This is a genomic window from Xanthomarina sp., assembly GCF_035306705.1.
Lineage (GTDB): Bacteria > Bacteroidota > Bacteroidia > Flavobacteriales > Flavobacteriaceae > Xanthomarina.
The window spans coordinates 1-42132 of sequence record NZ_DATGNO010000025.1; the positions used below are offsets into that span (position 1 = coordinate 1).

Consider the following 42132-nt stretch of genomic DNA (forward strand, 5'->3'; position numbering starts at 1 on the left):
AATTAAGTTTTTTAGGTAAATATTGTACTAAAACCCGTCCTGTATCTTGGTGTTATTTTCGCGAAGCTCTGTGAAATATATAATAAGAAGCAAGAAGTTTATTTGAACATTTTTAAACTTGAGATTCCTGCCTGCGAAGGAATTTGTGGTTTAAAAACCACTGGAATAATCTCCCCTTTAGCCAAACAGTATTTAGTAATTTCTTCTTTTGATAGCTTTGCAGTATAATCTACTTCGTCAACCTGAAACCCAATCTCCCGAAGTTTATCAAAATAATCTCGACCATAAATCCTGACATGATCGTATTGGCCAAAAATTCTATCGCGTTCTTTTCTGTCGGTGATACTATCGTCTTCAAACGTCTTTTCTCTAGTTAAATCTTGTGGAATTTGAAAAACACCATACCCTCCAGGTTTCAGCACCCGATATAATTCTTCCATCGCTTTGGTATCGTTTGGAATATGTTCTAAAACATGATTGCAAAGTATCACATCGAATTCATTATCCGTAAATGGAAGATTGCAGATATCCGCTTTTACATCGGCCAAAGGCGAATTTAAATCGGTTGTAACATACTTCAGGTTTTTTAGTTTTCTAAAACGTTTATAAAAAGCTTGCTCTGGCGCAAAATGAAGCACTTTTAGATTTTTAGAAAAAAATACAGTGTCATTTTTTAAATACAACCACAACAATCTGTGTCGTTCTAAACTTAAGGTGGAAGGCGAAAGCACATTGTTTCTCTGTTTGCCATAACCATAGGGTAAAAAGGCTTTAAATCCTTTTCCATCAATAGGATCTATAAAAGTGTCTCCTTTTAAAAATAAAGCAAAAATAGGTCGAGCTACATAACTTAATCTAATAAGTATGGGCCTTGGGATGGTGTTTAGGATGAATTTGAAGGTTTTTTTTGACACGAATTTCACGAATTATCACGAACAATTTAACGAACGATTCGTTTGTATTTTAAACTTTCTTCACCAAAATTAATTAGTAATCCTAACTTTAATTTGGATACAGCTAAATAGTTTAATGTTTGTTTTATATGTGCTGAATTAAGACATTCAATAGCTTTCAATTCAAAGACTATTTTATCATCAATAATAAAGTCTGCTTTATATTTGTGCTTAAGTAAATTTCCTTTGTAAATAATGGCATATTTTTCTTCACGAGAATACGAAATATTATTATCTAATAATTGTATCTCTAAAGCATCTGCATAAACTACTTCATTAAATCCTTTTCCTAATTGATTATGTACTTCCATACAAATACCAATTATTTTATAAGCTTCTTCTTTATAAATAAGATCCGACATAAATTAATTTTAATTTAGGTACGTTTAACGTTTCTAGTCTATTAGTGATAATTAGTGAAATTAGTGTCTAAAAGCCAAAATAATTATAATACTAAAGCCTTCTGTCTAAACTCATCCTCCTCATTAGAAACAATCCCTAAAGCTTCATATATGTATGCAAACGTTGATAGTAATTCCGGTTTGCTATTTACAATAGCTACATTGTGTTCAAAATGCGCACTAGGTTTATTATCTAAAGTGGTTATGGTCCAGCCATCACGATGTTGTTTAATTCTATGCGTTCCCATGTTTATCATAGGTTCTATGGCTACTACCATACCTTCAATAAACTTCTTGCCTCGTCCACGTTTCCCGTAGTTTGGCATTTCTGGATCCTCGTGCATTTTTCGTCCCAATCCATGACCAACCAGTTCTCTAACTACACCGTAACCATGATCTTCGCAGTATTTTTGGATGGCATAACCCACATCCCCCACACGGTTTCCGAGCTTAAATTCACGAATTCCTATATATAAAGATTCTTTGGTTACATCGAGTAATTTTTGAGTTTCAGGCGTAATTTCACCTACAGAAAAAGTGTAGGCATGATCTCCATAAAATTCATTTTTAATGGCACCGCAATCAATAGAAATAATATCGCCTTCCTTTAAAGGTTCGTTGGTTGGAAATCCGTGTACCACTTGGGAGTTCGGACTCATACAAAGTGTATTTGGGAAGTCGTATAAACCTAAAAAGCCAGGAATAGCTCCTTGTTCCCTAATAAAATCTTCAGCTAACTTATCTAATTGTAAGGTGGTTACTCCAGGTTTTACTTCTTTGGCAAGCATGCCTAAGGTTTTAGAAACAACCAAAGCGCTTTCACGCATCAATTCGATTTCTTCTTTTGTTTTTACTATTATCATCTTAAAAAAAATATGGGCAAAGATACTTAAATTTAAATGGAATTCTTTTGTCTAAAACATGACTTTTGACAGGCTTTAGATGATAATTATTGGATATTTTTGTGTTTAAATTAAAATACTATGTACAAAGCAATAAGCGCAGAAGACGCTGTAAAAGCTATAAAGTCAAATAGTAAAATCTATATTCAAGCAGCGGCGGCAGCGCCACAAGTGCTTATTAATGCCATGACTGCAAGACATGAGGAGTTACGGAATGTTGAAATTTGTCAGTTACACACTGAAGGAGATGCGCCTTATGCCAATCCGGAATTGAGAGGCAGTTTCCATGTCAACTCCTTTTTTATAGGAAATAACGTGCGACATACTCTAAAAGCAGGAAATGGTTCTTATACGCCTGTTTTTTTAAGTGAAGTGCCTTTGTTGTTTAAAAGAAATATTGTCGATTTGCAAACAGTATTAATACACGTTTCTGTTCCAGATAGACATGGATATTGCTCGTTGGGTGTGTCTGTAGAAGCTACTTTAGCGGCTATTGACAATGCAGATTATGTAATAGCTCAAGTCAACAAGCAAATGCCAAGAACTCATGGTGCTGGAATTATTCATATTTCTGAAATAGATGCTTTTGTGGAATGCGATGTGCCTTTGCCTGTTCATTTAAATCCTGAACCAACAGAACTTGAAAGTAAAATTGGAAATCATGTTGCCGGTTTAATTGAGGATAAAAGTACTTTACAAATGGGGATTGGAAGTATTCCAAATGCTGTATTGTCAAGACTTACAAACCACAAAGATTTAGGGTTGCACACCGAAATGTTTTCTGATGGCGTGATTGATTTAATATTAAATGATGTGATTAATGGGAATTTCAAAGGGATCAATAGAGGGCGTGCTTTAGCTACTTTTTTAATGGGTTCCAAACGTTTATATGACTATGTGGACGACAATCCGTTTATTGAAATGAGAGCATCAAACTACACCAACGATGTGTCCATCATTAAATTAAATCCAAGAATGGTTGCAATAAACTCGGCTATTGAAGTAGATGTTACTGGACAAGTTTGTGCAGATTCTATTGGATCTCATATGTATTCAGGAGTAGGAGGCCAGATGGACTTTATTAGAGGTGCATCGTTAAGTGAAGGAGGAAAAGCAATTATTGCCTTGCCATCTACAACCAAGTCTGGAATTAGTAGAATTGTACCTGCTTTAAAACCTGGCGCTGGAGTTGTAACTACTCGGGCACATGTGCATTATGTGGTTACTGAATACGGAATTGCCAACTTATATGGAAAAACTATTAAACAACGCGTAAAAGCCTTAGTGGATATTGCACATCCAGAACATAGGGAAGCCATAGATAAACAATATTACGAACTGATAGGTTATTAGTTAATTAAAAAAACACGCTGGGAATTCAGAAATCTTTTGATAGATGATTGCGCAGTTTTTTATTTTCTAAAAAACGAAAAGAAACCTTTCTTTTTTTCTGGTTGAAGTGGATTGTAATTGGGGTTGGATAGTTTTTGATACACTTCTCCCCAGCCCCAAAAACCACCGATATTTCGGTCGTCTATAAATAAATCGGCATGGATTTTCCGGCTTTTTGAATAATCAAATTGCTCTTCAGGAAAACTTTTGTTTACAGCGTAAAAGGTGATGCCGTTTTCTTTGCAAAAAACAACAGCTTCTTCTAGTCTCACGTCGCTTCGGTAGGTCCATAAAATTAGTCTATGTCCATCTTTTTGCAATCTTTTTAAAGTTTCGAAAGCAAAAATTTTGGGTTTACCAATTTTCGGATAGTTATCGTCTACTATCGTGCCATCGAAATCTACAGCTATAATAAGTTTATCGTTAAAATTCATACTTAATTATTGACTTCAAAAATACGTAATTTAAAATGTAATTGTTTCAACCTTTAAGTTTAGATTAACGCATGTTGCGTCATTTTTGCTGGTTGTTCAATTCCCATAAGTTTTAGAATGGTTGGAGCTATATCTCCTAAAACGCCATCTTGTATGGCTTTTAAATCTTTATCAATTAAAATTATAGGAACAGGATTGGTGGTATGTGCTGTATTTGGTGAGCCATCTGGATTTATCATGGTTTCGCAATTGCCGTGATCAGCAATTAAGATGGTAGTGTAATTGTTTTCTAAAGCCGTCGTTATCACATTTTTCACACAAATATCAACAGCTTCACACGCTTTTATGGCAGCTCCCATAACGCCGGTATGTCCAACCATATCCCCATTTGCGAAGTTTAGACAGACAAAATCTACTTCTCCTTTTTTTAGCTCAGGGAGTAAAGCTTCCGTTAATTCAAAAGCACTCATTTCCGGTTTTAAATCGTAGGTAGCTACTTTTGGAGAATGGCGAAGAATTCGAGTTTCACCATTAAAAATCGTTTCCCGTCCTCCAGAAAAGAAAAAAGTAACATGTGGATATTTTTCAGTTTCGGCAATTCTGATTTGTGTTTTATGGTGTTTTTCTAAAACTTCTCCTAAGGTATCTGTTAAATTGTCTTTGTTGTAAACAACGTGAATGTTTTTATAGGTTTCATCGTAATTGGTCATCGTTACATAATACAAATCCAATTTGTGCATGTTTTGCTCATGAAAATCTATTTGTGTCAATGCTTGTGTAAGTTGTCTGCCACGATCTGTACGGAAATTAAAAAATATTACCACATCACCATTTTTTATTTTAGCTATGGGTTGGTTGTTTTCATCTACCATAATTATGGGTTTGATGAATTCGTCCGTGATGTCGTTTTCGTAACTTTTTTCAATAGAATTTAAGGCGTTTTTAGAAAATTCGCCCATGCCTTTTACTAAAGCATTATAAGCTAATTTAACTCGTTCCCAGCGTTTATCTCTATCCATAGCGTAATATCGACCGGTAATTGTAGCTAATTTCGTTGGGGAATTTTGTATAAATTCTTCAAGATGTGTTATAAAGCCGTAACCCGATTTTGGGTCTACATCGCGGCCATCTGTAAAGGCATGAATGTAAGATTCTGTAACTCCTGAAGTTTCGGCAGCAGTAATTAAACCTTTTAAATGATTGATGTGAGAATGTACGCCGCCATCGCTTACCAAACCTAAAAAATGAATGGGTTTTTTGTTGGTTTTTGCATGATTAAATGCAGCGATTAAAGCAGGTTCTTGAATTAACGTATTGTTTTTTACAGCTAGATTTATTTTAACCAAATCCTGATACACTATACGTCCAGCACCTAAATTCATGTGTCCAACTTCGCTATTTCCCATTTGTCCTTCTGGTAGTCCAACATGTAAACCATCGGTTCGTAATTGGGCATTTGGATACTTGCTATATAAGGAATCTATAAAGGGTGTATGGGCATGATCTATGGCTGAAACTTTTGGGTCGGGAGATTTTCCCCAACCATCAAGAATCATTAAAATAACTTTCTTATTCATGGTAAATAACTTTATAAGTCAAAGATAAAAGTTTAAAATGCTTTAGGTTTGAAAATGAATAAAAAAATAAAGTGATCTTTAAATATATTTTGGAAATTGATTCCTTTTTATGAAGATAATTTTTTAAGCATGACATAATGGATTCCAATATTTGGAATTGTAAAAGCATCTCCAGCTATTATATAACCTTTATTTTTATAGAATTCCACAGCAATTTCACGCGCATTAAACCAAAGTAAATCTACTTTTCTTTTATTTAATATGTTTTCACCTTCTTCTATTAAGCGTTTTCCCAAACCTTGATGTTGAAACTCTTTTAAAATAGCCATTCCACGAAGTTGGTATTGTTCATCTTCAGAAAATAATGGAAATTTATTTTTCATAAAAGAAGCCACTCCAATTAGATCAGTATTAGATAAGATACCTAAATGAAAGGTGTTTTCATCTAAATCTCCATCAAAAACACAAGTTTCAATAGGCCCACCTTTACGCAAAACAACTTGTCGTATAGGATATGTTTCTTCGGCATAAATTTGTTTTATAAGGTACATTTGTACTTAAATGGGTTTAATTTTTATTGAAAACTATAGCTTTTATATTAATGATGTTTGCTCAATTTGAGGTTGTTAGTTTTAAATATGTCATCTAAAATATAAACTTATAATTTTTTTCTTTTATTAGATGAAATACTTATATATATTTGCACCGGAAATGCGAGAGTAGCTCAGTTGGTAGAGCGTCAGCCTTCCAAGCTGAATGTCGCCGGTTCGAACCCGGTCTCTCGCTCAAAAACCTTGTCTAAATGACGAGGTTTTTTTATTTTAGGTGGTTTAGTTCTGTACCTGTTTCAACTTCAAATGGAACTTGGTTATACTCAAAAACTCTTGCAGGTAATTCGCCTTTTAAAATAATGGAATTTCCTTGAACTCTTAACCAACTACCTTCCCTAAGCCCTATAACAGGTTGCGTGTTGAAAGCGTGAAACTCTTTAATTCGTGTTTCCCTGGTTTCGCCCATATGTTTATTGTCTGGAATGGGATCTAGATAATGCGGATTGATGTTAAACGGAACCAAGCCCAAAGCTTTAAAGCTTGACGGATAGATTATTGGCATATCGTTCGTGGTATTTATAGTTAAACCACAAATATTACTGCCAGCACTTGTACCTAAATAAGGAATGCCCTTTTTTATAACTTTTTGTAAGGGTTCAATCAATTTGGTTGCATATAATTGGTTTAACAACACAAAGGTGTTTCCTCCACCTGTAAAAATAGCTTCAGCCTGATTTATAGCTTCAACGGGGTTTTCAAATTCATGAATTCCTTTTACGTTTTTATTTATTTTTTTGAAAGCTTCTTTTACTTTTTCTGTGTATTCGTCATGAGATATGCCACCTGGTCTTGCATAAGGAATAAAAACAATGATTTTCACATCTTTAAAAAACACGACTAATTCATCTAATACATACTCCAAATAACCACTTCCATGAAGTGTTGAGGTACTTGCTATAATTAAGTTTTTCATTTACATTAATTTGTCGTAAATTTAAGTAAATACAGCTTGTAACAAAAGTTAAATGGTTCTGTATTTTAAATCACTAACTTTCAAAAAAAAACTACTTATGAAAAATTTTTTACCTTTAATTACCTTTTTTATGTTCTTATCTTATAGTATGGCCCAAAATACTACGAGAATAGAAATTTCTGGAAAAGTTATCGTGGATGCCAATGATGTGGAAGGTCTTACTGTAAATAACCTAACTTCAAATAGAGTTGCGGTTACAGATATGGAAGGTAAATTTAAAATTCATGTTAAATTAAACGATAAAGTTAGAATATCTGCTTTGCAGCTCAATTCGGTTCTTGTAATTGTTACCCAACAAATTTTGGATTCAAAAGAATTGACTGTTTTTTTGGAAGAACATTTAACGCCTTTGGATGAGGTGGTAATTTTGCCATTTAGCTTAACGGGTGACTTAGAAATGGATTTAGCTAATGTGAGAACCTACAACCCAAAATTTGAATCTATTTATTTTGGAGATATTGATTTTGAACACAATCCACTAGCTGATATTTATTATCAAAAGGTTGAAAATACCATCTTAAATCAAGACAAATTTTACAATGGCGTGGACTTTGTAAAACTTACCAATTGGTTAATAAAACCATTGTTTGCATCAAATAAGGCATCGGGCAAGAATGCAAATCTTGAATTTTCCAGCTATGATGTATTAAGAAACACATATACCAAAGATTTTATTAGTTCAAGTTTTAATATTCCAGAAGATCAAGTAACCGAATTTATTGCTTTTGCTGTAAGAAATAATACAGATCCATCCTTATTCGAAAAAGGGAAGGACATTGAATTGATAGAATACTTAGTAAATCAAAGCAAATTGTTTTTACAAACCGAAGCTGTAAAGAATTAGAACTTATATAGGCCTCGAAGCTTTTGTTTTATTAAGGAGATTTTAGGTTTTAACACAAATTTAGTTTGTTGTTGTATATATTTTAAGATTTGAAAGGCTTTCTTTATCAAACTAAAGCTAACTAATTGAACCATTCCATCCTGTCTATTTCTTTGTTTTTTTTTGCTAGCAGTTTGTATGCACAAGATTTTGTACGAATTGAGGTTTCCGGAAAGTTGTTTGCAGCGAATGATTTGGAAGGTGTAACCATTTTTAACACGTCTTCAAAGAAAGGAACTATTGCAGATTTTGAAGGGAGTTTTATTATAGAAGTAGCTCTAAACGATGTGTTGGAAATCTCAGCGTTGCAATATGAAGCCAATATGGTTCGTGTTAATCAGGATGTGATTACTACTAAACAGATTCGCCTTTTTTTAGTCGATAAAGTGAATGCTTTAAACGAAGTTCTCTTATTACCATCTCAACTTTCAGGAAATTTATTGGTAGACATGAAAAATGCCAAAGTTGCAAAAAAAATGGAGATGAATTTCGGGAATCTAAGTGAAATGGAATTTTCGGAAGATGCATTTACAAAAGTTGATAACAAAATTATTAAGAAGGACCAACTGACTGATGGTTTGAATATAGCTTCAATTTCAGGACTTAACAAGCTAATAAATAAACCAAGAAAAAAACGCGTTTTACCTAAAGAGAAAGTTAGCTTAGAACAAATTTTAGCAGCAAAATATAATCCTATATTTTTTATTCAAAACTATAAAATACCTAGTCCGCATGTAGATGACTTTATTCGTTTTGTTGTTTCAAACGGACTAACCGAAAGCCAGCTACAGGAAAAAGAAGAATTTTTTCTTTTGGAGTTTTTTCAAAAACAAAGTGTCGAATTTTTGAAACAAGAATATGAAAAAAACTAAGCTGTTTTTCTTCTTGTTTTTAGTCTTTGGTCTTCACCTTGTATATTCACAAACAGTTGAAATCACCGGAAGAGTTACAACAGCTCTGGATGCTGAAAATATTCATGTTATCAATAAAACAGCTCAAGTGTTTACAACAACCAATGCTTTTGGGAGTTTTCGAATTTCGGCAAAACTAAACGATACGTTACAGTTTTCTTCCATTCAGCACAAACTAAAAGAAGTTGTTGTGGACGCCACCATTCTTATTGAAAAACAATTAGATGTGCACTTGGAAGAATTTACCTATGCGCTAGATGAAGTTGTGGTAGGACGAATGTTGACTGGCGATTTGTTTAAAGATGTTCAGAATATAGAAGGAAAACCTGTTACTGCTATGCAATTGGGGATACCCAGTTATCAAGGGCCATTAAAAACACAAAGCGAAAGAAAATTAAATGAAGCTACCTCCGGAGGTTTAATTTTTCCGCTAATAAATGCCATTTCTGGAAGAACAAAGGAATTAAAAAACCACATAAAATTAGAGCGGAAAGACAATTTACTATACGATGTTAGAAAAAGAACAGAAACCATCTTGTTTTCAATGGAAACACTTTCAGAAACCTCAAGAAACGATTTTTTCTATTTTTGTTCGGAAGACATCTATTTTGTAAACCGCTGTAAAAATAAAAGTGATCTTGAAATATTGGAGTTTTTAAGTGAAAAACTGGTTCAGTACAAGAGTAATTTGGAAACGGAAACTAATTAATTGTTGGTCATCTCTTAATTGAATAGGCAAATTCTTAAATTTGTCTATTCAATTCATTTATATGCTACGTCTTAAACAACTGCTATTTATACTTATTTTGCCCTTTTTGGCTTTTACGGCTATGCATAAATACTATGTTAGCGTTACCCAAATAGAATATGTAAAGAACAAGCAATCGGTTCAAATAATAACTAGGATTTTTCTGGACGATTTTGAAGATATTCTTCAACTTCGTTATGATGAGGAGTTATTTCTAGGACCTCAATCTGAAACCAATGAAGCCAATTTTTATGTTGAAAGGTACTTAAAGTCCAAAATGGTTATTCGCATTAATGGCCAAGAAAAAGTTCTTAAATATATTGGAAAAGAATACGACAAGGATATAGTTATCTGTTATCTCGAAGTAGAGGGTGTAAAAAATATTGATACCTTCGAAATTGAAAACGGAGTTCTTTTCGACTTGTTTCCGGAGCAACAGAATATTGTAAGAACCAAAATCAATTCCAAAAACAAGAGTTTTATTCTTATAAAAGAAAATGATAAAGCTTTGTTAAACTTTAAATAAAACCGATTCAAAATCTTAAAAATTCGTTAATTTTCACATCTATTTTTCCTAACCAATATTCCAATGAAAACAATAAAATATCTTTTTCTTTCGGTTTTATTTGTTTCTGTTAGTGCATTTTCGCAAGAACAAGACAAGCCAGCCCGTAAGCCAGGACACACAAACAACAACAAATTTAAACAACTTTACGACGAGTTTTCTACTCCAAACATGTTTCGTACAGCTTCTGGCGCGCCGGGTCCATCTTATTATCAGCAACAGGCAGATTATAAAATGGACATTGTTTTAGACGATAAAAATGCTAAAATATCAGGATTTGAAACGATTACTTACTCCAACAACTCGCCAGATCAATTAAAATATCTTTGGGTACAATTAGATCAAAACATGAGAGCACAAAATTCTCTATCACCTTTAATTGAAGGGGATGGATTTGCTCCGGCGCAACAAGCTTCAACGTTTGCTTCAACTTATATGACAGAAGGTTTTGATGGTGGTTTTAAAATTCAAGAGGTTAAAGAAACTAGTGGGAAGGATTTACCATATATGATTAATCAAACTATGATGCGAGTGGAGTTGCCTAAGGTTTTAAACCCAGGCGAAAAATTCTCTTTCACTATAAAGTGGTGGTATAATATTAACGATCACTTAAAAGATAGGGGACGTTCTGGCTATGAGTTTTTTCCAGAAGATGGAAATAGAGCTTATGTTATAGCGCAGTTTTATCCAAGAATGGCGGTTTATAACGATGTGGAAGGATGGCAAAATTCCCAGTTTTGGGGACGTGATGAATTCGCACTTCCTTTTGGAAACTTTGAAGTTAATATTACCGTTCCTGCAGATCATATTTTAGATGCCACAGGAAAGCTAACGAATAGAAAGGAAGTCTTTACCAAAGACATGATGAAACGTTATGAACAAGCTCAAAAATCGTATGATAAGCCTGTGATAATCGTCACCCAAGCCGAGGCGGAAGCTGCAGAAAAAGGGTTTTCAGAAAAAACAAAAACCTGGAAATTATATGCCGAAAATGTACGTGATTTTGGTTTCGCAACTTCAAGAAAATTTATATGGGACATGATGGCCGTTAAAATTGGTGATAGAGATGTTATGGCTGTTTCCATGTATCCAAAGGAAGGAAATCCACTTTGGGAAGAATGGTCAACCTATGCTGTTGCTGCTACTTTAAAATCTTATTCAAGGATGACTTTTGATTATCCATATCATAAAGCTATTTCGGTTCATGCCAAGCAACAAGGAATGGAATATCCAATGATTTGCTGGAATTATGGACGTCCAGACGAAAATGGAAAGTATAGCGACAGAACAAAATACGGAATGATTAGCGTGATTATCCATGAAGTTGGACACAATTATTTTCCGATGATTGTAAATAGCGATGAGCGTCAATGGACTTGGATGGACGAAGGTTTAAATACTTTTTTACAGTATGTAGCCGAACAAGATTTTGGACAATGGCATCCAACAGCTTTATCTCCTGGACATGATAATTATCCTTCAAGTCGTGGGCCAGCTGCAAATATTGTTCCTTATATGGGAGGCGATCAAGACTTTATTGCGCCCATTATGACCAAAGGATTAAACACCTATCAATTTGGAAATAATGCCTACGGAAAGCCAGCAACAGCTCTAAATATTTTACGTGAAACAGTTATGGGACGTGAGTTATTTGACTATGCTTTTAGAGAATATTCACATCGTTGGATGTTTAAGCACCCAACTCCTGAAGATTTCTTTAGAACAATGGAAGATGCTTCTGCCTTCGATTTGGATTGGTTTTGGAGAGGTTGGTTTTATACCACAGATTATGTGGATATAGGAGTAAAAGATGTTAAAAAATACTACGTATCCTCAGAACCTAATGAATACGCTAAAAATATGGCGAAACGTTATGGTATGGAATTATCCGATTTACCTCCTTTAGTATTTATGGTTGAGGAAGGAAGCGAAGAGTTTAACGAAGAATTAAAAAACGGTACTTTATTAGATAACTCTACACCTTTAAAAGAGTATGTTATGGATAATTTCACAGAAGCTGAACGAAAAAACATAAAAGCTCCTAAATACTTCTACAACATAACTTTTGATAAACCAGGAGGTTTGGTTATGCCAATTATTGTAGAATATACCTATGCAGACGGTACTTCTAAAACAGAACACTATCCAGCACAAATTTGGAGACTAAACGATAAAGAGGTTAGTAAGTCGGTAGCTTCAGATAAAGAAATTGTAAAAATCACGGTCGATCCTAATTTAGAAACGGCAGATGTGGACACATCTAACAATTCTTGGCCTAGAGAAGTGCAACAAAGCGACTTCGATAAGTTTAAAGAAGAGGTTAAAGATTAAGATAAAAGTTAAATTTTTGAAAGCCGACCAGAAAAATGAGTCGGCTTTTTTTATTCTCATCAATCAACTCACTATATTTGCATTGTGATACAAGCAAGCATTTTTTTATTTATAGGAACAACCGAAGTCATGTTCATACTATTTATAGTAGTAATGGTTTTTGGTGCCGATAAAATTCCTGAAATCGCCAGAGGTTTAGGAAAGGGCATGCGCATGCTTAAAGATGCCTCAAACGATATTAAAACAGAAATCACCAAAAGTGCCGAGAAAAACGGCATTGATACTAGCATCACTAAAGATGTTCAAGACGAACTCAATAAAGTAAAAGACGAGCTGGAGGACTTCACTGGGTCTGTTAGACGTAAGCTATAGTTAATGCTAATTAACTACCTTTATTGATTTCACATCGAATAACACATATATTAAAATTATTTTTCTATATTAGATTACCCCAAATCGAAATAAAATGAAAAAAATTTCTACAAATTTTTTTCATTCTACTTATAGTTAACCCTCTGTTTAGTCAGAATGACCGTGCTATTATTAGTACCATAGATAGTTTGAATACTGTTGCAACTGCGCTTTATGATAATGGCCAAATAAAAAAATCTATTGATCATTTTAACTTAGCAATTAAATTATCGGACTCTATTGATGATAATTATGGTAAAGCTATTGCCAATATTACTTTAGGTAATATTTACAATAAGATGAATGAAAGTAGTGATGCTGAAAAGGTCTTCTTAAAGGCGTTAAAAGCGGCCAAAATTATAAACGAAAATTACTTAATAGCAAGTGCATACTATAATATAGGCGATATTTTTGCGTATGGATATAATGAGAAAAATGGGGCCATGTCCTACTACTTGAATGCTCTTAATACGGCACAACAAATAAAGGACAACTCCAAAGAAGCTCTAAATGAAAAAACACACATTCTATCGGATATCTTGCTTAGTGTTAGTTCAATATATCTTGATTTTGAGCAAGCAGATGAGGCTTTTACCTATATTTTAAGAGCTCAAAAAGAACAAGAGTCTATTAAGGATTCACCATTTATTAAAAGCAAACTGGCATTTATGTTTGGTAGATACTATGCTCAAAAAGATGCGTTGTATAATTCTATAATAAATTTCGATAGCGCCATTAGTATCTTAAGTCGATTAGATGAGAAAAATAATCGAAAAAATCTTTTAATTTCTATTATTTATAAAGAGTATGCCTTGGCCTTAGCAGATTTAGGTAAAAGTGAAAGAGCTTTTGAAGCCCTTTTAAGTCATAATGAGTACCGAGAAAAAGTTATAAATGAAGAAAAAGTAAAACAATCAAAAATAGCAAAGGCACAGTTTGAAATTCAGGATTATATACGCGATGTGGAAGTAGCAAACAAAGAAAAAGATGTATTTGCTATTGCTACACAAAAAGCACAAACAGTAAATGTTATTTTTATTATAGCGGTTGTTTTTCTAATCTTTAGTTTAATAGCCTTATTTATTAATTATCAGTCAAAGAGGAGATTAAGTAGCATTTTGCAAACTCAGAATGTCCAATTGGAACACGCGAAAAATCAAGCAGAAAAAATATCTAAACTAAAATCCAGTTTTATCTCTAATGTTAGTCATGAATTACGAACTCCTTTATATGGTGTAGTTGGTTTGACTTCTTTATTATTGAAAAATAACGAGCTAAATGAACAAGACAGTAAGTATTTGAAATCCTTAAAATACTCTGGGGACTATCTTTTAAATTTAATTAATGATGTCTTGCAGATTGGTAAAATTGAATCTAGAAAGATTGAATTACAAAACAATTCTTTAAACATCAAACAGATGGTTATTGATTTAACAGATTCATTTGAGTATCAATTAGTAGAAAACGCGAATAAACTGTACTTAGAGTTTGATGATGACATACCGCAGTTTATTTTTGCAGATAACATTCGTCTCAGTCAAATTCTAATCAATTTACTTGGTAATAGTCTAAAATTCACTAACAAGGGGATTGTTTTGTTAAGAATTTCAATGCTTAAACAAAATAAAGATGTTGTTTATCTTCGGTTTGAAGTAATTGATGATGGCCCTGGAATTCCTAAAGATAAACAAAAAGTCATCTTTGATAACTTTTCCCAACTAGACAGAAAGCATGCTAATAATTATCAAGGTGCAGGTTTAGGACTTTCCATTGCTAAACATTTAATTGAACTATTTGGAAGTCAAGTAGAGCTTTTAAGTGATGAGGGTCAGGGTTGTAAGTTTTCTTTTAATATTACTTTTAAAATTGATCATGAAGCAAGAATAGCTCGAGAAGGAAAAAGATATTTTAAAGAACGTATTGAAGAAACTAGTGGGAAAAGCATTCTTATTGTAGAAGACAATAAAATCAACCAGATTGTAACTCAAAACATTCTAAAAAAAGAGAATTATGTAAGTGATATTGTAGAAAACGGTTTATTGGCCGTTGATGCGGTTAGAAGCAAGAAATATGATTTAATATTAATGGATTTAAACATGCCTGTAATGGATGGTTTTGAAGCCACTAGGACTATTAGAACTTTTGATACTGAAACACCAATCATTGCGCTTACAGCTTCAAACATAGAGGAGGTAAAAGGACAAGTGTTATCTTCTGGATTTGATGATATTATAATTAAGCCTTATGACGACTACGAGTTTTTCCAAAAAATCATCAGAAACATTCAAGAGAAAACTCTAGTTGAGCACCTATAATATAAACATAAAATAAAACTATTATTTTTCCTAATAATAATCAATCTTCCTTTTATAAAAAGCATCGTACTCGGGTTTTTGTTTTAAAATGAAGTTATGTTATTTTTCAATTATTTATAGGACTTTCGTACAATTTGGCTGTTTTAGAAAAATGGATTTTTGCTTTCGAAGGAATTTTATTTCTTTCTGCTAATTGTCAAGCCATCTCTTATTGGAAGCATGACACTTTCTATTCTTTCATCATTTTTCAATAACGTATTGTATGCCAAAAGGGCTTTGGTTAAAAGGTCCTTAGGGTTTAACTCTTCAACTACTTTTCCATGCCAAAGCACATTATCGGAGATGATGATGCCACCTGGATTTAGTTTGTTTATAATTAGGTGAAAGTAATTGGAATAGTTTGGTTTATCGGCATCTATAAAAACCAAATCAAAGGTTTTGTCCAAAGCTGGAATTATGTCTAAAGCGTTTCCTAAATGTTGATGGATTTGGTTTCCGTAGTTGGATCTGTCAAAATATTTACGTTGAAAATCCACTAATTCTTCGTTGACATCAATGGTGTGTATTTCGCCTTGAGTTTGTAAACCTTCAGCTAAACACAAAGTAGCATAACCTGTAAAGGTGCCTAATTCTAAAATAGTTTTAGGCCTAATTAATTTCGAAATCATACTTAAAACCCGACCTTGATAGGGGCCACTTAGCATGATAGGTTGTAATATTTTTTGATAGGTTTCTCGTGTTAACTCTTTTAATAATTCTGGTTCTTTTTCAGAATGAGCAACGACATATTCATCTATTTTTTCAGGTAGGAAGTGCATAATATGAATGAGACCTTTCAGGTTTTAGCCCGATATTTTTGGGATTGAAAGGTCTTTTTTTAACTTAGGATAATATTCTATTAATCAATTTCTGTTTAGCGGCTTCATCATCGCCACATAACCACTGAATCACGTTGTCTTCCCAAATGGCATCTCGATCAACTTCAGTGATTATTTTACGTTCTACGGCTAAATCTAAAATTTTTCCAGGATAGGACGATTGCTTTGTGCTTTCCATTTCCCCTAAAGGATATGGATCGTCTAATCCCATTAACACTTGTTTCGAGCCTTGATTTTTTATTAATAACTCCAAGCCCCCAGTATCGTGTACCAACGTGTCAAAAAAGATGTTTTTATGGCCTACGGCTTTTCTTGGGTGACTTTTCCCTTCAAATAAATCTGGTCTGCCATCAAAACCTTGAATACGTCTTCCCAAGTTAATTTGCGCTAATTGTCCTCCGTGAGCAAAACAAGTTCGCATATTAGGGTATTTGTCTTGATATCCGTTTAATGTTAAGAAGTGATAGGCATCTGCGCATTGTGCCAACATCCAAATTAAATGAAAACGCCAAGAGATATTTTCTAATTTAATAAATTTCTCTCCATCGTATGGATGGATTTCAACGGCGAGATTGTATTTATTTGCCATTTCGAAAATAGGTTCGTTTTCTTCATCGAAAATACAACGCCAAGTTCCAATGGTATCCATATAATGGGTAGGTAAACAAAGTAGCTGCATCCCTAATTCTTCCACACAGCGCTCGATTTCCCAACATGCACCACGAACAAATCCAGGATGAACTACAAAACCACAAGTAAATCTGCTTGGGTTTTCACGTTGGATTTTCGCATTAAAATCGTTTTGGAAACGTAAAGCTTGTTTCATTTCTTCCACACGTAAACCGTTTCCGTACAATTGCGACAAATTTAGAACCACAGCATGGTCAATCTTAAATCGATCCATCCAAGTTAATTTGTCATCCAAGAAGAAACTAGAATCCGTAACAGGACGACTCCAGTCTTTTTGAAGCATGAATTTCCTGTCTTTATCCACCCAAAAAATCCCTTTGTCTTTCATAAACTGTGGAATTTCTTCCGGGTAAGGAAGTAAGTGGGAGTGACCGTTTATTCTTAATTTACGTTTTTCTTTCATATGTCAAACAGAGCTTGAAAAAGCACCTCTTTCTTTTAATTAATTTATACCAACTAATCTTCTAACTGTACTTTTTTTGGTGGTTGCATGACTTCTCCACAATTAGGGCAGCTTCGTTTGTCTTTATCGCTGTAGTATTTATCGAAAATCTTTGGCATGTCGGTTTCAATATTTTCAACTGTAAAATCTTCTTCATACAGTTTGGTCGTGCAGTTTTCACAGAACCAAAGTAAGGCATCTTGAATACCTTTTTCTCTTGGATATTCTATTACCAATCCAACTGTATTAGCTTTACGCTGTGGGGAATGTGGGACTTTAGGAGGTAATAAAAAAATGTCTCCTTCTTTAATATGAATGTCTTTTGGCTTGCCCTCATCAATCACTTTTAAAACCATATCACCTTCAATTTGATAGAAAAATTCAGGTGTTTCATTGTAATGATAGTCTTTTCTGCTATTTGGTCCCCCAACAACCATGACAATAAAATCGCCATCTTTCCAAACAACTTTATTTCCAACGGGTGGCTTTAAAAGATGTCTATTTTCTTCAATCCAAGCTTTGAAATTTAATGGGGATACGAGTTTGCTCATGAGTGGTCCCTCTTAATCTCCCTAAGGGGAGAAACTCAAACTGGGTATTTGAGTTGTTATTAAACAATTCTTTAAAACATAAAGATAATATAATCCATTCAAATTTCCTTATGGATGAACTAGAGACTTTTTGTTCTTCCACCATCAACAGGAAGGTTAATTCCGTTAATGTAGCTAGCGCATTCGCTGGCCAAAAAAGTAACAGCATAAGCTAATTCTTCTGGTTTGGCAAAACGTTTCGCTGGCACAGCTTGTTTCATGGCATGGGCCGCTTCTTCTTCCGTATTTCCTGTTTTAGCCGATTTGTTTTTTATAATTTCAGTTAAACGTTCGGTTCCTGTGGCTCCAGGAAGGACATTGTTTACTGTAATTCCGAAGGAACCTAGCTCATTTGCTAAAGTTTTGCTCCAATTGGCTACCGCACCACGAATGGTATTGCTAACCCCAAGCCCGTCTAAAGGCTGTTTTACCGAAGTGGAAATAATATTGATTATACGTCCGTAACCTGCTTCTTTCATAAAAGGAACGACCGCTTGTGCCAACACATGATTGCATTTTAAATGATGTGTAAACGCGCTTTCAAATTCGTTTAAGTCTGCTGAAAAAACGGGTCCGCCTTTAGGTCCTCCAGTATTATTTACCAAAATATGAAATCCGTGATTTTTAGAAATATAATCGGATACTTTTGTTTTTAATTCTTCTGGGTTTGAAAAATCTGCCACAATATAGTCGTGATTTCCTTTTTGAGGTAATTCAGATAAAACTGCTTTTAGTTTGTTTTCGTTTCTGGCAATTAAGGTAACTTTTACGCCTTCAGAAGCCAAAGACATGGCGGTTGCTTTTCCTATTCCAGCTGTGCTACCACAGACTAATGCGTATTTGTTGTTTAAGTTTAAATTCATGTTTTTGAGATAAAAGAGAAAAGAATAAAGAGAATAGACTGTATTGATCTACGTTCTTTTGCCTTTTTTCTATGTTCTTTTTATTAGTATTTTATACAAACATTCTTAGCTTCTGTAAAAAAGCGCAAAGCTTCAAAACCTCCTTCACGCCCAACGCCTGATGCTTTTACACCTCCAAAAGGTGTTCTTAAATCGCGCATCATCCAAGTGTTTACCCAAACAATTCCAGCTTGTAATTGGTGGCTCATGCGCATGGTTCGTTTTAAGTCGTTTGTCCACAATGTGGCCGATAGGCCGTATTTTACTTTGTTTGCCATTTGAAGCACTTCATCTTCACGATTAAAGGGCATGATGGTAACTACTGGTCCAAAAATTTCTTCTTGATTTACGCGGCAATCATCATTAGGAACTTCAATTACCGTTGGCTCTAAGTAATAACCATTTTCAAAGTCTTTTATAATGACTTTATTTCCGCCACAAAGAATTTTCCCGCCTTCTTGTTTGGCAATTTCTATATAATCCATCACTTTTTCAAGATGAGGTTTAGATACTAACGCACCAATGTTTGTAGATGCTTCTGAAGGATGCCCCACTTTAAGATCCTTCACTTTTTTTACAAAATCTTTCTTGAATTTTTCATAAATGGAACCTTCCACAAAAATACGGCTGCCACATAAGCAAATCTGTCCTTGATTAGCAAATGATGAGCGAACCGTTGTTTCTAACATATCCTCATAATCGCAATCTGCAAAAATGATGTTTGGATTTTTCCCACCTAATTCCAATGATAATTTTTTAAACATAGGTGCTGCTATTTTTGCAATATGTGCTCCAGTTGCAGTACCTCCAGTAAAGGAAATAGCTTTTATATCTGGATGTTCGATGATTGCTTGCCCTGTGGTGGTTCCTAATCCATGAACTATATTTAAAACGCCTTTTGGTAAACCGGCTTCGTTGCAAATTTCTCCTAGTAAATAAGCGGTCATTGGTGTCACTTCACTAGGTTTGGCAACCACGCAGTTTCCAGCAGCAATGGCCGGTGCTATTTTCCAAGTAAAGAGATAGAGTGGGAGGTTCCATGGTGAAATACAACCTACAACTCCTATGGGTTGACGTAAAGTGTAATTAATGGCATCCAGACCAACGCTTTCATGACTTTCACTAGAGAATTGTGTAATGGCATTTCCGAAAAAGCGAAAATTACTAGCTGCTCGGGGAATATCGACCGTTTTGGCCAAACTAATAGGTTTGCCATTGTCTTTGCTTTCTGCCTCTGCAAAGCGTTGTAAATTTAATTCTAATAATTCTGAAATTTTAATGAGAATTCTACTTCGTTCCTCCAAAGTGGTTTGAGACCAAGTAGGAAAAGCAGATTTTGCAGCAATATATGCGTTTTCTACATCTTCTTTTGAAGAGTTTGGTATTTGCCCATAAACCTCACCATTTGAAGGGTTATAATTATTCAGCCAATTGTTTTGAATTGGATTGTGGAAATTACCGTTTATGTAGTTTTTTATGTTCATTTTATTTACTGATAAAATACAAAAGAATAGTGATGCATTGAGTCTATTTTCTCTGGCCTTAGTTCTTTTAGTCTTTTTTCTTATATGCCATCACTTTAATCTCGACCACCAGATCTGGGTGAGGTAATTGGTGCACAGCAACCGTTGTTCTAGTTGGTCCAGTTTCCTTGTCAAAAAACTCGGCATAGGCTTTATTGTAACCAGCAAAGTCGTTCATGTTTACTAAAAAAGAGGTTACATCTACCACATCCTTTAAGGAAGCACCTTCTTTAGCTAAATTTCTTTCAATATTTAATATTATTTCTCGTGTCTGAACTTCAGAATTTAAATATTTGGTTCCCATATTATCAATAATATCCACACCAGCAATGGTATTATCTGCTCTTCTAGAACTTGTTCCAGAAACGAAGATAAAATCTCCCACGCGTTTTGTAATTGGATAGGCACCTCTTGGAGTTACTTTAGTCCCTTCGGAAGAAGAAACTTCTTTTTTATTGTTGCTCATAATTATCCCTTCTTAATCTCCCAAAAGGGGAGAGACTCTTAATCGGGCAGTTAAGAGTATTTTGTTATTTAATTATATTTTCTAGCTCTTAAAAACAAAGAGTTTTAAGCATGGCCAGCAATCCTGTCATCTTCTATAATAGCTAGGGTTGCTGCTCTTACTTTATCCAAAGTCATTTTCAACTCGTCGTTTGTAAGATTGTTAATATTTTGGATGTCTCCATCTGCCAACATATTTAAAATAGCTTTGTCTTGCGCACGTCCTTTTAATAAGGCTTCTCTGTAACTTATATTTTCATTAAAAGTTACTAAGGAGTATTTTGAAGAATACTCGTTTGGGAATGTTTTTTCAAAGGCCATTTCCAAACTGCGTTTTTCTCTAAAATTGGTATGATTGACATGCCCTTTCATTTCGTGGAAATTATCGATTGCTAAATCGGCTATGGCATCTGTGTCCTTTTTCCGTGATTTTTCATATACTTTGAACATGGTTTCCCAATCGTTGTGATTTTCATCAAGAACCTTGTCGAATTCTACTACATCTTCAAAGGAGGCATTCATCCCTTGTCCGTAAAAAGGTACGATGGCATGTGCAGCATCTCCCATTAATAAAGTATTTCCTTTATAATGCCATGGCGAACATTTTACAGTTCCGAGTGGAGAAGTAGGGTTTGTAAAAAAGTCATCTATTAGATTTGGCATCAGATCTAAAGCATCTTTAAAGTATTTGTTAAAGAATTCCAAAACACGTTCTTTCGTTGTTAAGTTATTGAAATTGTATTCGCCTTCATCAAAACTCAAGAATAGGGTAACTGTAAAACTACCATCTAAATTGGGTAAAGCAATTACCATAAAATCTTCACGTCCCCAAATATGAAGCGCATTTTTATAGGTTTTATAACCTCCATTTTCATTAGGAAGGAAACAAAGCTCTTTGTAGCCATGAGATAACCAATCTTGTGAAAAGCTAAACAGGAATTTTTTACTTAAATAATAACTGTTTCGCATGGCAGAACCAGCGCCATCGGTAGCAATAATAATATCGGCATCTTCAACAAACTGCTTATTGGATTCCGTATCCGTAAATAGAGCTGTGGTGTTTTCAAAATCGACCGTTTCACATTTTTTATTAAAAAGAATGGTTACGTTGTCGTGTTTTTCGGCTTCATCTAAAAGTAAACCGTTTAAAAGTCCACGTGAAATGGAATTGATATATTCGTGTTCGCGACCACTATAAGGTGCTAGCATGGTATTGCCTTCTAAGTCGTGAAGCATACGTCCATTCATAGGAATGCATAAGGGCTTTACTTTTTCCTCAAGACCTACTAGCTTCATGGCTTTAATGCCTCGATCTGAAAGCGCCAAATTAATGGATCGCCCAACACTAATGTCTACTTTTCGTAAATCTGGACGCATTTCCATTAGGGTTACGTTATATCCTCTTTGGCCTAAACGCAATGCTAGTAAACTACCGCAAAGTCCTGCTCCAATGATTAATATGTTTTGTTGTTTATTCATATGTGTCATTCCCATGAAGATGGGTTTTACTTATATTATTTGCCATATTGAATTTCCTCGAAGTATCTTTCTTAGGATTTATTACTTCTTTACAAATGCCAAGTTATTATAAAAGTTCTTTTAATTTCTCAACCATTCTATATACATCTTCATACGTATTATAAAGTGGTACTGGTGCACAGCGTATGACGTCTGGTTCTCGCCAGTCTGTGCTAATATGTGCATCCATTAATTTTTTATGTAAGCTTTTATCAGCATCTTTTAATTGGATGGAGAGCTGACAGCCTCTTTCTTTAGGATTTGAAGGTGTGATAATTTTAATTTTATCGGTATTCATTTCGTTTAGTAAAAATTCGAAATATCCTGTTAGTTTTTCAGATTTTTCTCGAAGCGCATCCATGCCAACTTCATTAAACATATCCAAAGAAGCTTTAATAGCAGCCATGGATAAAATTGGCGGATTACTAAGTTGCCAGCCTTCTGCTCCTGGAATAACATCCAGGGGTTGACGCATATTAAAACGAGTGGCCTTATTATGGCTCCACCAGCCCGCAAAGCGCTTTAGTTTTTTATTATGTGCGTGTTTTTCATGAACAAATAAACCCCCTAAACTTCCAGGTCCTGAATTTAAATATTTATAAGTGCACCAAGCGGCGAAATCCACTCCAGAATCATGAAGTTCTAATTTAATATTTCCAACGCCGTGGGCTAGATCTATTCCAACCATACAGTTTTTTGCATGGCCCAATTGAGCAATTTTTTTGATGTCTAAATATTGTCCGGTGTAATAATTAACACCTCCAATTAACAGTAAAGCAATCTCATCTCCTTGTTCTTCAAGTATGCTTTCCAAATCGTCCATGTTTAGAAGTTCTTCGCCTTTTCTAGGTTTCCATTCTATCAAACCTTCCTTGGCATCAAAACCATGAAATTCCAATTGGGTTTGCACGGCATATCTATCCGAAGGAAAGGCGTCACTCTCAATAACAATTTTATATTTTGTTTTTGTAGGTTGGTAGAATGATATCATTAACAAATGTAAATTGGTTGTTAAGGTATTCATGGTAACCACTTCAATGGGTTTTGCACCAACTATTTTTGCCATGGATTCGGTAAGGAATTCATGGTAGGGCATCCAAGGATTTTTTGCTTCAAAATGACCTTCTACACCTAGATTTGCCCAATCGTCTAATTCCTGTTGAATGTATTTCTGGGTACTTTTTGGTTGTAATCCAAGAGAATTTCCAGTGAAGTATAACCAAGGGTTTCCATCTTTGTCTTTTGGAATATGAAATTGGTTTCTGTAAGATGCTAAAGCATCATTTTGGTCTTGTTCCTTAGCGTATTGAAGACCTGATTTATAGTTGGACAAAGTGTGTTGTTTTTCTGTTTCCAACAAAAATAAGAATTATAAATTTAGGAATGAAGGATTAGATAATGACAGTTATAATAAATTTTGAAGAGTTATTTGAATTAATTCCGACTTTTGTAGCATGAAAGATTCTCATGAAAAGTGATACATATTTTAATGATTATTTTCTATCAGATGTCTTTTTTAGGTTAAAAAAAGTATCAGTTTATAAAAAGAGAAAGCGCTTCCACTATTTTAGTGGAAGCGCTTTAAATATATATAGACGCATATAGCGGAAAACTTATACTATATATACGTTGATATTGTAGGTTTGGATGTTTCTACGCTCATTTTATTGACACATTTGTAAAAAACAACTCCCAATTATCATCTGCTTTCACATGGTTTAAGGAAATTATAATGTCGTTAAAGTTGGTATTGTTTTCCCAAGTAGTAATCATAGTTGGAACCTTGGCGTTTTCTTTTCTATACACCCATTCTTTAATAATATAATTGGAATTGTAATAAAGATCGTAAGCGTCTCCTGGAGTGTAGCCGCCTTCGTTGGAATAAGTAACAGCTATTTTATTGAGAGATTTCTTGCTTATTGGGCTTATTTCCTCCAAGGGAGTTGAAATGGTTATTCCTTCGTCCCAGACTAAATTAAATGGTGCTAACAACCAATATTTATCGTTTATAAAAGCCTTATCTGTATTGATAACAGTGCTATCTAATTGGGTTCGGTTGTAATGGATGGTGTCGTTTTTTGAAATGAATGTCACTTGGTTTGTTTTTGGTTGCCAAATCCAGGAGCGTTCAAAATGTGTACTGTCTTTATCAACATTAAAGGTGAAGGCAATCTCTTTTACGTTATTCCAGTTATTAATTCCGTATGCATGAGCTATTTTTTCAGCATCTGTGAGACTTGTTTCTAATTCTGAAACGGCTTCTTTTTTATCCGACTTGCAAGCGGAAAAAAGTAAAAGAAGGACAATAATGAGGTTTAGGTTTTTCATAATCTTATTTAGCTAAGATACTAAAAATAGATTTCTTGAATTTATCTTTTGAAATTATATAATATCTTAGCTATTCAAAATTTCGAGCTATGGACAATTTCGATTCTTACTTTAACACCAATAAAGCGACTTGGAATGAAAAAGTGAAAATTCATTCAAAAAGCAACATGTATCAACTTGAAGCTTTTAAAAAGGGACAATCGTCGTTAATGCCTTATGAAATAAAGGCTCTAGGAAATGTAAAAGGAAAAACCTTGTTGCATTTGCAATGTCATTTTGGGCAAGACACTTTGAGTTGGAGCAGATTGGGAGCAACTTGTACTGGCGTGGATTTGAGTGATGAAGGTATTAAATTGGCCCAATCGCTTAATAAAGAGCTAAAATTAGACGCGCAATTTGTGTGTTGCAATGTGTTAGATACTTCAGATTTTATAAAAGAAACTTTCGACATTGTTTTTACCAGTTATGGTGTAATTGGTTGGTTGCCCGATTTAAAACCTTGGGGAAAAATGATTTTTGAACGGTTAAAAAAGGGAGGTATATTTTATATGGTCGAATTTCATCCCATAGTTTGGATGTTCGATTATTTAGAAGGGAAACCTGTTATGAAATATGGCTATATGCAGGAAGAGGTTATTTATGAAGAATACGAAGGTACGTACGCCAATACCGAATCGAAAATGATAAGTAAGGAATACGGTTGGAACCATGGCTTAAGTGAAGTAGTTAATGCATTAACAGAAGCTGGCTTGCATATAGACTATTTAAATGAATATAATGAAAGTCCGTACAACGTCTTGCCAGATTTAACTGAAAATGAATCTGGAATGTTTGTTACAAAAGACAAGCTCTATCCTTTAATGTTTGAGATAAAAGCCACAAAGAAGTAAATTACAAATAGGTTTATTTTTTATTCTCCTTTAACAATTCAGGAAATTTAGCCTTGAATTTATTCAATCTTGGAATGGATACATTTTGTACATACGGATTTTCAGGGTTAAGTTTCTCGTAGTTTTGATGATAATCTTCTGCAACCCAGAACTTGGTAAACGGATAAACTTCAGCAGCAATAGTTGCATGTAACTTTTTAGATAATTCTTCTTTTTTAGTTTCTATAATTTTTTTTTGCTCGTTATTTTGATAAAATATAATGGAGCGATATTGCGAACCGTGATCTGGACCTTGTCCATTTACCTGTGTCGGATTTTGAGAGCCAAAGTACACATCAACCAAGGTGGAGAAACTTATTAACTCTGGATTGTAAATAACTTCAACTGCTTCGGCATGTCCAGTTCTTCCTGTGTTACTAGACGCATATGTAGGATTTTTTGTGTGTCCTCCAGCATATCCAGAAACAACTTCTTCCACACCATAAACACTTTCGTAAATGGCTTCTACACACCAAAAGCAACCACTGGCAAAATAGGCTTTAGCTTTCCCGTTTTGCAAAGGGACCTGAGTAGCTTTTGCATTTATTATAGCTTGTTGTTCTGGGTTTTGTTGCGCCATGTTATTGCAACTAAAAAACAGTACAATTAAAAAAGTGGAGACTACGGAATTTATGTTTAACATTATTTCTATTTTAAAGTTGGTCGGAATGGAATTAAGAACCTTATAATAAATACCAAATATTTTAAATAAAAAAAGCCCTCATAAAAATGAAGGCTTTAAATTTATATTCTATACTAAATTATAGTTTAGAAAACATTTTCTGCATTTTCTCCTTTTGCTCTTCAGCTAAAACAGCGTCAACAAGAATACGTCCGCTATGCTCATCAGTAATGATTTTTTTACGAGATGCAATTTCCATTTGTACTTGTGGTGGAATAGTAAAGAAAGATCCACCAGAGGCACCTCTTTCAATAGCTACAACTGCAAGTCCGTTTTTAACATTCGTTCTAATACGCATGTACGCTTTTACTAAACGCTCTTCGATACTAGATCTATATTCTTCAGATTTTTTAATTAAAGCAACTTCTTCTTTTTCAGTTTCGGCTAAAATAGCGTCCAATTCGCTCTTTTTATGTTTTAAGTGCGACTGACGCGCTTTTAAACGTTCTTTAGTTTCAGCAATTACTAATTTTTTCTGATCAATTTGAACTCTAAATTCCTTAATGTGTTTTTCAGCAAGTTCAATTTCTAATTCTTGGAATTCAACTTCTTTGGTAATGGAGTTGTATTCTCTGTTATTTCTAACGTTTTTTTGTTGCTCGCTGTATTTTTTTATTAACGATTTAGATTCTTCAATAAGATTCTTTTTACCGTTAATTTGATTGTCTATAGACTCTAAGCTAGATTCTAGTTTTTCTAATCTGGTGTTTAGTCCCGCAACTTCATCTTCTAAATCACGAACTTCTAAAGGAAGTTCTCCACGAACATTTCTAATTTCATCGATACGAGAATCGATAAGTTGTAAGTCGTATAAATCTCTTAAACGCTCTTCTACAGTTGCTTCTTTCTTTTTTGCCATAGTTTAAAAATACTTAACAGGATTGGTGTTTGTCTTTGATAAAACGATTGCAAAATTAGTGATTTTTTTTGTAAGATATGCAACTAAAAGGTTTTTTGTGAATTGTTCACTTTCATAATGACCAATATCGGCTAAAACAAGCTGGTTTTCAGCTGTAAAAAAGTCGTGGTACTTTAAATCTGCCGTCACAAAAATGTCTGCTTTTGCAGCTTTTGCGGCTGCAATTGCAAAACTTCCGGAACCTCCTAAAACAGCTACTTTTTTGATGTTTTTTCCAAGTAATTTTGAATGTCTGATACCTTCAGCTGTCATATTGGTTTTAAGAAGTTGTAAAAAGTCCTTTTCAGATAGTGCATTTTCCAGCACTCCAATCATTCCCATGCCTATATGTTGGTTTTTATTTTCAAGCGTAGTAATTTCATAAGCAACTTCTTCATAAGAATGCGTTTTGAAAAGTGCCTTTAAAATTTGGGATTCCAAGTGTTTTGGAAAGGTTATGGAAATTTGCGTTTCTGCTTCTTGGTGAGTTTCTCCTTTTTTTCCTATGGTTGGATTAGAATCTTCGTTTCCCCTGTAAGTGCCAAAACCTTCTGTGTTAAAACTGCAGTTATCGTAATTGCCTATGCTTCCTGCTCCAGCTTCAAATAAGGCATTTCTCAATTTTTCTGCTTCATTTTTTGGCGCAAAAGTGATGAGTTTTTTTATGGTTTGGGATTGTGGGATCAATATGTTTCGGTTTTTTAGACCTAACTTTTCACAAATCATATTATTGACCCCTAAAATGGAGTTGTCCAAAGCTGTATGCATGGCGTAAATAGCAATGTCGTTTTTTAAGGCTTTCATAACAACGCGCTCCACATAGCTTTTTCCTGTTAGCTTTTTTAAGCCTTTAAAAATAATGGGATGAAAACTAACAATTAGGTTGCAGTTGGTTGCAATGGCTTCGTCAACTACAGCTTCTAAAGTGTCTAAGGTTACCAAAACACCTGTTAATTTGCTGTTTTTATCTCCAACGAGTAGCCCAACATTGTCGAAATCCTCGGCATAGGCTAGAGGTGAAAGTGTTTCAATATGATTTATGACATCTTGAACTATCATAATTTTATGTTATTAAGTTTCAAACAAAGATAAAATATTTAAATTCGCTTTAATGAAATTCTTACGCTACATCTTGTTTCCTATTGTTCCAATTTACTTTTTAGTGACTTGGACCAGAAATAAATTATACGATTTTGGTTGGAAAAAAAGTAAATCTTATTCATTTCCTGTTATTTGCGTAGGAAATTTAAGTGTTGGAGGAACTGGGAAATCCCCCATGATTGAATATTTAATCCGTTTACTGAAAACCGATTACAAACTGGCAACTTTAAGCAGAGGATACAAACGTGAAACTGATGGCTTTAAATTGGCGAATGCAACCGATTCTGCTAAAACTCTTGGAGACGAACCTTTTCAGTTTTATAATAAATTTGGCGAAGATATTTTTGTGGCCGTAGATGCGAGTAGGCTGAATGGTATTGAAAACTTACAAAGTTTGAATAACAAACCTGATGTTATTTTGTTGGATGACGCTTTTCAGCATAGAAAAGTACAGGCTGGATTTAACATCCTTCTAACTGCTTATGGTGATTTGTATTGTAATGATTTTGTTTTGCCCACTGGTAATTTAAGAGAGCCTAAAAGTGGCGCTAAACGAGCTCATGTTATTGTAGTTACAAAATGTCCGATAGGCTTGTCTTCTCAAGAAAAGGAACAGATTGAAATGAAATTGCATTCTGAGGCAAATCAGTTGGTGTTTTTTAGTTCTATTAACTATTCTAAGGAAGTGATTTCAGCTACAAAGAATGTGAGTTTAACCGATTTGAAACCGTTTACTTTGGTTACAGGAATTGCAAATCCGAGTCCATTAATAGCGTATTTAAAGATGAATAAATTAGAGTTTAAGCATTTGAACTTTAAGGATCATCATAGTTTCTCTGAGAAGGAGCTTGCTAATTTAGCGAAATTGGAATGTATTCTTACAACCGAAAAAGATTATATGCGTTTAAAGGATAACATTCAATTAAAGGATAAATTATTTTATCTTCCTATAGAAGTTTCCATAGACAATCCGGAGGTATTTAATAAGGAGATTTTAAACTTTGTACGGACTTAAACCGTTTGCGAATCTTGTTGGATTAAAGCGTCGTAAAGTTTCTTTTCGAAATCTTCTTGCTTGAATGGTTTTGAGATAATATCGTCAAATCCAGCTTCATCAAACTCATGCATTTTATCTTCAAGAGTTACAGCAGTAAGTGCAAAAATGGTAATGTCTTTATTAAAGGTTCGAATAATTCTAGTAGCTTCTAAGCCACTAATTCCAGGCATATGGATGTCCATTAAGATAACGTGGTAATCCTTGTGTTTAACTATCTCTACAGCATCCTCGCCATTATCAACCACGTCGCAATTTAGTTTCATTTTGTTAAGGATTTTCTTGGTAATCATTTGATTGATCTTATTATCCTCGACAACTAAAATATTAATGTCTTTTAAGTCGATTTCATTAATATCTTTAAAGTATTGTATTTCTTCATGTGTTTCTACTTTTTCGGCATATTTTAAAGGTAATTCAAAACTGAATTTTGATCCTTTTCCAAGTTCACTTTTTAAAGAAATAGTTCCTTTTAGAATTTGGATCAGGCCTTTTACAATCGATAATCCCAATCCAGTTCCGCCATATTTTCTGTTTATTTGAATAGAACCTTGAGAGAAACTTTCGAAAAGTTGGTTTTGCTTTTCTTGGCTAATTCCAATTCCGTTATCTTCTATTTCAAATTTCACTCGATAGATGTCGTCTGCTTTCCCAGCAAAAATAGCACGTACCCAGATGTCTCCATCTTTTGTGAATTTGATGGCATTTCCAACTAAATTAATTAAAATTTGTGATATTTTAATTTGATCTGCCATGAAATTCATAGGAAGTTGAGGGTCGTATTCCAAATGGATTTTAATATTATTATCTGCTGCCGAGTTGTTTAAGGCTGCAATAATATTTGTCATTTTCTTTTTAAGACTAAAGGCTTCTGGATCTATGTCTACCTTATTGGCTTCAATTTTATTGATTTGAAGGATGTCGTTAATAAAAGTCAATAAGTAATCCCCAGAGAATTTTAGCGATTTTAAATGCTGAATTTGGTCTGGTTTAGGATCTTCTTCCAACAACATATTAGTGAGCCCGGTTACAGCATAAAGCGGCGTTCTTAATTCGTGAGTAACTGTGGACAAGAAGTTTGCTTTAGTTTTGGAAGCTAGTTCAGCCTTTTCTTTAGAAACAATTAACTCCGCATTTTTTTTGTGCAGCATGTTATTTGTTTTCAACCTTATGTTGTTGTTTTTATATAGAGATAAGGTTAATAAGGATAAAATAGTAATTAACGCAATACTTAAAATGGTGGTTAACTTGTTTAAATTGTTGGCAGCTTTTTGTTCTTCTAAATCGGCCAATTGCTTTTTTTGATATTCCGTTTGGTTATTAATAAGTAGTTGCAATCTTTTTTCTTGCGATAAACTACTTCGTTTAAGGGTTAATAACGAATCGTTTAATGCAATGTGTTTTTTTAAATACTCGTTAGCTAGTTTGTGGTTTCCAGTTTCTTGGCTTAAGTCGCTTAGAATTAGATAACCTTCGTTTAGTATGTTGTTAAATTTATGCGCTTGGGCTATTTTTATACCTTCATTAGCCTGATCCAGAGCAGCTTCTTTTTCTCCTAGGTATAAAAGTGCTGTTCCTAAATTAATTTTCGAGCTACTTAAAATCTTCTCTAAATCGTATCTTTTAGCTATTGCCATAGATTTTGATAAGTGCGATTTTGCAAGCTCATACTCCTTTAATTGTATGTAAGTGGTGCCTTCGTATAAAAGGACTTCAGCTACAAAATTGTTTAAACCCTCTTGTTCGAAAAGTGTTTTGGAAGATTTATAGTAATCCAATGCTTGTTGGTATTGTTTTTTACCGATATAAACATTTCCAAGGATTTTATATGTTTCCGCAAGGTTGACATCATCTTTCGCAAAACGTTGTACTTCGTTGGCTTTAATTAGGGATTTTATAGCCTCGTCGGGTTCCTCAATATTATATTGCAGCTTTCCTATTTTGGAATAAATAATGCCAATACTTTTCTTATTGTCAATTTTAATTGCCAGTTCTAAAGCTTCATTATATTTTTCTTGAGCTTCAAAATAGGCATTTTTATCAATATCTTTTTGGGCTTGATTAATACGATAGTCGATGGTGTTTTGGATGGTTTCAGGATCTTCATCCATAGAAGTTTGAGATGAAGCGCTAAAGCTCAACAACAGTATAATAGCAGCTATGTAATTGTTGAATCGGGACATTTTTTAGTTAACTATTAAAAACAAATATAAATATTTATTCGATAAAAGTTACTTTTTTATCGACATATCGCAAATTAAATCAATAATTCTGCTAGAATATCCTGTTTCATTATCGTACCAACCAATTATTTTTACCATGTTTCCAATCACTGAAGTCATTTGGGAATCGAAAATACAAGAGTGCGTGTTCCCTACAATATCAATAGAAACTATGGGATCTTCGGTATATTCCAAAATACCTTTATAGCTGTTTTCTGAAGCCCATTTAAATGCCCTGTTAATGTCTTCAATAGTTACCGTTCTTTCCACATTAAAAGTAATATCTGTTAAAGAGCCATTGGCAACAGGAACCCGAATGCCACAACCTCCAATAACCTCTGAGAGTTCTGGAAATACTTTAGTTAATGCCTTGGCCGCACCTGTAGTTGTAGGTACGATGGATTGACCTGCAGCTCTAGCACGGCGTAAATCTTTATGGGGCTGGTCGTGTAAACTTTGATCTGTGGTGTAAGAATGTATTGTTGTAATATAAGCTTGTTTTACACCACAAAGTTTATTAATAATATCAATCATTGGAGCGGCATTGTTTGTCGTGCAAGATGCATTGGACACAATGGTTTCATCTCCATTAAGAATGTTGTTGTTAACTCCTAAAACAACGGTTTTAATATCGTCTTCTAATGGAGGAACACTTAAAATTACCTTTTTGGCGCCATTTTTAATATGATGTTCAAGGGCTTCCCGGCTTTTAAATTTTCCGCTAGCTTCAATAATAATGTCTACATGATATGGTTTCCAATTGATGTCTTTTGGATGACTGACATGTAAGAAGGGGATTTTTATATCATTCACAATAACATGACCCTCATCAAAAGAAACTTGTTCTTTAAATATACCGTGAATGCTGTCGTATTTAAGTAGATGGCTTAAGGTTCTAGTGTCTGCAAGATCGTTTATTGCAACAACTTGAATGTTTTTGTTGTCTTGCAATAATCTAAAAACGCGTCTGCCAATACGTCCAAAACCGTTTATAGCAACATGGATCATTAATTTATATGTTTTTGAGCTTTGTATGAAGATCTCACCAAGGCACTACTTTCTACATGTCTGAAACCTAAATCCAATCCAATTTGCTTGTATTCGTCAAATTGGTTTGGTAAAATAAATTGTTTAACAGGTAAATGTTTTTTACTTGGTTGTAAGTATTGACCAATAGTAACTACATCCACGTCATTTTCTCTAAGGTCGTGTAAGGTTTCGATAACTTCTTCTCGAGTTTCCCCAAGTCCAAGCATGATACCAGATTTTGTTCGGCGTTGTCCTTGATCTTTTAAGTATTTTAAAACACCTAGACTTCGGTCGTATTTAGCTTGAATTCTAACTTCTCTGGTTAAACGTCTTACAGTTTCAATATTATGCGAAACCACTTCTGGAGCCACATCTATAATTCTATCTATATGTTGTTCTATACCTTGAAAATCTGGAATTAAGGTTTCTAAGGTGGTTTCTGGATTCATTCTGCGAACGGCTTTTATAGTCTCTGCCCACATAATACTTCCCATATCTTTTAAATCGTCTCTATCTACACTTGTTAAAACAGCATGGGTAATTTTCATGAGTTTTATGGAGCGCGCTACTTTTTCTGGTTCATCCCAATCCAAGGTTTCTGGACGTCCGGTTTGAACCCCACAAAAGCCACAAGAACGGGTGCAGATATTGCCCAAAATCATGAAAGTTGCAGTGCCTTCTCCCCAGCATTCTCCCATATTAGGGCAACTTCCAGAAGTGCAAATGGTGTTTAGTTTATATTTATCTACAAGACTTCTTAATTCCGTATATTTTTTACCAGTAGGTAATTTTACCCGCAACCATTTAGGTTTTGCCTCTCTTGCAGGTAAGATATTTGAAGCTGTTTTGCTATCCATTTACAAAGTGTTTTTGTGATACAAAGATACAAAAGTAAGGAAGAACTACTACTTAAGCTAAATAAAATTGGATGAAGAAAAATGGTATTTTGAAAAGAAATTTATTTGGATTTGGTTTTAATTATGGCCGCGAGTAATTTTTTAGCTCGTAACAATTTCACTTTGACGTTGTTTATGGGTTCGTTCAACTCTTTTGAAATGTCTTTGTAGCTTAATTCTTGAAAGTATCTTAAATTGATTACTTCTTGATAATGGGGTTTGAGTTTTTTAATATCGCGCAAGAGTTTTGCTAAATTCTGTTCAGTAATCAATTTATCTTCAGCTGAAGGGGATTCGTCTAAAATATCATGAAAGGAATTATCATTGTCGTTGGAAATGGTGTTAGAAGGTTGTCTTTTTTCCTTTCGAACTAAATCAATGTGAATATTTTTAGAAATGGTTATCAGCCATGTTTTAAAGGTGTATTTGTCATTAAACGAGGCTATTTTATCGAAGGCTTTAGAAAAGGTTTGGATAGTAATGTCTTCCGCATCGTTTTCGTTTTCCACACGTTTAAGCTGAAAACCATAAACATAATCCCAGTAGGTATCCAATAGGAAGTTAAACGATTTTTGATCATTTTGCTTGGCTTTATGTATGGCTTCTTTTATTTCCAATGTTTGGGTTTAGATATCAAGTTGTTAATAAAAATACTTAATTGGAAAGCTATTAAAAAAAGTTCTAAAACCGGAATGTAAATTAATAAATCTTTTTCGTTGAGTTTTTTAGAGGCTTTATTATAAACAATAAATTGAGAGATGCCTCTTATAAAAAACAATGGAATTACAAATTCCCATCTAAATAATGTAACTAATAAAACGATGGCTAAAATCCAAAACAAGATGTTTGAAATATAGAATAAAGCCAATAATGTTTTATGTTTTGCTTTATAATGATTGGCAGTAGTTATATGTCTTCTTTTTTGGGTAAGCCACTCTTTGTATGTGGTTTTAGGTGTTGATTCTGTATTGCTCTCTAAAGAATAACAAATCTCTGTATTCTGTGCGGTGGCAATTTGATTGATAAATAAATCGTCGTCTCCGGAGCGGATGTACATGTGACTCATAAATCCGTTGGCATTAAAAAACGCTTCTTTTGTATAGGCCAAATTTCTACCCACGCCCATATAAGGTAAACCGAGTTTTGCAAACGAAAAATATTGGACGGCTGTTAGAAAGGTTTCAAATCGGATTAATTTATTTAGAAACGATTTTTTAATTTTTGAGTAAGCACCATAACCCAATACGATAGATTTTTTTTCACTGAAATGAGACGTCATTTCAGTAATCCATTGTGATGAAACAGGTTTGCAGTCGGCATCTGTAAAAAGGAGATGGTTGTATTTTGCTGCTTTAATTCCAAGTGTTAGCGCGTATTTTTTATTGGCCCAAAAGGCTTCGTTGTTTACTACATTAACAAGTTTGATGTTACTGTGAAGTAAAGCGAACTCTTCCATGATTTCGAAAGTATCATCATAGGAAGCGTCGTTAATCAATACAATTTGAAAATTTGGATAGTCTTGATTAATGACTGAAAGGAGGAATTTCTTTAAATTTTCTGCTTCGTTTTTAGCACAGATAATAACGGACACTGGCATGGACTTAGAAGGTTCTTTCCTGTCTTTTAGAAAAGCGAATTTTCCGAAGAAAAAAATAAAGAATACAACTTGAATAATAACTACAATCAGGAAGGCGTAGAATGCCACCTCAAGTATCACCATATTGGGTTATGAGTGTGAAGGTTCGTTACAATCGCTATATTGTTCTGGAGTTTTACCACAAAACCCACAAGACTCGCCATTTTTATTAAGCGCAGGATTTTGACTGGCGCAAGTTCCAGCAAATTTCCCATCCTTTTTCGCCCAAAGTTTTATTGCAATACCAGCAATGGCAAGACCTAGTAAAATTAAAGTTATTAAAAGTAATTTCATGTGTTTGCTTATTTTTAAGTTTAAGGCAGGTTTTAAAAAGCCTTATAACTGTAATGCAAATTTACGATTTTTTAATGAAAGATGATAAAAATAAAGCCTCACTTTTTTTACAAAAGTGAGGCTTTAAACTAAAAAGGATATGGCGCTTTTTAATTGTGTTTTTGAAGGGCAATTTCAGCTACTGAATTTTCTTTAGAGCCTATTTGATTGCCTCCTTTGTTTTCTATGGTAATACTTAATCCTAGAGCGTTTTCAGTATAAGGAATTTGTTTTAATTCTCTATCTGTTTCACTTAAAATCCCTAAACTAACCATCTTGTCCTGTACTTGTGCCCAGATTTGATATTGTTGATCTTCTGGTAATTGCGGTAAGGATACTACGTCTATCATGGACGTTTTATCTTTAGGGTTGATATAGGCTACCGTTTTAAGGTTTTTAGCTCGGTTATTTCCGGTTATGATGTATTTTTCAGTCTCCGGATTATTAAGTTGTTTAAACTGTTGCATGATATCATTTAGCTTGTTGTTGTTTAAGCTAATATCATTTCTTAAATCGTAGATTTCATCTACAATTTTTTGGTTTTCAGTTTTTAAATTTTGGTTTTGTGTAAAAAACACAAACGAACTTCCAGCAAAAATTAAGGCAGCAAAACTAGCAGCGATACTTAAATGGTACCACTTTCTGTATTTTCTTATTGGCTTTATATTGATAACTGGAGTGTTATCCAACTCATTTAAAATATTATTTAAAATGTGTTTCGGAGCATCAACAGCTTGGCTTTTAGAAACAATTTCTAAATTTTTTTGCAAGGTGTTGTAGGCATTCTGAACCTCTGGGTATTCAGAAAGGTGAGTTTCAACTTTTTCTGTTTCAGAAGGAGTTGTATCACCTAAAAGATACTTTTCTAATAGGTCAGAATTTAAAAATGTATTTATTTTATCATTCATGACTCGTTTTATTCTGGATCGTAAATCTTTTTCAGTTCACGTAATCCAATTTTTAATCTTGATTTAATAGTCCCAAGTGGAATGTCTAATTCATCACTTGCTTCTTGTTGTGTCATGCCCTCAAAAAAGAGTGCATTTATTACTATTTGATATTTTTCATCCAAGGATTTTAGATGGGTTTTAATATCCATAACATCTTGGTTTAAACTCTCAGATGTTAACATATATACGTTGGAAGCTTCTATTTGGACTTCCTTGCTTATTTTATTTGTTTGCGACCTAACTTTATCTATGGCCGTGTTGTATGCAATACGATATAGCCAGGTAAATAGCTTGGCTTTTTTGGCGTTATACGATTTGGCATTTCTCCAGACTTTAATAAAAGTTTCCTGTAGGGCATCTTGAGCTAATTCCTCGTCGTTTAAAACTTTTAATATGACACCAAATAAAGCATCTGCATAATTTTCGTATAGCAAGGTAATGGCTTTTTTGTCTCCTTTTTGGAGTAAGCCAACTATTTCCATTTCAATGGGTGTGCTCAAGGTTGGTGATTTAATAGGTTGTTAAGTATTCTTAAAAAACCAAAGTTAGAGTTTTTTTTTAATTTAAATAATATTTACTTCGGCATCTATAGTAATGCTAAAAAGCTGTTTTACTGTTTTTTGGATTAATCTTGCCAATTGCAAAATTTCTTCTCCATTGGCATTTCCGTAGTTTACTAAAACCAAAGCTTGGTCTTTATGAACGCCATAATCTCCAAATTGTTTTCCTTTAAAGCCAGCTTTTTCAATAAGCCAACCTGCTGGAACCTTTATTTCGGTTTCAGAAACGGGATAACCTGGAATGTCTTGGAAGTTTTCTTTTAATTTTGAATAGCTTTCTATTGGAATAACAGGATTTTTAAAGAAACTACCACTATTGCCTATTTTTTTAGGATCTGGGAGTTTACTCTGTCTAATTTTAATTACAGCTTGCGAAACATCTTGAATGGAGGGATGTTCAATATTCATGATAGCTAATTGATTAGCAATAGAACCATAAGAGGTGTGAAGGGTGTGGTTGTTTTTGGAAAGTTTAAAGGTCACATTGCAAATGATGTTTTTTCCTTTTTCTTCTTGTTTAAAAATAGAATTTCTATAATCGAACTTGCAGTCTTCTTTGGTATAGGTTTTTAAGGTTTTTGAAGCTATTTCCAAAGCTTGACAAGACACAAAAGTATCTTTGAGTTCAATACCATAAGCTCCAATATTTTGAATGGGAGCAGAACCAACATTTCCAGGAATTAAAGAAAGATTTTCAAGACCGCCAAAATTGTTGTCCAAACACCAAAGTACAAATTCGTGCCAGTTTTCGCCAGCATTTGCTTGAACTATAGCAAAATCTTCATCTTCAGAAATAATAGAGATGCCCTTGATGTTAAGATGTAACACAAGGGCATCAATGTTTTTTGTAAGTAGCATGTTGCTACCGCCACCTAGCACAAAAATATCTGGATAACCATCTAATGTTAGAGCTTGTTTTAGCTCTTCTATATTATTAATAGTAATAAAATACTTGGCCAAAGCATTTATGCCAAAGGTGTTATATGTTTTTAAAGATATGTTGTGTTTAATTTGCACTAGTCTTTATAAACTTTAAGAGCTTCTTTTAAAATACTAACAGCTCTTTTTAGACTATCTTGGTTTAAAACATAGGCAATCCTAATTTGGTTTAAGCCAACTCCAGGAGTCGAATAGAACCCAGCAGCTGGAGCAACCATTACAGTTTCGCCATTAACATCAAAACTTTCCAAAAGCCATTGTGCAAACGCATCCGAGTTTTTTACAGGAAGTTCTACAATACAATAAAAGGCTCCTTTTGGTTGCCCCACTTTTACACCTTCTATTTTTTTTAACTCAGTTATTAATGTATTTCTACGAGCTACGTATTCTTCAATAACATTATCAAAATAACTTTGTGGTGTTTGCAAAGCAGCCTCACTAGCAATTTGAGCTAAGGTTGGTGGACTTAATCTAGCTTGTGCAAATTTTAATGCTGTAGCAATTACTTCTTTGTTTTTTGAAACCAAACAACCAATTCTTGCACCGCACATACTGTAGCGTTTAGATACGGAATCGATCATAATGGCATGTTCCGCTAAACCTTCTTCTTGCATAATGGAGTAGTGGGTAGCACCATCGTATACAAATTCTCGGTAAACTTCATCTGAAATTAAAAAGAGGTCGTGTTTTTTTACTATGTCAGCTAGTTTTTTAATTTCTTCTTTGGAATACAAGTATCCAGTTGGATTTCCAGGATTGCAAATTAAAATAGCTTTGGTTTTTGGAGTAATTAATTTTTCAAATTCCTCGATTGGAGGTAATGCGAAATTATCTTCAATTTTAGAAATTACAGGAACAATGTTCACGCCGGAAGCTGTAGAGAATCCGTTATAATTTGCGTAAAATGGCTCAGGAATAATAACTTCGTCGTCTGTATCCATAACACTTCCAAACGCAAATAATAAAGCTTCGCTTCCACCAGTAGTTACAATGATATCGCTTTTAGTGACTTCGATATCGTGTTGACTATAGTAATTGGCGATTTTATTTCTGTATTCGTCAGAACCTTCAGATCTAGTGTAAGCCAAAATATCTAAAGAGTGCACTCTTACAGCATCTAAAGCTATTTCGGGGGTTTTAATATCTGGTTGTCCAATATTTAAGTGATAAACAGTTTTTCCTTGTTTATAAGCCATTTCAGCATAAGGTACTAGCTTTCTAATTGGCGATTGTGGCATGTTTTGCCCTTTTTTTGATATTGCTGGCATGATACGATTTTATTAAAGACGCAAAGTTCTGAAATTTATCTGAAAGGTCTGAAGAATTGTCTTAAAGTTTTGGTAAAAAATTCCTCGGAATTTAAATAGATGATAAAAGAATTCGTAATTTCATTAACAAGAGATTTTATATAGTATGACTAGCCGAAGCTTATGGCATATTTGAGTTTATAGAATACGTGTTTTCATCTATTTTTAATGTTCTAACATATGAAAAAAATTATTTGGTTTTTATTTTTTGCATGTTGCCTTCAAACTATTAGTTTTTCGCAAGGCAACTTTGTCATCCAAAATAAAAGGGAATCGGATAAAATACGATTTAAACTTATCAACAACTTGATTATCATTCCTGTAGAAATTAATGGTATTGAGCTCTCTTTTATTTTGGATACGGGCGTTAATAAAACTATAATTTTTAATTTTTTAAACATTTCCGATTCGCTTCAAATTAAAAACACAGAAACTATTTTTTTACGAGGTTTGGGTGAAGGAGAAGCCATTAAAGCCTTGAAGTCCACACAGAATATTTCAAAAATTGGCGACGCCATTAATATCGACCAAGAACTGTATGCGGTTCTCAATTCGAATCTCAATTTCGCACCAAGACTTGGATTTCCATTACATGGCATTATTGGCTACGATTTGTTCAAGGATTTTGTGGTGGAAGTAAATTATGTTTCCAAATATATTAGACTTACAAATCCAAATGTTTACAAAGCTAAGCCCTGTCGTTCTTGCGAAACCTTAAACATGGAGTTTTATAAAAACAAACCCTATATTTATTTAGACGTTAAAATAGCTGAGAAACAAATTCCTGTAAAACTACTAATAGATTCTGGAGGAAGTGATGCCTTGTGGCTCTTTGAAGATGATAGTTTGGGGATTAAAACCAGTAATGTTTTTTTTGAAGACTTTTTGGGTCATGGCTTGACCGGCAGTGTCTATGGAAAGCGATCTAAAATTGAAGAAGTTTCAATAAGACATTTTAAATTAAATAAGGTGAATGTTTCTTTTCCAGATTCTGAATCCTTAATCTATGTTAAACAGCATAAAGATAGAAATGGTAGCATTGCTGGTGATCTTTTAAAGCGGTTTAACCTAATTATCGACTATTCAAGCAAAACAATTTCATTTAAAAAAAACAAGCATTTTCAAGATGATTTCAGCTATAATAAAAGTGGTATTGAATTGGAGCAGAACGCCGTAAGATTGGTAAAGCAAAAGGATTATAATTATATAGCTAAAGCCGATTTCTCAAAAGACGATAATAATGTATCCAAAACGCCTATCGTATTAAATGCCAGTTATAAACTGGCTTTGCAACCAGCATATTCCATTGTGGAACTTCGTGAAGGTTCCCCAGCCGAAAAAGCTGGATTAATGTTGGGAGATGTGCTTGTGTCCATTAACAATAAATCTACAGACAGGTATAGCTTGCAAGAGATTAGCCACATGTTTTACGATAAACATGGGCAACGTATAAAATTAGAAGTAGAAAGAGAAGGCGTAGCACTTACTTTTGTGCTTTACTTGGAAGATGTTTTTGAAAAATAAAAAAACCTTGAGGTATGTCTCAAGGTTCTTTTTAAATTTTTACTTTGTATCTATTCCTGCATAACACTTGTGCTTTTTTTCTCAAGAACATTTGTGTTGCTAGGATCAATAACATCTCCTTTAATTTTTAAGGCTACAGTTGGAGTATCTGCGTTAGAGATAACTGTTATAGTCTTTCTAATTGGCATAACACGGTTTGTATCGTATTTTACTTCAATTTGACCGGTTTCACCAGGTTGAATAGGTCCTTCCGGTTTTTTTGGAACGGTACAACCACAGCTAGAATTAACCTTAGAAATAATTAAAGGGGCATTTCCAGTATTTGTGAATTCAAATACACGCACACCATCAGCACCTTTTTCTATTGTTCCATAGTCAATAACATCTGTTTTGAATTCAATTTTTGCTGCTTTTTCTTGAGCAGAAACTGAAAAACTTAACAAACTGATAAACAATACTGTAAATAAATGTTTCATAATTTTATGATTTTATAAGAGGGTAAACTTAGTTACTTTTTAATCATTTTGCAAAATTTTTAGACGTATAACACAGTTCAAATTATGTTAAACTTATATAAATAGACATTATACATGCATATAATTTTACCAAAAAAATAAATATAAGTACTTTTGTATGTTATATTTCAAAAACTATTCCAAAGTATGCAAATTCCATCAAAATATGATGCCAGTCAAGTAGAAAGTAAATGGTACACCTACTGGATGAAACACAATTATTTTCATTCTACACCAGATGAAAGAGAACCATATACCATTGTAATTCCTCCGCCAAACGTAACGGGAGTCTTGCATATGGGCCATATGCTTAACAATACCATTCAAGATGTTTTAATACGTCGAGCTCGTTTATTGGGTAAAAATGCTTGTTGGGTTCCTGGTACCGACCATGCCTCTATTGCTACAGAGGCTAAAGTGGTTGCCAAATTAAAAGAACAAGGAATAGATAAAAACGACTTAACCCGCGATGAGTTTTTAGCCCATGCCTGGGAATGGACTCACGAATATGGTGGTGTTATCTTGGAACAACTAAAAAAATTAGGATGTTCTTGCGATTGGGACAGAACCAAATTCACGATGGATGACGATATGTCTGAAGCTGTAATCAAGGTTTTTGTCGACTTACATAATAAAGGCTTGATTTATCGTGGGTACCGAATGGTAAATTGGGATCCAGAAGCTAAAACAACACTTTCTGATGAAGAGGTTATTTATGAAGAACGTCAAGGAAACCTATATTACCTACAATATGATATTGAAGGAAGCAACGAAA

The 42132-nt window shown here is 33.9% G+C and carries 42 protein-coding genes and 1 tRNA gene; 13 read left to right on the forward strand and 30 right to left on the reverse strand.

The features are described 5' to 3' along the window. Positions 1-98: 98 nt before the first annotated feature. The 3 genes from VKY47_RS01720 to map form a co-directional block, all read right to left on the reverse strand. Entirely contained in the window at positions 99-914 is an 816-nt protein-coding gene (locus VKY47_RS01720) for a class I SAM-dependent methyltransferase (protein WP_324309853.1), read from the reverse strand. 26 nt (positions 915-940) lie between these two features. Continuing rightward, positions 941-1315, reverse strand: coding sequence for a GxxExxY protein (locus VKY47_RS01725; protein ID WP_324309855.1), 375 nt, complete (start codon positions 1313-1315; stop codon positions 941-943). Between the two features lie 83 nt (positions 1316-1398). After that, positions 1399-2217, reverse strand: coding sequence for a type I methionyl aminopeptidase (map, locus tag VKY47_RS01730; RefSeq protein ID WP_324309857.1), 819 nt, complete (start codon positions 2215-2217; stop codon positions 1399-1401). A 120-nt stretch (positions 2218-2337) separates the two neighbouring features. Between map and VKY47_RS01735 the strand changes: the two genes are divergently transcribed. Further along, entirely contained in the window at positions 2338-3609 is a 1272-nt protein-coding gene (locus tag VKY47_RS01735; protein ID WP_324309858.1) for an acetyl-CoA hydrolase/transferase family protein, read from the forward strand. 59 nt (positions 3610-3668) lie between these two features. Here the strand turns inward: VKY47_RS01735 and VKY47_RS01740 are convergent, their stop codons facing one another. The 3 genes from VKY47_RS01740 to VKY47_RS01750 all read right to left on the reverse strand — a co-directional run bounded on the left by VKY47_RS01740 (position 3669) and on the right by VKY47_RS01750 (position 6210). Further along, positions 3669-4082 (reverse strand): BT0820 family HAD-type phosphatase, encoded by a 414-nt coding sequence (locus tag VKY47_RS01740; RefSeq protein WP_324309859.1) that lies wholly within the window; start codon positions 4080-4082, stop codon positions 3669-3671. Positions 4083-4141: 59 nt separating this feature from the next. Then, entirely contained in the window at positions 4142-5659 is a 1518-nt protein-coding gene (gpmI, locus tag VKY47_RS01745) for a 2,3-bisphosphoglycerate-independent phosphoglycerate mutase (RefSeq protein WP_324309860.1), read from the reverse strand. A gap of 107 nt (positions 5660-5766) precedes the next feature. Continuing rightward, positions 5767-6210 (reverse strand): GNAT family N-acetyltransferase, encoded by a 444-nt coding sequence (locus VKY47_RS01750; protein WP_324309861.1) that lies wholly within the window; start codon positions 6208-6210, stop codon positions 5767-5769. A gap of 162 nt (positions 6211-6372) precedes the next feature. Here VKY47_RS01750 and VKY47_RS01755 point away from each other — a divergent pair. After that, positions 6373-6445, forward strand: a tRNA-Gly gene (locus VKY47_RS01755). Between the two features lie 30 nt (positions 6446-6475). Here VKY47_RS01755 and pepE read toward each other — a convergent pair. Then, the gene (gene pepE, locus VKY47_RS01760) at positions 6476-7183 is read right to left on the reverse strand and encodes a dipeptidase PepE (RefSeq protein ID WP_324309862.1); all 708 of its coding nucleotides are present in this window, start codon (positions 7181-7183) and stop codon (positions 6476-6478) included. A 97-nt stretch (positions 7184-7280) separates the two neighbouring features. Between pepE and VKY47_RS01765 the strand changes: the two genes are divergently transcribed. From VKY47_RS01765 to VKY47_RS01795, 7 genes are all read left to right on the forward strand, one after another. Next, the gene (locus VKY47_RS01765; RefSeq protein ID WP_324309863.1) at positions 7281-8087 is read left to right on the forward strand and encodes a hypothetical protein; all 807 of its coding nucleotides are present in this window, start codon (positions 7281-7283) and stop codon (positions 8085-8087) included. 125 nt (positions 8088-8212) lie between these two features. After that, entirely contained in the window at positions 8213-8998 is a 786-nt protein-coding gene (locus VKY47_RS01770) for a carboxypeptidase-like regulatory domain-containing protein (protein WP_324309865.1), read from the forward strand. Continuing rightward, a complete protein-coding gene (locus VKY47_RS01775) occupies positions 8985-9746 on the forward strand; it encodes a hypothetical protein (RefSeq protein ID WP_324309868.1) in 762 nt (253 codons plus the stop codon). Before VKY47_RS01770 ends, VKY47_RS01775 begins: the two co-directional genes overlap by 14 nt. Before the next feature lie 61 nt (positions 9747-9807). Next, positions 9808-10311: a DUF6702 family protein gene (locus VKY47_RS01780; protein WP_324309870.1), complete on the forward strand. Its 504-nt coding sequence runs from the start codon at positions 9808-9810 to the stop codon at positions 10309-10311. Between the two features lie 63 nt (positions 10312-10374). Beyond that, positions 10375-12681 carry a M1 family metallopeptidase gene (locus VKY47_RS01785; RefSeq protein WP_324309871.1) on the forward strand — a complete coding sequence of 769 codons (2307 nt, stop codon included), beginning with the start codon at positions 10375-10377 and terminating at the stop codon, positions 12679-12681. A gap of 87 nt (positions 12682-12768) precedes the next feature. Then, positions 12769-13053 carry a Sec-independent protein translocase subunit TatA/TatB gene (locus VKY47_RS01790; RefSeq protein WP_414731185.1) on the forward strand — a complete coding sequence of 95 codons (285 nt, stop codon included), beginning with the start codon at positions 12769-12771 and terminating at the stop codon, positions 13051-13053. A 188-nt stretch (positions 13054-13241) separates the two neighbouring features. Next, complete coding sequence (locus VKY47_RS01795; RefSeq protein ID WP_324309874.1) at positions 13242-15407, forward strand: response regulator; 2166 nt, start codon at positions 13242-13244, stop codon at positions 15405-15407. Positions 15408-15583: 176 nt separating this feature from the next. On the opposite strand, the gene VKY47_RS01800 is transcribed toward VKY47_RS01795, so the two are convergent. From VKY47_RS01800 to VKY47_RS01840, 9 genes are all read right to left on the reverse strand, one after another. Further along, complete coding sequence (locus VKY47_RS01800) at positions 15584-16225, reverse strand: O-methyltransferase (protein WP_324309876.1); 642 nt, start codon at positions 16223-16225, stop codon at positions 15584-15586. Between the two features lie 64 nt (positions 16226-16289). Beyond that, positions 16290-17378: an amidohydrolase family protein gene (locus VKY47_RS01805; RefSeq protein WP_324309877.1), complete on the reverse strand. Its 1089-nt coding sequence runs from the start codon at positions 17376-17378 to the stop codon at positions 16290-16292. Between the two features lie 53 nt (positions 17379-17431). Further along, on the reverse strand, positions 17432-17968 hold the full coding sequence (locus tag VKY47_RS01810) for a 3-hydroxyanthranilate 3,4-dioxygenase (RefSeq protein ID WP_324309878.1): 537 nt from the start codon (positions 17966-17968) through the stop codon (positions 17432-17434). A 119-nt stretch (positions 17969-18087) separates the two neighbouring features. Continuing rightward, positions 18088-18870, reverse strand: coding sequence for an SDR family oxidoreductase (locus VKY47_RS01815; RefSeq protein WP_324309879.1), 783 nt, complete (start codon positions 18868-18870; stop codon positions 18088-18090). Between the two features lie 83 nt (positions 18871-18953). Further along, entirely contained in the window at positions 18954-20393 is a 1440-nt protein-coding gene (locus tag VKY47_RS01820; RefSeq protein ID WP_324309881.1) for an aldehyde dehydrogenase, read from the reverse strand. A 67-nt stretch (positions 20394-20460) separates the two neighbouring features. Continuing rightward, positions 20461-20898, reverse strand: a complete 438-nt coding sequence (locus VKY47_RS01825) for a RidA family protein (RefSeq protein ID WP_324309883.1) — start codon at positions 20896-20898, stop codon at positions 20461-20463. A 104-nt stretch (positions 20899-21002) separates the two neighbouring features. Continuing rightward, positions 21003-22415 carry an FAD-dependent oxidoreductase gene (locus tag VKY47_RS01830; protein WP_324309915.1) on the reverse strand — a complete coding sequence of 471 codons (1413 nt, stop codon included), beginning with the start codon at positions 22413-22415 and terminating at the stop codon, positions 21003-21005. A gap of 106 nt (positions 22416-22521) precedes the next feature. Beyond that, on the reverse strand, positions 22522-23787 hold the full coding sequence (kynU, locus tag VKY47_RS01835) for a kynureninase (protein WP_324309884.1): 1266 nt from the start codon (positions 23785-23787) through the stop codon (positions 22522-22524). A 326-nt stretch (positions 23788-24113) separates the two neighbouring features. Continuing rightward, on the reverse strand, positions 24114-24782 hold the full coding sequence (locus tag VKY47_RS01840; RefSeq protein ID WP_324309886.1) for a hypothetical protein: 669 nt from the start codon (positions 24780-24782) through the stop codon (positions 24114-24116). Positions 24783-24871: 89 nt separating this feature from the next. On the opposite strand from VKY47_RS01840, the gene VKY47_RS01845 reads away from it, so the two are divergent. Continuing rightward, the gene (locus VKY47_RS01845; RefSeq protein WP_324309888.1) at positions 24872-25672 is read left to right on the forward strand and encodes a class I SAM-dependent methyltransferase; all 801 of its coding nucleotides are present in this window, start codon (positions 24872-24874) and stop codon (positions 25670-25672) included. Between the two features lie 13 nt (positions 25673-25685). Here the strand turns inward: VKY47_RS01845 and msrA are convergent, their stop codons facing one another. The 3 genes from msrA to VKY47_RS01860 all read right to left on the reverse strand — a co-directional run bounded on the left by msrA (position 25686) and on the right by VKY47_RS01860 (position 28350). After that, entirely contained in the window at positions 25686-26354 is a 669-nt protein-coding gene (msrA, locus tag VKY47_RS01850) for a peptide-methionine (S)-S-oxide reductase MsrA (RefSeq protein WP_324309889.1), read from the reverse strand. Between the two features lie 118 nt (positions 26355-26472). Beyond that, positions 26473-27252, reverse strand: a complete 780-nt coding sequence (locus VKY47_RS01855) for a zinc ribbon domain-containing protein (RefSeq protein ID WP_324309891.1) — start codon at positions 27250-27252, stop codon at positions 26473-26475. 3 nt (positions 27253-27255) lie between these two features. Beyond that, positions 27256-28350, reverse strand: a complete 1095-nt coding sequence (locus VKY47_RS01860) for a Nif3-like dinuclear metal center hexameric protein (protein ID WP_324309893.1) — start codon at positions 28348-28350, stop codon at positions 27256-27258. Positions 28351-28402: 52 nt separating this feature from the next. Here VKY47_RS01860 and lpxK point away from each other — a divergent pair, with 52 nt between their 5' ends. After that, the gene (gene lpxK / locus VKY47_RS01865; RefSeq protein ID WP_324309895.1) at positions 28403-29407 is read left to right on the forward strand and encodes a tetraacyldisaccharide 4'-kinase; all 1005 of its coding nucleotides are present in this window, start codon (positions 28403-28405) and stop codon (positions 29405-29407) included. Here the strand turns inward: lpxK and VKY47_RS01870 are convergent. The 10 genes from VKY47_RS01870 to VKY47_RS01915 form a co-directional block, all read right to left on the reverse strand. Further along, complete coding sequence (locus VKY47_RS01870) at positions 29404-31629, reverse strand: ATP-binding protein (protein ID WP_324309897.1); 2226 nt, start codon at positions 31627-31629, stop codon at positions 29404-29406. The genes lpxK and VKY47_RS01870 overlap by 4 nt on opposite strands. A gap of 48 nt (positions 31630-31677) precedes the next feature. Next, positions 31678-32676: a type I glyceraldehyde-3-phosphate dehydrogenase gene (gene gap / locus VKY47_RS01875; RefSeq protein WP_324309899.1), complete on the reverse strand. Its 999-nt coding sequence runs from the start codon at positions 32674-32676 to the stop codon at positions 31678-31680. Beyond that, the gene (gene lipA / locus VKY47_RS01880) at positions 32676-33554 is read right to left on the reverse strand and encodes a lipoyl synthase (RefSeq protein WP_324309900.1); all 879 of its coding nucleotides are present in this window, start codon (positions 33552-33554) and stop codon (positions 32676-32678) included. The genes gap and lipA overlap by 1 nt, the downstream gene beginning before the upstream one ends. 101 nt (positions 33555-33655) lie before the next feature. Continuing rightward, positions 33656-34210, reverse strand: a complete 555-nt coding sequence (locus VKY47_RS01885; RefSeq protein ID WP_324309901.1) for an RNA polymerase sigma factor — start codon at positions 34208-34210, stop codon at positions 33656-33658. After that, entirely contained in the window at positions 34201-35313 is a 1113-nt protein-coding gene (locus tag VKY47_RS01890) for a glycosyltransferase (RefSeq protein ID WP_324309903.1), read from the reverse strand. The genes VKY47_RS01885 and VKY47_RS01890 overlap by 10 nt, the downstream gene beginning before the upstream one ends. A gap of 6 nt (positions 35314-35319) precedes the next feature. Then, the gene (locus VKY47_RS01895) at positions 35320-35523 is read right to left on the reverse strand and encodes a membrane or secreted protein (RefSeq protein ID WP_324309904.1); all 204 of its coding nucleotides are present in this window, start codon (positions 35521-35523) and stop codon (positions 35320-35322) included. 149 nt (positions 35524-35672) lie between these two features. Continuing rightward, the gene (locus tag VKY47_RS01900; RefSeq protein ID WP_324309905.1) at positions 35673-36470 is read right to left on the reverse strand and encodes an anti-sigma factor; all 798 of its coding nucleotides are present in this window, start codon (positions 36468-36470) and stop codon (positions 35673-35675) included. Between the two features lie 8 nt (positions 36471-36478). Next, on the reverse strand, positions 36479-37012 hold the full coding sequence (locus VKY47_RS01905; protein ID WP_324309906.1) for an RNA polymerase sigma factor: 534 nt from the start codon (positions 37010-37012) through the stop codon (positions 36479-36481). Positions 37013-37075: 63 nt separating this feature from the next. Then, the gene (gene murB / locus VKY47_RS01910) at positions 37076-38089 is read right to left on the reverse strand and encodes a UDP-N-acetylmuramate dehydrogenase (RefSeq protein ID WP_324309907.1); all 1014 of its coding nucleotides are present in this window, start codon (positions 38087-38089) and stop codon (positions 37076-37078) included. Next, positions 38089-39279, reverse strand: a complete 1191-nt coding sequence (locus VKY47_RS01915; RefSeq protein WP_324309908.1) for a pyridoxal phosphate-dependent aminotransferase — start codon at positions 39277-39279, stop codon at positions 38089-38091. The genes murB and VKY47_RS01915 overlap by 1 nt, the downstream gene beginning before the upstream one ends. A gap of 219 nt (positions 39280-39498) precedes the next feature. Between VKY47_RS01915 and VKY47_RS01920 the strand changes: the two genes are divergently transcribed. After that, the gene (locus tag VKY47_RS01920) at positions 39499-40842 is read left to right on the forward strand and encodes a PDZ domain-containing protein (protein WP_324309909.1); all 1344 of its coding nucleotides are present in this window, start codon (positions 39499-39501) and stop codon (positions 40840-40842) included. A gap of 50 nt (positions 40843-40892) precedes the next feature. Here the strand turns inward: VKY47_RS01920 and VKY47_RS01925 are convergent, their stop codons facing one another. Further along, positions 40893-41318: a DUF1573 domain-containing protein gene (locus tag VKY47_RS01925; RefSeq protein ID WP_324309911.1), complete on the reverse strand. Its 426-nt coding sequence runs from the start codon at positions 41316-41318 to the stop codon at positions 40893-40895. Between the two features lie 186 nt (positions 41319-41504). Between VKY47_RS01925 and VKY47_RS01930 the strand changes: the two genes are divergently transcribed. Beyond that, a partial coding sequence (locus VKY47_RS01930) for a class I tRNA ligase family protein (RefSeq protein ID WP_324309913.1) occupies positions 41505-42132 on the forward strand: 628 nt, incomplete at its 3' end.

What these genes read in the sequence shown, in the direction of transcription:
- VKY47_RS01725 (WP_324309855.1), bottom strand. Translation starts at nt 1,315, where the DNA reads ATGTCGGATCTTATTTATAAAGAAGAAGCTTATAAAATAATTGGTATT.
- map (WP_324309857.1), bottom strand. Translation starts at nt 2,217, where the DNA reads ATGATAATAGTAAAAACAAAAGAAGAAATCGAATTGATGCGTGAAAGC.
- VKY47_RS01735 (WP_324309858.1), top strand. Translation starts at nt 2,338, where the DNA reads ATGTACAAAGCAATAAGCGCAGAAGACGCTGTAAAAGCTATAAAGTCA.
- VKY47_RS01740 (WP_324309859.1), bottom strand. Translation starts at nt 4,082, where the DNA reads ATGAATTTTAACGATAAACTTATTATAGCTGTAGATTTCGATGGCACG.
- gpmI (WP_324309860.1), bottom strand. Translation starts at nt 5,659, where the DNA reads ATGAATAAGAAAGTTATTTTAATGATTCTTGATGGTTGGGGAAAATCT.
- VKY47_RS01750 (WP_324309861.1), bottom strand. Translation starts at nt 6,210, where the DNA reads ATGTACCTTATAAAACAAATTTATGCCGAAGAAACATATCCTATACGA.
- pepE (WP_324309862.1), bottom strand. Translation starts at nt 7,183, where the DNA reads ATGAAAAACTTAATTATAGCAAGTACCTCAACACTTCATGGAAGTGGT.
- VKY47_RS01765 (WP_324309863.1), top strand. Translation starts at nt 7,281, where the DNA reads ATGAAAAATTTTTTACCTTTAATTACCTTTTTTATGTTCTTATCTTAT.
- VKY47_RS01775 (WP_324309868.1), top strand. Translation starts at nt 8,985, where the DNA reads ATGAAAAAAACTAAGCTGTTTTTCTTCTTGTTTTTAGTCTTTGGTCTT.
- VKY47_RS01780 (WP_324309870.1), top strand. Translation starts at nt 9,808, where the DNA reads ATGCTACGTCTTAAACAACTGCTATTTATACTTATTTTGCCCTTTTTG.
- VKY47_RS01785 (WP_324309871.1), top strand. Translation starts at nt 10,375, where the DNA reads ATGAAAACAATAAAATATCTTTTTCTTTCGGTTTTATTTGTTTCTGTT.
- VKY47_RS01800 (WP_324309876.1), bottom strand. Translation starts at nt 16,225, where the DNA reads ATGCACTTCCTACCTGAAAAAATAGATGAATATGTCGTTGCTCATTCT.
- VKY47_RS01805 (WP_324309877.1), bottom strand. Translation starts at nt 17,378, where the DNA reads ATGAAAGAAAAACGTAAATTAAGAATAAACGGTCACTCCCACTTACTT.
- VKY47_RS01810 (WP_324309878.1), bottom strand. Translation starts at nt 17,968, where the DNA reads ATGAGCAAACTCGTATCCCCATTAAATTTCAAAGCTTGGATTGAAGAA.
- VKY47_RS01815 (WP_324309879.1), bottom strand. Translation starts at nt 18,870, where the DNA reads ATGAATTTAAACTTAAACAACAAATACGCATTAGTCTGTGGTAGCACA.
- VKY47_RS01820 (WP_324309881.1), bottom strand. Translation starts at nt 20,393, where the DNA reads ATGAACATAAAAAACTACATAAACGGTAATTTCCACAATCCAATTCAA.
- VKY47_RS01825 (WP_324309883.1), bottom strand. Translation starts at nt 20,898, where the DNA reads ATGAGCAACAATAAAAAAGAAGTTTCTTCTTCCGAAGGGACTAAAGTA.
- VKY47_RS01830 (WP_324309915.1), bottom strand. Translation starts at nt 22,415, where the DNA reads ATGAATAAACAACAAAACATATTAATCATTGGAGCAGGACTTTGCGGT.
- VKY47_RS01840 (WP_324309886.1), bottom strand. Translation starts at nt 24,782, where the DNA reads ATGAAAAACCTAAACCTCATTATTGTCCTTCTTTTACTTTTTTCCGCT.
- VKY47_RS01845 (WP_324309888.1), top strand. Translation starts at nt 24,872, where the DNA reads ATGGACAATTTCGATTCTTACTTTAACACCAATAAAGCGACTTGGAAT.
- msrA (WP_324309889.1), bottom strand. Translation starts at nt 26,354, where the DNA reads ATGTTAAACATAAATTCCGTAGTCTCCACTTTTTTAATTGTACTGTTT.
- VKY47_RS01855 (WP_324309891.1), bottom strand. Translation starts at nt 27,252, where the DNA reads ATGGCAAAAAAGAAAGAAGCAACTGTAGAAGAGCGTTTAAGAGATTTA.
- VKY47_RS01860 (WP_324309893.1), bottom strand. Translation starts at nt 28,350, where the DNA reads ATGATAGTTCAAGATGTCATAAATCATATTGAAACACTTTCACCTCTA.
- lpxK (WP_324309895.1), top strand. Translation starts at nt 28,403, where the DNA reads ATGAAATTCTTACGCTACATCTTGTTTCCTATTGTTCCAATTTACTTT.
- VKY47_RS01870 (WP_324309897.1), bottom strand. Translation starts at nt 31,629, where the DNA reads ATGTCCCGATTCAACAATTACATAGCTGCTATTATACTGTTGTTGAGC.
- gap (WP_324309899.1), bottom strand. Translation starts at nt 32,676, where the DNA reads ATGATCCATGTTGCTATAAACGGTTTTGGACGTATTGGCAGACGCGTT.
- lipA (WP_324309900.1), bottom strand. Translation starts at nt 33,554, where the DNA reads ATGGATAGCAAAACAGCTTCAAATATCTTACCTGCAAGAGAGGCAAAA.
- VKY47_RS01890 (WP_324309903.1), bottom strand. Translation starts at nt 35,313, where the DNA reads ATGGTGATACTTGAGGTGGCATTCTACGCCTTCCTGATTGTAGTTATT.
- VKY47_RS01895 (WP_324309904.1), bottom strand. Translation starts at nt 35,523, where the DNA reads ATGAAATTACTTTTAATAACTTTAATTTTACTAGGTCTTGCCATTGCT.
- VKY47_RS01900 (WP_324309905.1), bottom strand. Translation starts at nt 36,470, where the DNA reads ATGAATGATAAAATAAATACATTTTTAAATTCTGACCTATTAGAAAAG.
- VKY47_RS01915 (WP_324309908.1), bottom strand. Translation starts at nt 39,279, where the DNA reads ATGCCAGCAATATCAAAAAAAGGGCAAAACATGCCACAATCGCCAATT.
- VKY47_RS01920 (WP_324309909.1), top strand. Translation starts at nt 39,499, where the DNA reads ATGAAAAAAATTATTTGGTTTTTATTTTTTGCATGTTGCCTTCAAACT.
- VKY47_RS01925 (WP_324309911.1), bottom strand. Translation starts at nt 41,318, where the DNA reads ATGAAACATTTATTTACAGTATTGTTTATCAGTTTGTTAAGTTTTTCA.